Source organism: Moorena producens 3L (assembly GCF_000211815.1).
Lineage (GTDB): Bacteria > Cyanobacteriota > Cyanobacteriia > Cyanobacteriales > Coleofasciculaceae > Moorena > Moorena producens.
This window is the reverse complement of sequence record NZ_GL890945.1, coordinates 26,203-83,873: the sequence shown is the minus strand read 5'-3', so window position 1 is coordinate 83,873 and position 57,671 is coordinate 26,203. Positions and strand designations below refer to the sequence as shown.

Sequence of the window (57,671 nt, the reverse complement as noted above, 5' to 3'; positions counted from 1 at the left end):
TGCCAGGTTAGGGGGGCGATACTCATGGGGGTGGGTTTAATTAGAGTTTGTTACAAAAGATACTATCGCATATTTTGCTTAAGCTATCAGCTATTAGCTATCAGCTATCAGATATCAGCTATCAGCTATTAGCTATCAGCTATTAGCTATCAGCTATTAGCTATCAGCTATTGAATAAAATAAGCTGACGGCTGACGGCTGACGGCTGACGGCTAACGGCTGACGCCTGATAGCTGACAGCTGAATGCTTAGAATCAAGACAGTGATAAACCTGAGCTTGGTAACCATCCACGGATATTAAATTATTAACAGAATTCTCAGCAGAACAATTAGGTAACTCTTCAACTGTTGCGTTAAAATTCACCAACCATACATCTAGGGTACTTGACAAATTAGCAACAGTCTTTTTAAGAGTGATAGCAGCCGGACAATTGGTCTGCTGGCACTGAATTTGGTCTTGATGTGCCAATAGAAATTTGGGATTTACTGAAGATAGTTTTTGATCAGCCTTCTGTTGGAATTCCCAAGCCAGTCCCATCATTTCACCAGTCTGTACCAAGGTGTTGTGAGTAGTAGCAATTAGTATCGGTACTGATGACTTTTGTTCGATTATCGGTACCAATAAATCTGGACGATAGTATTTTTGATAGCCTAGATTGCTGACTACGGTAATACTACTCAAAAACCCCATTAACAAAACTAGCGCTATAGTTTTCGGTTTCCCATGGCTACTATTGTCAGTGGGATTTGGTGTTGAAGGGTGACGCTTACTCACGGCTAGGGCGGTTGCTACTAATACAATCACAGCAGGGAAGTAAACGAAACTATACCGAGCACCACGGGTGAGGTCGGTACCAAGGCAGTAAGTAATACCAAAAAATAATGCGATCGCACTAATCAAGAAACTCCCTAAAACCGTTGTGACCAAAGCAGTCTGAGGGTGATTTAGTTGTATTTTTAGATAGCGATAGAGAATCGGAAGCAACCAGATTAGAAACAGCAACATCACCAAACCCGAAGCAATGACCACTATCAGGGAAGATGACTCTACGGGCAATAGCGATAACATGGTGATCCAAGCAGCGATAGCTTGAAAAATTGGCTTGCACCAAGCCCAACTCCCTTCACTGCTACTGATAATCCATTCAGTCATCTGAGCATCGTAACTCGATAGCCACACTGGTAACCAAACTAATCCTCCCATAGCACTACCTGCCGCAACTGCACCAATGCGCCGGATGGGAGAGGGTCGAGAAGGAGAAATTTTGGCTAATCCCCAAAGTCCTAATAAAACCATGGCCTCAGCACAGAGGGTCAGGATAAAAAAATAGTGGGTTGCTATACCTAAACAATTAACCACTACCCAAGACAGGGATATCCAAATCGGTAGAACAGTATGGCGTTGAAGATGTTGTACAGCAATAACTAAGCAGCACAGGGATGCCATTACCCACAAAATAGCTAAGGTGTAATGACGGGCTTCCTGGGCTAGAAAGACACCGTAGGGAGACACAGCCATAATTGCTGCTGCTAGTTGAGCGACTAACCGGGAACGAAACCCTACCCAGCTCAGTCCATAGATTACGGGAATTGATACTATACCGAACAGGGCGGGAAGCGATCGCATTCCCCAAATTACTAAGTCGCTATCCTGTAAGGATGTTCCATCAAACGCCTGTACACCGAAGGAGAATAGCCTCATCCACCAGTTCGCGAGGACAAAGTATAGAGGAGGGTGGTGATCCTCAGTGAATAAATGATGAATAACTGCTGATGCTCCCGATTCTGGATTAAATGCCAGTGGTTGTAACAGGGTAGAGAGGGAAATGGCTTGGTCTAGGGGTAAGGTTTGATAACTATTGCCCAAGCTGAACACGATTGTGGCAAATTCATCAGTCCAGGGAGACTTCAGGGTTAGGTTAGTGAAGCGTAAAACACTGCCAATAGCAATCCAAAACAATAGCAACAGGGGGTGGAACCAGAGACTTCTCAGGAAAATTTTCAACAATAGTAACCTCAATCAGCAAAGGAGCACACTTGCCAATGGAATGGAAATAGATGACAGACAAAATATATGGAAACAGGGGGTTTTAGCCCCTAAGTTATTTTCACCTTCCGGCTACACCATGGAGGTGTTCAACTGCGATCACTGCGATCATTGTAGATTTACTGAATGTAGGTTTACTGAATATGCCTGTGATTACCACTAGTATTGATACTATTCTCAACCGTGCCTTAGGGGGTGTTGATATATCACCCGATCAAGGGGTTGTGCTTTTGAAGCAAACTGAACCTCAGGCCGTAGCGTCAATTCAAGAAACTGCGGATCGGTTGCGCTATAAACAAGTTGGGGATACGGTTACCTATGTTATCAACCGTAATATCAACTTTACCAATATCTGTACCCAGCACTGTAGTTTCTGTGCTTTTCGGCGGGATGCCTCTGAAGAGGGTGCTTATTGGCTCGATTGGCAGCAAATTCATGAAAAGGCAGCGGATGCGGTGCGGCGGGATGCTACAGAAATTTGCATGCAGGGCGGACTCAACCCCAAGGCAAAGATGAATGGGTCAACCTTGCCCTATTACCTAGGGTTGGTAAAAACCATTAAGCAAGACTTTCCTCAGCTGCATCTCCATGCTTTCTCTCCCCAGGAAGTGCAATTTATTGCTGAGCAAGATGGACTTAGCTATGCCGAGGTAATTGCTCAACTACAAGAGGCTGGTCTTGGTTCAATGCCAGGAACAGCAGCAGAGATTTTAGATGATGATGTCCGACGTATTCTCTGTCCAGAAAAGACCAATACCGCCACTTGGCTAGAGATTGTGTCAACAGCTCATCAATTGGGAATGCCCACAACCAGTACTATGCTCTCGGGTCATATTGAGACACCCCAACAACAAGTGGCACACTTGGAAAAATTGCGATCGCTTCAACAAAAAGCCTGTAACCAGGGATACCCTGGCTTAATCACTGAATTTATCTTACTGCCCTTTGTCGGACAGGAAGCCCCCAAACCATTACGCCATCGGGTTGGACGGGATCAACCGGTATTGAAAGATGCTCTGTTACTCACAGCTGTAGCTCGGATTTTCCTAGGGAACTGGATTAAAAATCACCAACCCAGTTGGGTAAAACTCGGTCTTGCTGGGGCGACAGATGCCCTTAAATGGGGTTGTAATGATATTGGTGGCACATTAATGGAGGAGCATATCACCACCATGGCCGGAGCTATGGGGGGTACCTGTATGGAAGTAGAAACATTACAAGCAGCCATTCAATCCATTGGCCGTCCCTATCAGCAACGAGATACGATTTACAGCTAAGATCAAGTCCAGTTAATCACTTCTAATCTGGTTGATACCATACCTGTTAATTGGTAATTTGTAATTGATAATTAGTAATTAGTAATTGGTAATTAGTAATTGGTAATTTACGAACAACCAATTGTAATCACATTCAACGGTCACACAGAGATATAACCTTTTATCTTTATGTCCCTAGCAATCAAATCCATGACCAAAAAAAAGAAATCTTTTCTACTGCTAATTTTTGCAGCAGCCGTCTTGGTAGTAGGCGGTGGAGTAACCGCTTACTGGTTGCTAGTTCGGCGGCAGATTTTCAAACCAAATATTCAGGTAAGTACCCAGTTAGTTCCCCAAAATGCCTTTTTTACTGCATCAATTTCTACAGACTCCAAACAATGGCAACAGTTGCTAAACTATGGCACAACTGAATCTCGACAAGTTTTGGAAAAACAGCTTGGTCAGTTGCAGGAAAATTTACTAAACGCTAACGGCTACAACTATCAGCAAGATATCAAACCTTGGTTGGGTGAAGAAGTTACCTTAGCATACTTTAGCCCTAGAGACTTATCACCAGCAGTCTTATCAAACGATCAATCAGTTTTTCCCAGTTTGATTGTACTACCCATTGACAAACTAACCCAAGCAATGGAGCTGTTCAAAAAAGCCAAGTCTCAATCAGGGAAACAGTGGGTTGAGAGAACCTACAGAGGTATTCAGGTTTACGAAACAAACAAGAGTAACTCCCAAAAGTACTCACAAAAGTACTCAGTAACAGTGCTGGGGCGTTTTCTAGTAGTGAGTGAAAACCCCAAAATTATTGATCAGGTGATTGACACCTACAAAGGAGCTATTTCCTTAGCTAGTAAAGCTGGGTACCAAGATGCGATCGCTCAGATTAAAGCTGATCAGTCCTTTGGTCAGTTGTATATTAATCTACCAGCTTTTTTAGCCGCAGTAGCCCCTGATTCCCAGGAGCAGGCTCAAAAAACAGCAGCTAAACCCTTAAAGCAAGACATAGTCACAACAGTAACCCTAACACCAGAGGGGATAAGTTTTGAAGGGATTTCCTGGGTCAAACCCAGAAGCACTGTTAAGGCCAGTAACGACACTAGCGGTTCTTTTTTGCCTAGACGGATGCCAGCGAGTACCCTAGCGATTATATCTGGGGGTAACATCAGACAATTTTGGCAATACTATACCGAACAAGGAGCATTAAATTCTCTCATCCCCATTTCCCCAGACAATTTCCAAGGTGGATTGAAAACTACCTTAGGCTTGGATTGGGAAAAGGATTTACTCTCTTGGATGGAAGGGGAGTTTGCCCTAGCCTTAATACCAATGTCTCCCGAAAAACTGGCGCTTCAGGATAACCCTTACTCTGCGCCCTTAGGAGCTGGGCTAGCATTGATGGTAAAAGTAAGCGATCGCTCTAGTGCTCAAGCAACCCTACAGCAATTGGATGACTTAATCACCAATAGTTATCAGTTACCGGTAGTAGAAACTCAGGTGAACGGTCAACCAATGGTGAGCTGGACAGCTACTCTAGGAGGGGTGAATGCTACCCACGGCTGGTTAGAAGGGAATGTAGTCTTCTTCACCCTAGGAGCCCCCATTGCTAGTGAACTGCTCCCTCAACCCCAAAAGACACTAATTCAAGCACCTCTGTTTCAAAACACCGTACCAACCAAACCTAATCCCAACACTGGTCAATTTTTCCTTGATGTTGAGCGTACCCTCAATAGCAGTAATCTCAATCTCGCCCAACTACCAACCCAGCAAGAAATCTTAGCAAAGGCAATTAATACCATCGGCTTAACGGTTGCCAAAATCGACCCCAATCGCACCCGCTTTCAACTTTTTGTTCAGTTGAAAAAACGCTCTCAACCCAGTAAACCTGCTGAAACTAAGAAGGGAGATAATCAGGAAAAACCCTAGAGACATTATTAGGTAAGCATTCAGCCGTCAGTGGTCAGGGGTCAGCGGTCAGCGGTCAGGGGTCAGCCTAATGCATTAGGCTGACGTAACTCAGATTAAACAAATGGTTACCTGTTTTATTCACAAAAGCTGATAGCTGATAGCTGATAGCTGATAGCTGATAGCTGATAGCTGATAGCTGATAGCTGATAGCTGATTGCTGATTGCTGATAGCTGATAGCTGATAGCTGATAGCTGATTGCTGATTGCTGATTGCTGATTGCTGATTGCTGATTGCTGATAGCTTAATAGCACTAGCCATGAGGCTTTCACTAATCCCTAAAGCCTCATGCCTAACACTTAACACCTTGATTTAACTCTCAAAAGTACATTGACCGAGTACTAGTTTATGCCATCGATACAGCACCAGATTTACCAGCAGCTTCCTTAAGGATTTCTGCTTTATCAGTTTCTTCCCAAGGCAGAATCAAATCGGTACGCCCGAAATGACCATAAGCTGCCGTGTCTTGATAGAAACGACCACCCCGTTCTGCGGGTAATCGGCGCAGATTGAAAGTTTGGATGATTCCAGCAGGACGCAGTTCAAAATAGTTGTTGACCAATTCCAGCAAAATCTCCTCGTCCACTTTACCAGTGCCAAAGGTTTCTACAAGGATACTCACGGGTCTTGCCACCCCAATGGCGTAACTCAGCTGGACTTCGCATTTGTCTGCTAAACCTGCTGCCACAATGTTCTTAGCTGCATAGCGACAGGCATAGGCAGCGGAACGGTCTACCTTAGTGGGGTCTTTGCCAGAGAAAGCACCACCACCATGGCGAGAGTAACCGCCATAGGTGTCTACAATAATTTTGCGACCAGTTAAACCTGCATCACCTTGGGGACCACCAATCACAAATTTTCCTGTGGGGTTCACCAGGAAGCGTGTGTTGTTATCCGGCTTAATCTCAATATCTTGGAAACAGGGTTCCACCACTGCTGACCACAAGTCATCTTTAATTTTTGCCTGGACAGCTACCTCATCGGTAATATCACCAATAGTGGCATCGTGTTGGGTGGAAACCAGAATCGTGTCAATCCCAACCGGTTTGCCATCTTCATAAGCCACACTGACCTGGGTTTTGCCATCAGGACGCAGGTAAGATAAATCACCAGTTTTACGTACAGCTGCCAGACGGCGAGAAACCCGATGAGCCAAACTGATTGGCATAGGCATCAGTTCTGGGGTTTCGTTGCAGGCAAAGCCAAACATCAGACCTTGGTCCCCTGCACCGATGGCATCTAGTTCATCGTCACTCATTTCCTCGCGACTTTCCTGGGCAGCAGTCACCCCTTGGGAAATGTCAGGGGATTGTTCATCAAGAGCAACTAAAACAGAGCAACTGTTGGCAGAGAAACCATTGTCAGCATCAGTGTAACCGATTTCAGCAATTTTCTTCCGCGCCAAATCAATCAAATTGACCTGGGCTTGGGAGGTAATTTCACCAGTAATCAATACCAAACCGGTGTTAACGACCACTTCAGCCGCAACACGGCTTTGGTGATCTTGAGCGAGCATAGCATCTAGGATAGTGTCAGAAATCTGGTCACAGACTTTGTCAGGATGACCTTCGGTAACCGATTCAGAGGTAAATAAATAGCGACGAGACAATTAGCAATTCTCCTTTAACAATTACTTGATGACCTGTATAGCATAGATCACTTTAAGCTACTTTAACCTGCTATAAGAAAAACTTAATATATTCATATCACGTTTTATCAATTGATTGTGAACAAATACTGAAACAAAAAAAACCTGAATTAAATCCTGAATCCTTTGTGATCATGATTTGACAGGTAAATAGTCAAAAATTATAGTTTTTTTGGCTATTTACCTATTTTTCAATTGATGAATCATTAAACTCCATCATCCGAGCAACGTTTTATGCTCTCGCTCTGGTTCTTATGAAATTTTTAACATTTCATGCTTTGGGGCATTGTTAGGCTTGGCAAGGGTTATGATTTAGCTATTAGTAGTCAGCTATAAGTTAATGAGCATATTTCTGAACAAATAGGATCACCACTACCATTACATCCCTTACCAATCCCTTGCCATTAAGTTTTATTTAGAATCCCCTAAAACCTCCTTTAAAGCACTCAAAACTTGCTCCACATTTTCTCGCCGAGAGTTATAACCCATTAAACCAATGCGCCAGACTTTACCAGCTAATTCACCCAAGCCGCCACCAATTTCCATGTTGTAATCATCCAGCAGTTTGCGGGTAACTGCCTTGCCATCCACCCCGTCTGGTATCCGAACCGTGGTCAGGGTAGGCAAACGAAATTCTTGCTCCACGTGACATTCTAGACCCAAATCAGCCAAACCTTCCCAAAGCAATTCAGCATTAGTTTGATGCCGTTCCCAACAAGCGGTTAGTCCTTCTTCAGCAACCAATCGCAACGCTTCGCGCAAGGCATAATTCATATTAATTGGAGCTGTGTGGTGGTAGGTGCGCTCGTCACCCCAATATTTGCTCAACATCGATACATCCAAATACCAATTAGCGACTTGGGTACGACGCTGGTTGAGTTTTTCGAGGGCACGAGCTCCCATAGTGAAAGGAGAAATGCCTGGTGGACAGCTAAGCCCTTTTTGGGAGCAACTATAGGCCAGATCAATCCCCCATTCATCAATAAACAGTGGCACCCCACCTAAACTGGTGACTGTGTCAACCAGCAGCAAGCAATTGAAATCTCGGCACAACTCAGCCACACCCTCAAGGGGCTGACGGGCACCGGTTGACGTTTCAGCATGAACCAAAGCCAAGACAGCAGGACGATGGGTTTCCAAGCCTTCTCGGAGTTCATCAAGGGTAAAGACTTGCCCCCAAGGCTTCATTAGTTTACGGACATCAGCACCATAACGACCAGCCATATCCACAAGTCGGTGTCCAAAGTAACCGTTTACCCCAACTAAAACCACATCACCTGGTTCTACTGCATTGGCTAGAGTAGCTTCCATTGCCGCACTACCTGTGCCACTCATGGGAATGGTCATCGGGTTATCAGTTTGCCAAGCGTAGCGGAGTAAGGTTTGCACTTCGTTCATCAGTGCGATAAAACGGGGATCCAGGTGACCAACTGGGGGCATTCCCAACGCTTTTAATATGGAAGGATGGGCATTAGATGGCCCAGGTCCGAGTAACAGCGTCGGAGGCATATCTATATCGGTCACGGAGACGCGATTATTATCTTTGATTGATGGGGTTGAGGTCATTTATTATTTATAAGTGTTTGGTAAAGTAAGAGTTAACCAAAATAAATAATAACCCGAAGGTGGCTATCCCCGTATTCTAGGAAGTAAGGCGGAACAGCAAAGAGGCTTCAGCCTCAAGCACAGAGGAGATTAAAGAGGTCAACAAAACCGGGTGTATCTCATATTTGTCAAAAAAAGGGAAGTGTGGGAAGTGTGGGGCGCGGGGAGTGTGGGGCGCGGGGAGTGTGGGAATTCTCGCGCGAATTTTTGCTTAATTTCATCCATTGAGATGCACCCAACAAAACCTAATCTGCTTGGATATCGGCAAAGATGCCAATGGCAATGGTGAGGTAAGCAGTTAAGCTGTTATATATTTTTAATACACAACAGTTTGCCAAAGATGTGATGCTCAAAAAAAAGTAATTTTAATGTATTTTGTTGAGCTATAAAGCAAATGCATCTAAATTATGAAACCTTTATCCACTAAAAAAATCAATAACACTAAATTAATAAAGCAACAAATTAATAAAAATATAAACACGTTGAAACCCTTATACCTGGGTGAGCCCGTTGGCAGGTTAGCCGGTTGGCAGATTGCAGGAAACAACCTTCAACGGATGAACCTTCAACCTTCAACGGATGAACCTTCAACCTTCAACGGATGAACCTTTAACCGCAAAGTAGGCTAGAAAAGAAAAAGATTCGCGATCTGCACGCTTTAAGCGATGGACTGCGTCCCGCTTTCAGCGATGGACTTCATCCCGCTTTCAGCGATCGCATGTTTGGCAAGCATATAGATTCAGGATAAATACTGTGGTTTTTAAGATTGCTTTATTAGGATTAGGGACCGTTGGTACAGGAACAGCAAAGATTTTACTCGACACAGCTGGACGTAACCCACTACTGCAAGGGATAGAAATTGCCAAGGTAGGAGTGCGATCGCTTGATAAGCCCAGAGAAGTGCAACTACCACTGGAGTTGATGACAACGGACCTAGAAGAAATTGTCACCAACCCAGAGATAGATATTGTAGTAGAGCTACTGGGAGGATTAGAACCAGCGCGATCGCTTATGCTCAAAGCGATTGCCCAAGGTAAACATATTGTCACTGCCAATAAAGCCGTTATTTCCCGCTATGGAGATGAAATTTTTGCGGCGGCGGAAGAGGCAGGAGTCTACGTCATGTTAGAAGCAGCAGTTGGGGGGGGTATCCCAGTAATTCAACCCCTAAAACAGGCATTGGGAGTGAACCGTATTCATAGTATTACTGGCATTGTTAACGGTACTACCAATTACATCCTGACCCGGATGCAACGGGAAGGGGGAGAATTTGCCGATATTCTGGCTGATGCCCAACGGTTGGGATATGCTGAGGCTGACCCCACTGCTGATGTGGATGGATTAGATGCCGCTGACAAGATTGCTATTTTAGCTTCTATTGCTTTTGCAGGACGGATTAAGTTATCTGATGTCCACTGTGAAGGGATTCGTCAGGTCAGTGCAGCAGATATTGTTTATGCTGAGAAACTGGGGTTTGTAATTAAACTATTAGCTGTAGCCAAGCGAGACCCAATGGCAACTGGGGATAACCCAAAGTCTGAAACTATTCAGCTGAGGGTACATCCTACCCTTGTTGCCAAAACTCACCCCCTTGCCAGTATCAATGATGTTTACAACGGGATTGTGGTAGAAGGCGAACCGATTGGACAAGTGATTTTCTCTGGTCCTGGTGCAGGTTCTGGTCCGACAGCCAGTGCGGTAGTGTCGGATATTTTGAACATTGCTGCTGTCCTCAAAACCGATCTCGAAGCCAAGCAACTACATCCTCTACTTAGTTGTGCTCATCAGCACTATTGTAATGTTGCTCCTATTTCAGACCTGGTCACCCGCTTTTATGCGCGGTTCCTCAGTCAAGACCATCCTGGTGTAATTGGGCATTTAGGCACCAGTTTTGGCAAACATCATGTCAGTTTAGAATCTGTGGTGCAAATTGGTTTCCAAGGAAACTTAGCAGAGATTGTGGTCGTCACTCATGATGTGCGTGAAGGGAACTTCCGAGAGGCTCTAGATGAAATTCGGACTCTAGAGGCAGTGGATAGTATTCCTAGTATTTTAAGAGTGCTTTGAAGGTTGAAGAGTTGAAGGTTGAATAGTTGAAGGTTCACTAGTTGAAGGTTTAATCTTTTAGAGGGTTGAGGGAAGTCCTTGGCCAAAAGGCCACGCTACGCGAACGGGGAAAGTTCAAACCATAGTAGCCATTCCCGAAGGTTAGGTTGTTTGCTTGAAGTCTAAAAGTTGAAACCGTTTACCTGTGCCCTAGTCTTGATCTATGACTCAATCCTTAACAATGAATGTAGTGCGCTGGCTCCCAATTATTTCTACAATTTTTTGGCTAGTGACCCCAACTGTTGCTAGTTCAAACTTGGGAACAACTGATTCCTATCCTGGTTCTTTATCTGTAGATGATGGTTGGCGATGGACTTCGTCCCGCTTTCAGCGATGGACTTCGTCCCGCTTTCAGCGAACGCAAAGCCAGTTAAATTTCACACATTCCACACTTCAAGCAGCCAACCTACAACCTTGGCCAAAAGGCCACGCTACGCGAACAACTCTGACAGTACAAACAGTACAACAGCCACAAAACACAGTAACTCAAAACACAACTATAGAGGATATTTGTCCACCGCCAGTGCTCTCTCGCTTAACTCGCCACCAAGTGGTTGCAGGTGAAACCGTCGAGAGTATTGCCAACAAATACAACCTTGAAGAGGCTACACTACTTCGATTTAATCGAGCCTTAAACCGGCAGTCAATGCCAGTGGGGCAAGAGATTCTGATTCCGCCATTCAATGGTATCTTGGTGAATGTGCCATTGAATGCCACTTGGCAAGACTTAGCAGACGCCTACGGTGTCCGTGCTGCGGTTTTATTTGAGTTAAATGGTTGTAAAAAACCCTCTAAGCAAGCCTTTATCCCAGGGTTAAATTCCCTTGGCATAGGTATTCCCACAGCAACGAGGGAAACTCCGACTGTAGATAGCTACACCGGATTGACTAATTATCCCTTACCAACTGTGGCAGGGATAGGACTGGATTACGGCTGGCGGCAAGACGCTGGTGAGGATGAAAAGAAGTTTCACGCTGGTGTGGATTTACTCGCACAGGAAGGTACTCAGGTTTTTGCTACTGATAGCGGTATCGTTGCCTATGCTGGAGCACAAGACACTTATGGCAATTTGGTAGTGATTAATCATGAGGGAGGACGCCAAACCCGCTATGCTCACTTAAACCGTACTAGTGTCAGTCCAGGTCAGCAAATTAATGTTGGACAGTTATTGGGGACAGTGGGGACTACGGGAAATCCTGACATTAACCAACCCCATCTACATTTTGAGGTTCGTTTGAATTCCCCTGGGGGTTGGGCAGCACAAGATCCAAAATTGCATTTGAAAATTACTCGGTAGTGACCTCTCCCCTGGTAAGCATTCAGCTGATAGCTGAATGCTGATAGCTGAATCCTGACATTTTTTGGCTCATCTCTTTCCAACTCAGTTTAATTGGTAATCTTGCCGGACTTATGCCAACAATCTCCCTGAATTAGGGTATGGAATAGCCAATCATCAGAGGTTTGAGGATAATCGCTGCGGTAATGTCCGCCTCGACTTTCAGTGCGCCAAGCCGCACTTTTTAAGATTAAATAAGCAACATCGGTCAAATTGAGAGTTTCTGCAGCTAGCCTCAGGTGCTGCTCAGCTCGATCGGAGTTTAATTGCACTGTTTCGTTGGGTGTCGCCTTGAGTAAGTATCCCATAATATTCAAATCAGTGAGTTGAGAACGCCAACTATTTAGTTGTGCGATCGCATCTTCAAGTATTCCTTGAGAGCGAGAAATTCCAGCACTTTGCCACATGAGTTTAGGTAAATTTTGTCTGATTGAGTTAACCTTCTCCATCTCGTTATTCCAATCCTGTTGTTCCTGCCTTACTGGCAGAGATTGATATCCCATATCATCACCACCATTAACCTTGGAGTTAACCGTTAGCTGGGACAATTGAGCAGCAAAAACAATACATTCTAGTAGGGAATTACTAGCTAAACGATTAGCACCATGAACTCCTGTACTGGCAGTCTCACCGATAGCATATAGCCCCTCGATGGAGGTACAACACTCCAAATTCGTCGCAACTCCCCCCATCCAATAATGAGCCACAGGAGCAATAGGAATGGGCTGTGTAAACAAATCGATGTCCCACTGTTGACAGGCTTGAATAATACTAGGAAAACGATCTCGCATCCTCTGGGCTTTTATGGGTCGCAAATCCAGATAAACACAATAGGGATCGGGTTTCGTTTGCTGTAAGTGACAGAAAATTGCCCGACTGACCACATCCCTGGGTGCCAGCTCTCCATCAGGATGATGATTAAACACAAAACGCTGTCCTTGGGCATCGATTAAATGAGCCCCTTCCCCCCGCACAATTTCAGTAACCAAGAAACGGGGTATTCCAGTTACTGTTAGCGCCGTCGGATGAAACTGAACAAACTCTGGATCTCGGATCAAGGCTCCTGCACGCCAAGCCAGACCAATCCCATCCCCAGTACTGACCGTGGGGTTTGTGGTGTGGGAAAAAACTTGACCGCCGCCGCCAGTGGCTAAGACCACTGCCGCAGCTCTAACCCAGCGAATATATCCTTGATAGAGGACACTCACCCCCTGACAGTTCCCTGTGACTTCATTGAGCCACAAACTCAAGGCAAATGCCTGGGAAAACACCTGAATGTTTTCCCGTTCCAAAACTTGAGCCGTGAGTGCATCAATCAGCACCTTTCCAGTCGTTTCACCAGAATGGAGGACACGAGGACGAGAGTGTGCCGCTTCTAGCTCCAGGGCGAGTTTCTGACCGTGGCGGTCAAAGTTGACTCCCATCTCTAAAAGGGACTTGATCGCACCGGGAGCATTATCAGCTAAAAGTTTGACTGCTTCTGGTTCGCAAAGACCTGCCCCAGCTTTGAGGGTGTCTTCCCAATGGGACAATGGAGTATCTGAGGGATCGATTGCCGCAGCAATGCCTCGTGCCCAGCTACTTGCTCCGGTTTTCAGGGCATCTTTGGTAATTAAGCCCACTTGCAAGTAGGAAGGCAAAGACAAAGCAGAATAGAGCCCTGCTGCACCAGAGCCAATGATTATAACATCAAACTGGGAGGGAATATTTGGCAATTCTGAGGGATTACATAGAGAAATTTGAGAGTCTTGCATAGTTTTGCCCTTATACAATTGTGCCAAAACAAGATTCTTTTAAGCAAACTCCTTTGCTCACTTCTTGGTCATCTATTATTAAAATGGCCTCCCTATATTCCAAGCTGAGGTTACTTTCCATCGTTGATGTTCGATTTCGCAGAATGCTTGACCAAGTTGCAAAGGCTCTATCGAAGATCAAGTCATACATTCTGTTTTGAATGCTGGCATGAGCACTTGTTTGGCGATGATAAGACTTTTCCCCGCGCAACAATATTTGCTTTTCTGTTTGGGAATTATCCAGTTCTGAAGTATTAAGTTTAGAAGTATTGAGGAAATTGAAATGATTGTTTCTTTCTTGACCAAATGTGGCATCAGCGCTCCAAATAATCCCGTAATCAGGGAAGAGTGCATAAACAAAATGGTAGCCCCAAAACCTAGGATAATTCCCCTCATAAATTTTGCAATATCCTTGCGCTTTTTGAGTGCCATTATCTGTATGAACAATGCATTCAAGTTGTGGCTGATGGATAACATCGCGCTGATTTTCTTCACCAGGAACACCCCAGGTGAATTGGGTCGTCACTTCAAATTGCACTTCCAGATTGGCTTCTGGCAAACAAATTATTCCAGTTTGATCGTTTTTTTGGATAGAGATATGCTCAGCTGAGCTTCTTTGTTCCGAGGTATTAATCAGTTCCTGAGAGTTGCCCTGAGTGTCACTCCACCAGGCGGAGTAATGCTCAAGGGTTTTGGTTTTAAAATGTCTCAGAGCAAGGAGAGAGCCGTCTTCGAGAAAGAAATGGTATTGCTCATTATAAACAGAGGTTAAAGCAGAAAAATAGGTGTCTGGTACTTGGTATATCTTTGGAGCACAGGGTTTCTTAGCAGTGATCAATGCTCCACCAACGCTACCCCCTTGAAGCATATCCCGACCAATTCTATACAATCGACTGCGGTGTTCAAAAATGTCTTCACCGAAGAGTTTGATTGATTCTTCCTTGGAATCGATGAATTTCTGATAGCGTTCTTTTATACAACGTTGCCATCCGGTTGTTAAATCAATGAAACAAATTTCAGTAAACCCTGCACGTTCGAAGTGCTGTCGGTAGGTTTCACGGGTTGGCACGTAAGAAGATTTAAATACTTCTTTTAAAGTGGTTTTTACGTCTGGTGTCAGGGTGCAATTTGCCACGTAATCCTCAACGTAGATACTGCCATTTTCTTTCAAAGCACGAAAACAAATTTCAAGGACTTTGTCACGCTCTTCAATGTGTAATAAGGATAGAAATGAAATGATGTTGTCAAATGAATTGGGTAACAGGGCATCGATGATTTCGGAACTGAGAACATTGCCAGTCAGGTATTGGATGCGCTGATCGAGTCCCATCCGTTGGGTGAGTTCTTGGGCAATTTCACTAAAGTCCTGTCTTAATTCCACACATTGGAGGTGACATCCCGTTTTATAGCTAATATATCGAGCTGGCCCACCCACACCACTTCCTATATCCAAAACGCGAGAGTTGGGATTGAGCGATAAATAATTGATGGCGCGATCGCAAGCTTGACTACCAAAGTAGTGATATTGATCCAGATGACCCAAATCTAGCAAGTCTTGAATTTCTAAAGTTCCGGTAGCTTTTCCTTTTTGCTTAAGGGCTTGACGAATACTATAAATGCGCCAATCGTAAAGTAAAGCTGCGTCTTTTGAGGAATAATATTGATTCTCCAATTGCGGTAATGTCATGATTACTTTAAGGTAATAACATATCTAATTTTAGTCATACTTTGTGTCATAATTATATCGGAGAATGTTTGAAAATCAATCCTTCACAGACTTTTTCAAACATCCTCTAAGATTTATAATTTGTTGACTGACAAATCTTGCTTCGTAGTAAAATCAAGGGTTTTAGAAGTTTCGTCAGTCAATCACGATTTAGACACTGGACAACATAGATTTAGTAACGGAAAGTTGCGCTGACATCTCCAACATGCGTTGCATGGGCTTGAGTGCAGCAATCCGAATGTCTTCTGGTAAGGTAATTTCTGGTGCCCGATTTTTCATTGCTAGATATAACTTTTCCAAAGTATTCAACCGCATGTGAGGGCATTCATTACATGCACAGTTACCCGTCGCTGGTGCAGCAATAAACTGCTTGTGTGGCATATGCTTTTCCATTTGATACAGAATACCGGGTTCAGTGGCGACGATAAATTGTTCCGCAGCACTTCCCTGGCTATACTCAAACAAAGCTTTCGTTGAACCAATGTAATCCGCATGGCGTAACACTGGAGCTTCACATTCGGGATGAGCAATAAATTCTGCTTGAGGATGTTCTATTTTGAGTTGTACGATCTTCTTTTCCGAAAAAATTTCATGAATCATACAACTCCCATCCCAAAGTACTAAATCCCTTCCTGTTTGTTCGCTAACATAGCGACCAAGGTTTTTATCAGGAGCGAAAATAATTGGCTGATCTTTTGGGATTTGATTCACAATATCTACCGCATTAGAGCTGGTGCAAATAATATCGCTCATTGCTTTAACCGCAGCAGAGCAATTAACGTAACACACCACTAAATGATCTGGATGGGCAGCTTTGAAAGCAGCAAATTCTTCGGGAGGACAGCCATCAGCCATAGAGCAACCCGCATCTAAATCAGGTAATAATACTAACTTGTTAGGGTTAAGGATTTTGGCAGTTTCTGCCATGAAATGAACTCCAGCAAAGACGATCACATCAGCATCTGTAGTAGCAGCCTGGCGAGATAAGGTTAAAGAATCACCCAAATAGTCAGCAATATCTTGAATATCAGGCTCTTGATAGTAGTGAACTAAAATAACTGCATTTAGCTCCTTCTTGAGATCTTCAATAGCTGCGAATAAGTCATCTGGTAGAGAACTAAAGTGGGTGTTTTTTGTTGTTGATTGGGTGATAAACATAGTGAAGTATCCTTAGGGATGCAGAAAGGTGTTAATGCTTGCTTTCAATAAAAGAATAGATGATTTAGTTTGTAATCGCAAGAAATTAACTGCTAATTTTATTAATTAATTGTTAAATGTTATTTTTTGTGTTAGTCAGTGGATAAAGTTAGGATAAAACTGATCCTGGTGACAGGGTAAGCGCAAGAAAAATTGAGCAAAAATGTGATATACGGCAAGGATGATGACCATATTAAGCCAAGATTGCTCAGCACTATTGCAAATTTATATTAATATTGTTGAGAATAATGCCGCCTTATTGATTATTGCGTTTACCCTGTGGTTATTGCCTGATCAGAAATATTATTTCCCACATTCCGCAGGTTTGTCAGACCAGTAGATAATATTTTTGGCAGGGAGCACCAAGAAAGCGAAGAATCCTGTGATGCTCGTGAGTTAAGTTGACAATTTGCTCGACTCCGCCCAGGATAACTAAATGAATCGACTGAAAGCACTGAAATACCAAGCGCCGAGTCGGGGTAGCCGTCGGCTTACCCAATTGGTTGTTAATGGTTTGCTTAGTCCGGGCGAGCCCACTTTCCGCACTTCATTTTGTAGCACAAAAGAACTATCGAGTGCGATCGCAAATTCTCTAAGATAATCCGAGTAAAAATACTTAGTTGACTTAGATTTTGCTGGTGCTTGCCGCGAACTTTTTTTTTACTGAAGTTCCCCCGTACAAATGAACTAAAGCATTCCATCCCTGTAGGGGGCCTTATTAACGCACCCTACATCATTAGCGCGTTTAGGAGCCAGTGAGGTGCGCTTTCCGCATCTAATTATTAAATTCGCCACGGGTCGCACCTTTTGCGTAAGTCCTGTTCAAGTTATGGTCAATTGTAATAATTTTGGGGGGTGTAACCCCCCATAGTCAATGCCCTTTCATAGCTTATTATCTAGCCAAGATTCCAACTGCGTACATTCTAAGAGTTTTGTTATCGAACTCTTTACCTACTCCTGAGCAGGAAGAAGATAGATCAAATTCCATAGCCTCTCAGGTGTGGAGTGAGGCAATTGAGGATCACACAAGGTAACAGGTATCATCATTCACAATTGGGGATCAGGGAGGCTGTTCATGGGATTGCTCAACAACTTCAGTATCAGGTCAAAACTTATATTTATGTTGCTGGCTCTGAGCACTTGCTCGCTGTTCGTGACTGCTTATATCGGTTATCGGAGTGGTAAGTCTCATCTGAGCAAAACAGTATCAAACCAGTTAACCAGTCTACGAGCTTCCAAAGCAGATCAAATAGAATCATACTTTGAAGATATTCGCCATCAGACCCAGACCCTGAGTGAAAACTTAATGGTGGTCGAGGCGATGCAGGAATTTAAAACAGCCTACAACCAACTGCAACAATCTAGGACACCAACTGATACACCAACTGATTTAGAGGACACCCTCAAAGAATACTACCGTAAAGAATTTTTAACCAAACTAGCGGAAACTAGCGACGGGAAGCCTGTATTAGAATCCTACTTACCAGAAACCTCTGCGGCTCGTTACCTCCAGTACTATTACATCGCCACTAACCCCAACCCAGCTGGGGAGAAACATCTCCTAGATGATCCAGAAGACAAGAGTGAGTACAGTAGTATTCACACCCGCTACCACCCAATTTTTCGCAACATTGTTGAAAAGTTTGCTTACCAGGATATGTTGCTGATCGATCCTCAAACCGGTGAGATTGTCTACTCAGTTTTTAAAGAAACAGACTTTGGCACCAATCTCACCACTGGACCATACAGTGATAGTAACTTGGCATTCGCCTTAGGCGACCTCCGAAAAGCCAAGGGAAAGGATTATGTGCAGATATTTGATTTTGATTCCTACCGTCCTTCTTTTGGAGCCCCAGTAGCATTTATTGCTGCTCCCATCTATGACGGCTCCAAATTTATAGGTGTTTTGGCATTCCAGCTTCCGGTTAATCAGATTAACAATGTCATGACAGGTTACCGTAAATGGAAGAGTAATGGTCTCGGGGATACAGGGGAGATCTATCTAGTCGGAGAGGATTATCTGATGCGATCAGTTTCCCGTTTCCTAATTCAAGACCCCACAGCTTATAGTAAAGCCTTGCGAGAACAGGGTGTAAAGGAACAGATCCTTAAACGAATCGAGCAGTTTGGTACATCAATTCTACAACAGCCAGTAAAGACAGAAGCTGTAAAAGCAGCCTTAGCTGGGCAAGAAGGTACCCAAATTATCAATGATTATCGGGGTATTGAAGTTTTGAGTTCCTACGCTCCCTTAAACATCGATGGATTGGAGTGGGTTATCCTCTCCGAGATGGATCTTGCCGAAGCCTATGCCCCAGTTTACGCCTTTCAAAAGAGAGTTTTGGTTTCAGCTGCCTTGATCATACTGCTGATCACCCTACTCGCTATGGTGCTCGCCCATCTGTTTGTGCAACCAGTTAGGGCTTTAATTGCTAGCGCCCGAAAAGTCACGGATGGAGAAGTTGATGCGGTGGTGAATATAAACTCGGAAGACGAATTTGGGGAGTTAGCTGAGTCATTTAATCAAATGGTTGGCAGCTTACGCACTCAAACTAAACTAGTCGAGCAGAAAAATCGCGAAAATGAAAAGTTACTGACAAGTGTATTTCCCGACTCCGTAGCCAAACGTCTCAAACGGGGAGAGACAAACATTGCTGAGAGTGTTTCCAATGTTACGGTTTTGTTCTGCGACATTGCTGGATTCGGCAAGCTCTCTAGGTCCATGGATACCCATGAAGTCATTGCCATTCTTAATGATCTAGTAAGTCTGTTCGATCAAGCCACGGCCAAATACGGGATAGAGAAGATTAAAACCATTGGTGACAATTACATGGCAGTCTGTGGATTATCAATATTACATATAGACCATCAAAAACGGGCGGTAGATTTTGCTTTAGAAATGCTGGCGTTGACCCACCGATTCAGTCATGAACGAGGATTTGACATAGACCTGGAAATCGGTATCCATTCCGGAGATATTGTTGCTGGTATTGTAGGTCGAGAAAAAGTTGTCTACGACGTTTGGGGCGATACAGTCAATGTTGCCAATAAGCTGATGTTTGACTGCCCACGGGGAGCTATATTAGTGTCTCAAAATGTCTACAACAGTCTCCATGATATTTACGACTTTGAGCAGGCTGAGGACATCACACCTAATGGCAAAAATCAGCAGAAAGCTTGGTTGTTAAAAACTGCACAGGAATTAGTAGCTTCAACAGTGTAGACATGGGCTTTGCCCAGTTTTGCCAAATTATTAAAGACCCAAGGGTAATGGGGAATTGCTAATGGGGAATTGGTAACTGAACAAACTATACTTGATTACATTCTTTTCAGATTACCATAATACACGAAATTAAGAACCCCCGCGCGAGCATTATCCTGTGGGGGATGAAAACTTGTTCAGAGGGTTCACCCTATTGTTCAAGGGATAGAAAAATAAGGGGACAAGGAGATTATTTTGATGAGCAAAGTAATATGGCAAAACGATTGGTTTATCTGGGCAATAGCCTTAGGGATAGGGTTCCCGCTCCTGGTAATTATTCTCACAGAAATTACTCATCGTCTACAAAGACGCGGTCAGCCTATAGCAGTTACGCTCCGCCTAGTTCGTAACCGTGTCTTACCCGTCTTAGTATTCCTGCTATTTATCCAGAATGTGGTTGAATTAGACCTGGACAACAATGTTGTCAAGCTTGTCGAGACCCTGCTCTGGATATTTGTTATAGACGCCTCTCTGTCTCTAATCAATTCGGTGTTGTTTGAAGCCGCTGGAGAAAATACATGGCGAGGACGGATCCCAAAACTACTCCTAGATTTGTCAAGATTTTTTTTGGTAGCCCTTGGTGCTGCCATTGTGCTATCGAAAGTTTGGGGAGCCGACCTCGCTGGTCTAGCTACTGCCTTGGGTGTGGGTTCTATTGTTATCGGCTTGGCGCTTCAGGACTCTCTAGGCAGCGTCTTTTCTGGCGTTGCCCTACTGTTTGCTCGTCCCTTTGAAGTCGGTGATTGGTTGCAGATTGGAGACAAAGTTGGTCAGGTCATTGATATGAATTGGCGAGCTGTTCACCTGGTAACCCGGGACGGTGACATGATTATTATTCCCCATCGGGTACTTGGAGGAGAAATAGTCCTCAATTACAGCAAACCGAAACCGATTCATGTAGAAACCTTTAGGATTGACTTCGACAGTGATGATCCACCCAACCTAATTAAGCAAGTATTAAAAGAAACAGCACTGGCGACAGAAGGGATATTGAGTGATCCTTCCCCAGAGATCCGCACCATGGAATATAACGACTATCGGGGTAACTATGAGGTCAAGTTTTCTATCGAAGACTATAAGGATGCGCCCAGAATCCGTGAACAGTTGATGACCCGTATCTGGTATGCAGCCCAACGGAACAATCTTGGACCTACCATTCCGATCTATAGACTCCGTAAACTCGATAGTGACCCTAATCAGGCAGATAGCACTTTGACAAAGTTTACCGAGAGCTTGAAGTCAATGCCTGTCTTTGTCCCTGTAGCTAAACAGCAAAAGAACTTGGAGAATCTCTCGAAAGGAGCAGTCCTACAACATTTCGGTGTGGGAGAAACCGTAATCCGTCAAGGGGATCCTGGTCATGCTCTCTACATTATTATTGCTGGGAAAGCTGTACTCAACCTCAAAGATAGTTATGGTGAACAACAGGAGGTGATGACTCTGTCGAGTGGTGAGTTTTTTGGCGAAATGGCACTGTTTAGCGGCAAACCAAGCTCAGTATCCGTTACCGTTGTGGAAGATTTGCAAACTATTGCGCTTTATTCAGATCTGGTTAATCAGATGATAGAAAGTACACCAAGTCTCGCCCGTGAAATTGGTCAAATTATCGAAGCACGACGGAAAGCGATAGATGAGGTGAAACAAGCCAATCTTGCATCCAGTCTTGCATCCAGTAATGGTGCCGAGTTATCAAGTCAAGGTTAAGTGGACTATCAATCAATCATCATGGGATTGGCCTTGGCCTTTGGGCCACCCTGCGCGAAGGGCCACGCTACGCGTACGCAAAAGCTAGACAGGGGGAAGGTACTGCCTATAAGGTGGAGCCAGTGGTAGTGTAATCGGGGGTTAGTAGACAGTATTGAAAAGTATCACATAGTCTATCAAAGTATTAAATTAGTTGTTAGACTATATTCATGGCATTAATACCAATCCGTAAGGCGGTCGAACTTACGGGACTCTCCAGGAACACTTTGCGGAAGTACGCAGATAATGGCATCATCAAATGTGAACGAACCCCAAGCGGGTACCGTCTCTTTGACACAACTAGTTTACTCAGCCTTGGAAAAAGTAAAGGAAACAGAGAAGCTACGATCTGTTACTGCCGAGTCAGTAGTAACAAACAAAAAGACGACCTCGCCAGACAAATCGCCTACATGCATTCGCTCTTCCCGGAAGCGGAAATCGTCAAGGACATCGGTTCAGGACTTAACTACAAAAGAAAAGGTCTTAGAATCATATTGGAACGGCTTATGCAAGGAGATCAGCTCACAATTATTGTTGCCTGCCCTTGCAGACTTACCAGGTTCGGGTTTGAACTCTTTGAGTACTTGGTCAGTATCAACGGTGGAAAAATCTTGGTTCTCGACAACCATGAAAGTTGTCCAGAATCGGAACTTACCGCAGATCTTCTATCCATCATTCACGTCTTCTCTTGCCGCGTCCACGGACTCCGAAAATACGGCAAAAAAATCAAAGAAGATGCGAGTCTTCCTAAACCCTGAGCAACGATTGGCCGTAGGCCACGCTACGCGAACAATAGTTCGCCAGTGGTTTGGAGTGTCCCGTTATGTTTTTAATAAAACTGTCAAAATACTTTGCTCCGTAGGAGCCGCTACGCGAACATATGGCGAAGTTAAAGCTAACTGGAAAGCCATTAAGACTGGAATATTAAATGACCTACCCGAGTGGTGTAAGACAGTACCTTATCAGATTAAATCTATAGCGATTAAGGATGCTTGCACTGCTGTCAGGGAGGCAAAGAAAAAATACAAAAAGACTGGACAGATAAATCGGGTAAGATTTAGATCTCGTAAAAATCCTGTTCAGTCTTGCTACATACCCAAGTCTGCTGTCTCTAGCAAAGGGATTTACCATACAAAACTGGGTGAATTGACCTTCGCTGAGACACTTCCAGGCGATATCGGAGATTGTCGATTAACTAGCACTAATGGGGACTATTATAGCAGTCGCCAGGGCAGTTAGGACATGACAAAAGTCTCACACCCTTTGTAAGCGCAAGAGTTTGACTTCTGACTTCTGACTTCTGACTTCTGACTTCTGCTATATCTGACAGTCCCCCACAAGACTACTCAAGTAAAAACCGAGAACCAAGGTATAGTAGTAGCCTTAGACCCTGGTGTTAGAACGTTCTTGACGTTCTAAGGGCGAAAATTCTATTGGGAAAATTGGTTGTGGGGATTTTTATCGGATTCAACGACTTTGCTCTCACCTTGATAGCCTTTTATCAAAAATAAGTAAGGCAAAAAGAAAGCAAAAACGCCGAATGAGAAAAGCTGCCAGACGAATAATTATCATAATTCAGAATCTGATTAACGAATTACATCACAAAGCTGCCCGCTTCTTAGTTAACAACTTCGACGTCATACTACTGCCCACTTTTGAAACATCTGAAATGGCCAAGAAGGGAAGCAGGAAGATCAGGTCTAAAACTGTTCGTAATTTGCTTTCTTTTGCTCATTATCGCTTCAAAGAGTTTCTCAAGCACAAAGCCTTAGAAACAGGAAAAACAATGGTAGACGTCTGTGAAGCCTATACTAGCAAAACTGTTAGCTGGACAGGTGAATTGATCAATATTGGTGGCAGTAAGAAAATTAAATCAAAAATCGATGGGCGATCTATGGATTGACCTTTGGTCACGCTTTCGGCAAAGCCGACGCTGCTTGAGGTGCGAACGTGACATTAATGGCGCTCGTGGGATATTCCTGAGGGCTTTGGTAGATACACCCTGGCCCTCGTAATCAGCTTGCATTGGCGAGCCAAAATTGACTTTCTGGGAGATTATGGTAGCTAAAAAGTATCGGTTTTACCATAATTATTGTGTCTTTAGTGATAGGGAGCAAGTGATCGGGAGCGGGAAACTAGCGTGCGCCTGGCCAAAGTTCTGGCTTCCAACTTTTTGGTTAATTTGGGTTTGACCACTTTTGTGATAACATAAACAACTTAAATAACACAATTAACGGCTAAAAGTTCGGAAATTATTTTTATAATGGGAGCATGTATCCAAATCAACATAAACCCATTAGGATTTCAGCAGTTGCGCTACATATAGTGATGACGAAACCATTGCCCCCCTACAATTATGGTTAAGGAACAGAAGCAAGGGTAAGTCGAGTCAATAAAAACTAATCACAAATGACTACTATTAGTTACCGATTCCTGGCAACAGCCGCAATATAAAGGAGTTTTATCAATGAGGCGATGGCGACCCATACTGTTGCTTGTGGCTTTTGTCCTAACTATAGTTCTCTGTAACTGCGTTAGCCCTTCTAATTGGATTGGGAAAAATACCCCTGAGAGTCCTACTCCTACTGTGTCTGAGAGTCCTACTCCTAGTATTTCCCCGAGCCCTACTCCCAACCCTACTCCTAGTCCTACTCCCAGCCCTACTCCCAGCCCTACTCCTACTCCTAGTCCTACTCCTACTCCTACTCCTTCCCCAACTAAACCTCCTAAGGATTCCAAGGGCAGGACTATCGTTTACGGAGCAGTGGGACAACCAGAAAACCTAGAACCAGGTAATATCAGCGACCGGGAATCCCTGGTTGTCCAGAAACAAATTTACAATCGCCTGGTGGAATACAAGCTGGGAACGATTGAACTGGAACCAGGATTAGCTACTGATTGGCAAGCGTCTCGCAATAGCAGAGTTTGGACATTTAAACTGCGCCAAGGGGTAAAGTTTCATGACGGCACTGATTTCGATGCTCAAGCGGTTAAGTTCAATGTCGAGCGTTGGTGGGACCCGGAAAACAAATACGGCTATCGCGATAAAGACAGAAAGTATCAAATTTGGGCTGATTTATTTGGTGGCTTCAAGGGAAACTCGAAATCCCTATTACAACAGATAGTCATCAAAGATAAGTATACAATTCAATTTGTCCTGAAACAGCCCTTAAGCATTTTTCCAGCTATGATTGGGTCAGGCTACTTTGGTATCGCTAGCCCAACAGCCATCAAGAAAGCAGGTTCTAAGTATGGTCGTGAGTCATCTCTAGCAGTAGGGACAGGTCCATTTAAATTCAAAGAGTGGCGTAATGGCAAGGAAATTATCCTAGAAAAGAGTCCGAACTACTGGAAACCAAACCTACCTAAAGCAGAAAAGGTAATCGTGCGGTTCATCCCGGATATTAGCAAACGCCTGACCATGTTGAAATCTGGAGAGATTGACTTCACTTCAGACCTAGTTCCTAAGCAATTAGAAAATTTAGTTGGTGAGGCTAACCTCAAATCTATTTTCCGTCCCTCCTTCAATGTCGGATATCTATCCCTCAATACCAACTACAAACCCCTTGCCAAACAAAAGGTACGGATTGCGATCGCCTTAGGAATTAATCAGCAAAAGATTGTCGAAAAAAATTGGCAGGGTTTAGGGGAGAGTGATGCTCACTTCACCCCACCCCTACTGGATTGGTCTGAGTCATCTAATTTTGGTAGCTATAAATATGACCCAAAGCTAGCCAAGCAACTGCTGAGGGAAGCTGGCTACCCCAAAGGCTTTGACCTCGAACTCTGGTATATGAAAATTTTCCGCCCCTACTATCCTGATCCGAAAGCGATCGCCCAAGCCATAGCTGATGACTTGGGTAAGATTGGCATCAAGGTTTCTTTAAAAACAAAACCCTGGAAAGATTATCTGAAAGACCGACAAAAGTCTCCTGGTTTCCAAGGGTTTATATTGGGTTGGACTGGGGAATATGGCGACCCAGATAACTTCTACTATTCCCACTTCGGACCTAATGCTACCGCTGACCTTGGACGTTGGAAGAATAACCAAATCCTAAGGTTATTGGAAACCGGTCGTAAGACCCAAGGCAAGGATGCTAGGGCAAGAATCTATCGCCAAGTGGATCAAATTTTATTTGAACAAGCCGTGCGCATTCCCATTGTCCACTCCCAACCGCTTTTAGGTAAGCGCGCCAATATTCAAGGCTGGAAACCCAGTCCACTGGGTTCAGAATCCTTTGAAACTGTGGATAAGACGTAAGCTATCAGCAGTCAGCAGTCAGCCGTCAGCCGTCAGCCATTCGCGAATGGCCAAGGCTCACGCTACACCGAACAGCAGACGTAATAGATATTAAACGAATGCTGACCTGTTTTATTCAAAAGCTGATAGCTGTTCGGTGTAGCGTGCGCGTAGCGCATTAGCTGACGGAACTCAGATTAAACGAATGCTGATCTATTTTATTCAATAGCTGATACGCGACACGCTGATAGCTGTTCGGTGTAGCGTGCGCGTAGCGCATTAGCTGATACGCGACACGCTGATAGCTGAAGACTTACCTTATAATAACTTTTGGGACAAGTAATCCTGCTATACACAAAAGGTAAATAGTAAAAGGGAACTAGTTCAATGACAAAAAAAAGGAATACATCTAGAGACGGATTTAGGAACCAGTTAGAAAGCGTTGGTTTAAACAAATTCAAGGGGATTTGGGACTTTATTCAAAGCAACGACTCTCTCAAACGTAAAGTCAACAAAACTATCATTAACAATGCCGTCTACAAAATGCCCACTCGTCCCCATAAGTTAAGTGCGATGGCACCCTATACCTCTTGGGACTCATTAACAGACCGAACCTGGATCGGACGACATTTACCCCCCGATCCAGAGTTCAACAAAGCAGGGAACCTTCCCCCTCTCGAAGACCTTGCTGTTTTGTTTCGCAAACAAGAGGGGAAAACCATCTATTCCGAGAAATCTACCCTGTTGTTTCCCTATTGGGTGCAGTGGTTTACCGACGGCTTTCTGCGCACTGATCGCTACAATAGATTAAAGAATACCTCTAACCATGGCATCGATTTATCTCCCGTCTATGGGTTGAACAGAAAATCTACAGACATGCTGAGATCCCATCAGGGCGGGAAACTGAAAAGCCAGATCATCAATGGTGAAGAATATCCTCTCTTCTATTACGACGATCCAGAAAAGGGAGTGGTCAAACCAGAGTTTGACGGGTTGTATGAACCGCTCAATGATGAGAAGCGACTCGACCCAGCCAAGAAAGCAAAACTATTTGCCATGGGTGTAGAACGAGCTAATGTCCAAATTGGCTATGTAATGCATAACGTTCTGTGTCTGAGGGAACACAATCGCCTGTGTGATTTACTGGCTAAGCATTATCCCGATTGGGATGACGAGCGACTCTTCCAAACGGCCAGAAACATCGTGATGGTGTTAATCATGAAAATTGTGGTGGAAGAGTATGTTAATCACATTACCTCTTATCACTTTAATTTCATTGTCGATCCCCCAGCGTTTACCAATCAGAAGTGGTATCGCCAGAATTGGATGACAGTGGAGTTTAGTTTGGTGTATCGTTGGCACAGTGCCCTTCCCGAGACTCTTACCTATGACAGCAAGCAAATTCCCATGGTGGATAGCCTCTGGAATAATGAGATGCTGATCAATAAAGGCTTGGGACCATTATTTGAGGAGACCTGTTCCCAACCAGGCAGCAAAATTGGTTTGTTTAACACGTCAGAATTCCTAATACCTGTTGAATTAGCAAGTATCGACTTAGGTCGTGAAGCTCAACTGGCTAGCTATAATGATTACCGGGAAATATGTCAGTTTCCTCGGGTGACGGATTTCGATCAGATCACGGGGGATGAAGATACTCAAAGGGAACTAAAACGGTTATACGGTGATGTCAACAATATAGAATTCTATGTGGGACTCTATGCCGAGGATGTGCCACCAAATGCAGCAGTAGCTCCCCTGGTTACCCGAATGATAGCAGTTGATGCCTTTTCCCAAGCATTGACCAATCCCCTGTTGGCAGAAAATATCTTCAACGAAGAAACTTTTTCTCCGGTCGGTTGGGAAGTAATACAAAACACAAATACTCTCTCAGATCTGGTAAACCGGAATAGTCCACAGCAAGATAAAAAGTATAAAGTAACATTTGACAATCCGTAAGCAAGGCATCGGGTATTGTCAAGCAAAAATTAAACAAAAAATTCAAGCTCTCTGATTGAGAAATCACCGGTTAAGTAAAATTTGAGTCTCAATCACCAGATCTATGGTCACTTAAGTTGACAGTACCCGATCAAATCCGCTGCTATCCTAACCCATTTTTGATCACAACCAATTCATCAAAATTTGTCTAGAAAAAATAACCATGAAGCTATTTACAGAATATCCCGAAAAGGACGAACAAAACTATTACAACCTTGTAGCCGAGCAAGTCAGGATTCAGATGGATAAGCTTTACAAGGATCAGGAACGGGCTTTGCGAGACACCCATGCCAAAACCCACGCATCGGTGGAGGGAAACCTAGAAATTTTTGATTTTGATGAACATAAAATTAAAAGCGAACTAGCGAAACGAACTCGGCTTACTCAAGAGCAACTCAATGGGATTTCCCTCAAGCAAGGACTCTTTGCGACACCGAAACAATATCCTGTTCAGCTGCGATTTGCCAATGGGCGAACAAACGTTGAAAACGACTATGTCGCAGACACACGCTCAATGTCTGTGAAAGTGATTGGTGTTGAAGGAGAAAGCCTAGAACAAAGCTACGAGCCAAACACTCAAGATATTATTGTTCAAAATGCCAAGATCTTTTTTATCAAAACCATCAAATATTATTATGAATTTTTTGGCTCCATAGTTGACTCAGAGCAAGCTGCCCAGAAGTGGCTCAGGAGTCATCCCAGGCAATTGCTAGCCCTAGCTAAAGTAACAGCTCGAACCCCAAAGAGTTTATTAACGGAACGGTATTGGAGTGGTTCTGCTTCTGCCCTTGGACTCAAACCAGATTTTGATCAGTCTCAACCGGGCCTAGTTCCTGTTGACTATCCCGCTGTGATCAAATATGCGTTTACCCCTGTTTCATGCCAGCCTCCCCATCAAAGGATGCGATATCAGTCCCGACCAGGTATTCCCAAACTTCCCTTCTTCGATCGCGCCAAGGCTCTGGGATTGGATGGAAGCAAACCGGACAATTACTATCGAGACGAGCTGATCGAACAACTATCGAAAACCGATGCCCTTTATTGCTGGGACTTTGGCATCCAATTCCAAACTAACCCGAAAATGTCCATCGATGATGTCACAATTCGTTGGAGTGAGAAGAAATCACCATTTTTTACGGTTGGTCGCCTTACCGTCAAGCATCAGATCATCGATTTTGACAAACAATACGACTCTGCTGAAAACCTGCGATTTTCCCCGTGGAATGGCTTAGTGGTTCATCGTCCTGTGGGAGCTCTCAACCGGCTACGTAATATAGTTTATCCGATTGTGGCTAAGTATCGTTATCAAAAACGGGGACTCAACTATTAGTCTTTCAAGTTAAGCATACATGTTACTTGTTACTTGTTAGTTCTTAGTTGCCAATTTTAAATGTTCAAGTAACAAGTAAGGAACACCCAGGAATTATACCCAGAGAATTATAACTATTCAACCGGACTCGATATTAGTTGTTTTCTGGCAAGCCTCTGAGCCGGGAAACCATACTCCCTGTACCAATAACTAAAAGTCCCAATATCACTGAAGGTTCGGGAACACTGATAGGAACAGACCTGATACTCAGTGCATTAATAGCGAAAGGTACATCAAGGCCCTCTTCTTTGGCATTGAGCACCAAGGTTTTGATGTCACCACTGCTATCAAACAGGCCAGTAAAGATCACGCCGCTGCCAGCATCCCTCTGGCTTACACCTGGACGTTCAAAATTTCCTAGACTATTTCCCAAGCTATCAAACGCTTCAATGGTTGCTATGTAGTCAAAAATTTCTATAGGATCGGATTGAATTTGTGTCCCAACACCAAAGACTGGAGTATCAAAGGTAATAGTCAGTGGACCAGGATTAGCAAGGCCTGTAAATAGAAGGGCATCCCCTACATCAAATGCACCAGGGAAAACAGGAGTTTGATCAATACGGAGAAACTCTCCAGCAGGGATGCTGACATTTAAATCAATACCGACCGCTGAAGTAGCTGAAAATCGGTTAGGTAGGGTGGGAAAAGGTGGTGCTACAACAACCTCAGCTACTTCAGACCAATCTAGGAAATCATTAGGCTTTAAGGCTTCTCTAGTATCTATAAATATTGCGGCTTGGGCAGTACTTGTGACTAATACAGTTCCTAGGGCAGTTGCTAATAAGGTTTTCATTGCTGTTGACTACAAATTATTTTCGTAGTTCATCATATAGTTCATTTAGATCTACTAATCTATAGCAGAAGTAATTTTATTGGAATCTTTATATACTTAAGGAATGTGAAAAAAAATCTTGCTAAAATCTTTATAGATCAGAACCTGAGGGGGTGACAGTTCGGCTATAATTATTATCTGGTCTGGATTTATTCAATTCAGTTACCAAACTTATAAATAAACCCGATGTTTCGACCACTTGGATGAAAGAATCAGGGATTGAGTTTCCAGTAATTGAAAATATGCTCATGACTGTCTATATATAGTTTGGGATTATAAGTTTGGGCTCATAGTGACCTTAAACTTAGAGCTGGCAAGTACTTTGGGTCCCTTGTCGCCCCCCCAGCTCCTTCGTCATAAGTTAGCTATCAGCATTAAGCTAACGCCATAGCAGTTTCCACAAGACTAAATCACCGCAATGCATTCAATCTCGACTAAAACATCCTTAGGTAGTCGGGAAACCTCAACACAGGCACGAGCTGGAGCATCTTCCTCGTTAAAGTATTTGGCATAGATCTGATTTACTGTAGCAAAATCATTCATATCTGCCAGAAATACGGTGGTTTTGACTATGTCCGGGATTTTAGCTCCAGCAGCGACTAGGATAGCTTCAAGATTAGCCATTACCTGTTCTGTCTGCTTGGCTACATCATTATCACCAACAATCTCACCGGTGCTAGGGTCAAGGGGAATTTGACCAGCTACAAAAATCATTTGACCGCTGACTGCGATCGCTTGATTGTATGGTCCTACGGGTGCTGGGGCATTGGGGGTACGGATAATCTTTCGTGTCATAGTCTTCAGTAGTTCCAGGATGGACAAGTTAACACATTCCAAGATAGCAGTTTGAGCATTCCCATCTCAGCCTTATCCCTGACCGATAAGTCTTGACCTTGGTAGTGAGGAGGTGAAGAATAGGGGGATGATGGGTAATAGTGGTATTAGTAGGATGAGGGGCAAGAAAGTGCTATGTCATCAATGCACCTCATTATCACTAGTATTCAGTAATCAGGACTGACGCACCAAGACCCTTCAAACCGGGTTTCTGTTTGTCTTGATGCAGTCGCTCATGGGGGGAACCCCCAAGACCGCGCTGCATCGCTATAAATCAAAGGCTGAAATCCAGTAATTATATTAAGAAACCCGATTTATGCTTAATTACTTTAACCATTAACTATTAACAATAGTAACAATTAACCATTAATTATTATATACTGAGTCTAGATTTTTGAGATGATATTTGCTACTAGTTAAACACCCTAAAAACTAATAATTTAAAAAAAATTTTTAATGAAAAATAAAATCCTGAACACTATAGATGAACTAGGTATTCGATTTGTGCGTATCATCTGGTGCGACAATGCTAACATCATCCGTGGTAAAGCAGTCCACTGGAAAACCTTACCAGACTACCTCAAGCACGGTGTGGGCATTTCAGCAGCCCAGCAAGCTCTACCGGTGATGTATGATGTCCCAGTCCCAGGCAGTGGCTTGGGACCCATCGGTGAAATCCGCTTAGTACCGGATTGGGAAACCTTAACCCCCTTACCCTATGCTCCTGGTCATGCCCGTGTGTTTGGGGATATGGTCAACAATGGTAGCCCATGGCCGTATTGTCCCCGAAACTTCCTCAAAAGGATGGTAGCAGAAGCGGAAAGTGAGGGCTTACAAGTGGTTGCTGCATTTGAAAATGAGTTTTACCTGCTGCAGCCAACCCCTGAGGGGATTCTACCGGTAGACAATACCGTATTTGCCTCGACGCTGGCAATGGATCAACATCAAGAGGTGATTGACCACATTGCTGAAGCCTTGGTGGAGCAAGGGATGCCCGTAGAGCAGTATTACCCAGAATGTGGTCCTGGTCAACAGGAAATTTCTATACTGTACACCCAAGCCCTACCAGCGGCAGATCAACAAATAGCCTTCCGGGAGACAGTAAAAGCGATCGCATTTCAACATCACCTGGTTGCCTCATTTCTGCCCAAAATCCTAGCTGACCAAGCTGGTAATGGTTGTCACCTCCACATCAGCCTATGGCGGGATGGGAAAAACCTGTTACTCAATCCAGAAGGGGATGGGGGGCTTTCCCAAGTCGCCTGTCAGTTTATTGCTGGAATGTTACAGCATTTACCAGCTTTAATGGCACTAACTACACCCAGTACTAATTCCTATCGACGGATTCGCCCTCATTGTTGGAGCGGTGCGTTCCGTTGTTGGGGAATCGATAACCGAGAGGCAGCGGTAAGGGTACCGAGTAACCCAGACGGTGAGAGTCCAACCAATTTTGAACTAAAAACTGTTGATGCTTCTTCTAATCCTTATCTAGCCTTGGGAGCAGTAATTGCGGCTGGCTTGGATGGAATTCGTAACAGTTTGGAATTGGGAGAAGCCGTGGCAGTGGATCCGGGACATTTGACAGAATTAGAACGTAGTCAGAGGGGTATTGAGTTATTGCCAACTAATTTAGGGGAAGCGATTGGTAACTTAAGTGCTGATCAAGTACTATTGGATGCCTTAGGAGTAGAATTGGCTCAAGCCTATATAGCGGTAAAGAAAGCCGAGTGGGAGGCAATGAAAGATTTTGAGTTGGAGGAAGAAGTCGAGCTTTTATTAGAGCGATATTGAGCTAATTGATATTCGTGAGGATTCAGCCCTCAGGTATCAGCTTCACGCCTGATACCTGAATACTAATCTAGACCTTTTCATCTATAAGCAGCCACTTTGCTCCACTAATAACTTCCATGTTTGAGGACCAACAATCCCATCAGCACTCAAGCTATTTTTTAGCTGAAATTTTTTAATTGCTGCTACAGTTCCATCATTGTATGTTCCATCCAAGGGAACCTGCTTCTGCCGATAACCATATTTTTTCAGGAGTAGCTTTTGCAAAATACGAACTTTATCACCCTGTTGCCCTGGCCTTAAGGTAGGCGCATTTTCCAGGGCTGTGACTTCTTGGCAAATATCGCTTTCAGGTGATTTCAGTGTAGATTTTTTACTGTTTAAAATCGGAGCTAGTACCTTCACCGATAGGCTAGTAATTAAAGCTTCTTGAGAGGCTAAAGTATAAATTGATAAACCATACAATAGCGTAGATAATGTTAGGGAGATAGCTAAGCTGTTCGGCATTTAAATTGGTATAATAAAAATTAATAAATAACCCAATAATAGGAAATATGCCAGCAAAAAAATATCTGACACAAGAGCAAAAAACAATACTTCAAAAAGCCTTAAAAATAGAAGAAAATGGAAATATTAGAGAACGTATTTTAATTTTGCTGTTGTTGAATAGTGGAAAAACACAGTTAGAAATTGCTGAAGTTTTGGGTTGTTCAAAGAACACAGTCTGTTATTGGTGTGTCCACGGAGATCCAGATGACTTAGAGAGTCTTAAAGATAAAAGAATGAAAGGCAATCACCAAAAAGCAACAAAACAATATATAGAAGTATTATTAGAATTAGTCGAAAAAGAACCCGAAGAATTAGGATATGAATTTGGTCGATGGACAGCTCAAAAATTAGCCGTTCATTTAGAAGATACAACAGGCATCAAGTTAAGTGGGTCTCAAGTTCGTAGGATACTAGTCAAGAAAAAATATGTTTACCTTTGGTCAAAGTATAGCTTAGATTCTAAAAAAGACCCTAAAAAAAGGGAAGCATTTAAAAAGAAACTAGATGAGTATTTAAAAATAGAAAAAGAAAGCCCAGAGCGTCTTCAGGTATGGTTTTGGGATGAAAGCGGATTTAGTTTGAGAGTCATCAGAAGAAAAAACTGGTGTAAAAGAGGAAAGCGAAAAAAAGTTAGAGGAGACCGTTCGCGCAGCGTCGGGCTTTGCCCGAAAGGCAAGGGAGAGTTAATGTGATGGGAGCTTTGCGATATTCAGAGAAAAAAAGATTTGTAGATTTCCTCAAAAAAAGCAATAGTCAAACTTTTTATGAAGTTTTAAAAACCTTTTATAAAGAGCTAGAAAATGAATGGATGGAAGCGGGTAATCAACTAGAAGACTTTGCTAATAAAGGACCGAAAATCGTCATTATTTTAGACAATGCTAGTTTTCACAAAAAAGCCGAATATATTCATAAAATAGAAGAAGATATGCCGAATATTTATTTAGAATATCTTCCCGAGTATAGTCCTGATTATAACTTAATTGAATTGGTTTGGCATTCAGCAAAAGAATATATTGCCAATCGAGTTTTCAAATCAATTGAAGAATTAGAATGTTTGTTAAATCATCTTTTAAATGAAGGAGGGTTAATTATAAAATGGGTACGAAAAATAAAAAACAAAGGCAATGCTGTTATCACAGTTTAAATGCGCAACAGCTTAATAACGGTATGGAATTATTTTTCAAAGCATCATCGATAGAAATGAACGGCTTCCAATTTTTTTCGTTTGGAAAAAAGATGCTGCTAATACGTTGGAGATTACCTATTGTATGGCTAGCACCAACAAATATTAAGGATGCAATTAAACCTGGAATAAACGTAATAACCAAGAATATCGAACAAACTATCAGCTTTAAAAATTGACTAATAGCAAAAAAACTTATACCCAGCGTTATGATTGAAACACCAATACCCAAAATAAACAGAATAGCACCAAGAATTGGATTGATTTCAGCTATACGGATTCCAATCATCGATACAACTACTAGTATTATAGAAATAATACCATGATTTATGAAATCCCTTAAAAGCGAGAAAAGTTCTTCAAAAACTTCATTAAAAAGCTCGCTTATGTTTTTATATTCTATTGTTAGTCCATAGGCTGATAGCATAAATAATAAGCCAGCAATTATCAGACTAGTATTTCTATCGCTACTGAACTGAGAGATCATCGTTTCAGAGATAGAGTTGGCAGCCACTATTACTGAAACGATAGGGAACATCCCTAATACTGCAATGACAATAAAAGCATTAGCAAACTGAACATCGTAATTCACTTTATTTTTGATTTTGATAAAACAAGGAATACTCGCCAATAGATAAATAGCGATAAAAACCAGAGACTTAATAATCACCTTATCCCCAAAGGGAACTTTAACTAGGGAAATTAGTAGCCAAGGAAAAATTATATAAATTGATAGGATTAAAAGATGAATAAACTTTTCTGTATCATAAGGAAATATTTTTTCATAATTTCCATAACTGTATGTCTCCTTCAAACTGATTTTTGGATAAAGAGGACTTATATAAGCCCTTAATATAATTAAAAAAAATATATTTTTATCTATTGAAGTTAAACTTAAATTTAAAAAAAAGTAAATCATCCATAGAGTCACGAATAGTTATCATAGGAATCATAGGAATCATAGGAATCATAGGAATCATAGGAATCATAGGAATCATTATAATTTCCGTAATCATAGCTGGATTCATAACTCGTCGGTTCATCATAGGTTGGAGTTTCGTAAGTAGAAGTTTCATCGATAGTTGAAACTGGAATATGTTCATCAAAATTAGAGTCATAGGGGTCACTTGAATAAAATCCTGAGCCAGAAGCTGCTTGCTCTTCTTGTTTAATTCTTTCTTCAACCCGTTCAAAAGATTCATTAATCAGTGCCTCAAGGGAATCCTTGGGATCGTTAAATGATGAGTTATCTTCTACGGGTGCAAAGGATGGTTGCTGGATCCCACTTGAGTGATCAAAGTTTAATTCGTTAAGTCCCTGAGCTAGGGGATCAGCTGATGGGTCATCATATTGATCAGAAGAATTAAAGATGGCTGAAAATGGATCAGAGTGTTCCCAATTCATCTCTGAAATCGGTGGTGGGACTTCTGGATCTGATTCAAGTTTTGCCATAATTTCATCCCAAGCAGCATCAATATCACTTGGTGACTGTGTATTATAGTGGCTTGAGTTTGTAGAAGTCTCTTGTGTCAGGAGGGAATTACCATTCACTTCAGCATCAGAATAAAGACTATCTACTGTCTGCTCAATTTGGCTGTGGTCATTGGTATCAGATACATCTGGGAAATCAGGTACATTTGGAACAAGAAGACCATTAGGTAGTATTTTGTAGGAGTAGTTTGGCTCGACTGCTTGATCCGCCTGCTGTTCTACAGGCTCTTGGGTTTGTGATTGATTTTCTGATGGATATGAATTAGTAAGTGAAGAATTAAAATCTGAGAAAGGGATTGATATCAACTCATCAACGGCTACACCTTGACCTTGATGATCCATTATGGTTGGGGTATCTTGGTCTATGGCATTGACAATGTCTCCTTCTGCTTGGATGTTATCTCTGGTATCAGTAGTCACTTCAAGCAAACGTCCATTCGGCATTATTTTGTATGCAGTTTCTAGAGTGGTTGCTGCTTCTGGGGTTTGATTGTTTTCTGTTGTGTCTGACTCTGTTGTTGGAGTTGAGTGAACCTGTAGTGCTGGTGTGACTGAGTTTGGAGTTGTTGGGTCTGTCTGATCAAGAATCTCTAGAATCTCTTCACTATCTATGTCTACTTTAGCTTGTACAAGCTTTCCATTTTTAAGAATGTGTCGAATCTCCCATTTTGCTGTTTGACTATCTGCCAGTTCCTCAGGGTTTGGGGAGATAATATTTTCTGTGGTAATTTGTTCTAAATTAGCAACAGAGACATCAGTAGTAGCGGGATTGGTTGTGTCGTAAGATTGTTTGTCAGGATCTTTTTTGGATTCTTCAGGAATGATAGGGGTTTGTTGATTTTCTTGATCTTGAATCGAAGATCGATCTTGGAGGGGAGTATCTAGTGTTGGGTGAGTATTTAGGAAACCATGGTCTTGAATTGTTTGCTCTACTTTATCAAGAATCCCTAGCATCTCTTCGGTCTCAATATCTACCTTAACTTCTACAACTGTTCCATCCTCAAGAGTAATAGATCGAGTCGCCCATTTGGCTGTTTGACTATCTGCCAGGTTTTCAGGGTTTTGGTAGACAATAGTTTCAGTGGTCGTTTGTTCCAGAAATGAATCTTCATCATCATGATTTAGTCTGTCATATACTACTCCAGTTTTAATAGTTGTATCAAAGGCACTCAATTTACGATTTATATTGCGAATATCTTCTTCAATCTTTGCTTTTTCAGTTTCGATCTTATTCCTGTTATCAATAATTTTATGGTCAGCAAGATTATCTGTCAGCTCAAAAGAACCTTGAGGACTGAGGTTTTTAAGATGTTTGTTAAGAATATAAACTTGATTTCCTCCCCCGGGGCCATATTGTTGATTTTCTAATGCTTTACCAGAAGCCAAAAGACCATCATAATTGAAAACTTTTGCATTTGTCTTATACGTGCCATGCCAAGGTGCATCTGGGTTATAGCCAGGGGAGATTTGAACCAATTCAGAAAAGTCTCTGGCTGTACCAGTTTTAATTTTTTCCAGTTCTTCCTGATTCGAGACTATACGAAACCAGTTACCATCAGGTTTATCACTAGGTATTGGAGATAATTGTAGAACAGTTACATTTGAAACGTCTTTATTACTCAGCTTATCAACATTACCATATTCAATTGAACGTTTTTGTTCTCTAGCAGCAACTTTAGCAGGTGATCGCTGTAATACTGAGGGCAATTCTAGATTTGAGCCAGCCTTGGCAACTTTTCCAATACCTTTTGTTCCGAATAGTTCAACAGCTCCACGACCAATCGCTTCTCCATAATTACCCTCCTCCCAATCTTTACGGTATGGTGCAGCAAGAGCATCAAATCGTTTACCAAAGTTCTCTTCTGCTTTATTGGCTTTTTGCGGATTTGTAACTTGGCCACCAGTCACATACCATACATCACTAACAAAATCACCTGTCTGATTTGCAAAGGCCTTAGTGCTATCCCACCTTTGGTGTGCTTTTTCAGGGTTAAAATACCATCCACCAGTTAAATACCATGAAGTACCTAATAAATCCGTCGTCAAATCATATGTTCCAATCACCCCTTCAATCGCACCATTTCCTGCTCCCTTAACAAAGCCCCAAAGCTGATCGACAAAGCTGAACTCTTCTTTATTTTCACTCATGTTTTAATTCTACCTAGCTTGATAACATTGTTAATTAATAATTTAGAATTGTCATTTTAATACTCAAACAATTATCTATTGTGACTTCCGAATATTTGTACCTCCACTCATTCCAGTTACTTTACTCTTCTTATCAGGAGGCAGAAGATTGAGCAATGCCAAGTTAACCTGCTCCAACTTCTCAACATTACGACTCTCAAAATACTTAGCTCCCAAATTCAACAGTTTTATAGCCTCAGCAGGATCAACAAAATCTTCTGTCTGATCTACTAAGTGTGCAAACAGACTAAGATGGAATGTCGGGCTTTTCATCTGTGCCGTCACACCCAGTTGATTCAATTGCTCAGTCGTAGCATTAATCCTAGATACACTCCCAGACTTCAGCACCCCTTCCTCTTGTTGCAGCAGTTGATTCAAGGTTCGTTTATCAGCCTCAGAGCCACTGTCCTCAATAGTACGGCAGCAAAATCTCTTTGCCTCCTGATACTTCTGAATTGCAGCAGAAATATACTTATCACGAGTCAAGCTATCCACCTCTTGGGCTACCTTTCGCTTGTCATCTTCTAACTGATAGCGTATATCCGTCACATCGTCCGCCTTGACGGTTAGCAACTTAGCGCTAATTTCATCAACCTGCTCCCGTTTTTCCTTGAGTTCTTGCACCACAACCTGTTCATTCCTTTGTTGAGCCTCCACAATTTCACTGGAAATTTTAGAGGACAAATTCTGCACCTCGGACTTCAGTTGGTTTAAGGACACACTACGCTGCTTCGGCTCAAACACTTCCTTAAATTCCTGATCAACCAAGGGAATATAAACAGATAGCTTTAAGGTCCGAGACTCAGACATTTCAATTGTGATCTCAATCGTAGTTCCTGCTGGAATATTCCTGGTAAACCGAGTGCCCTTTAAGACTAAATAGCCAATGGTCTGATTGGCTTGAGGTAATGCATCTTCTGGTCCCTCTAGGATATTGATTCGGATTTCATCATCTGTGCCATGGCGCACCAACCTGGACACTTGCACCTCATAGTCCTGTTTTTGGGGAAGAGTGCTATTTTCTCTGAGAATAGCTTGACACCGTGTCTGTTTAGAATTCTCATCCTCAATCTCAATACAAATGTCATGGGGTAGGGTTTGTCCCCTAACAGTGGTTATCCCTTGATAAATTTGAATTGTGTTGTTATCAATGGGAACTGCATTACCATGACTATCAAAAATCTTGAATTCAAAGATATTCTGCTCTTGCTCAACCAGAGGTAAGTCTTCTTCAATCTCTCGTTGTAGGGGTTTCAGCCCGGAATCAAAACCTCCATCGGCTCTCAAAATCCGGTAATAAAGACCCTCTAAAGCCCCTTCTACTCTTGCTTCAAGAAACTCCTCCAAATCACGAGACACATGGGGGTATTCCATCCTTAGTGCTAATCCACTGGGAGAAGACTTTGATGAATTTTCCTCTATCTTTCTCGGTTTAGTTGCAGCAAACAATGCAGCTCCCTCTGCTACAACCGTTGTAGGATCAACATCCAAATTTACCGGTATCTGTAATGATTCTTCTAGGCGTTGACGCACATAGGGGATGTAAGTAGATCCCCCCACCATCAATACAAACTTGAGATCCGATGAACTGAGAGACTTGCTCTGTAGCAATGATTTAATTAAAGCAATTGTCTCATCAATATAAGGCTGGATTAACTCTTCAAACTGAGAGCGTGTAATTGTTACTTCCAGATCATGCTCTTCACCCTTATCGTCTTCAATTTCCTCAATCTCTAGGTCATAATATTCCATGGAAGAGAGGGCAATCTTAGCTTCTTCCGCTTTCAGCAAAAGTTTGAAGTAAAGAGAATTATACTTACTGCTTTTGCTCTTCACTTCACCTAATAAACCACTGATACCCAACTGCTTTTCTATAGAATAAATCAGAATTTTATCAACAATAAGGTTGTCAAAATCAGCTCCCCCTAAAAAGTTATTACCTTTGTTACCAAGAACTATCATTTCTTCATCACCCACCTCCAGAAGGGCAACATCAAAGGTTCCACCCCCCAAGTCATAAACTAGCCATTTTTGCTCATCAAACTCTACTCCTTTCTCCTGATTGGCATAGGCTATGCTGGCAGCAATAGGTTCCTGAAGCAAAAACACTTGCTGAATTCCAGCCTGATGAGCAGCATTCTCTGTAGCCTGAGACTGATTGGTATCAAAAGAAGCCGGTACAGTAATCACTGCTGCATCAACTACTTCTCCGGTTCTAACGAACGTCTTTAATTCCTTTAGAACTTCAGCAGATAGATCGACGGGTGTTTTAGATCCTTGGAGATCCTCAATTAGAAACTCTTCATCAGTTCCCATCTTACGTTTGAAGAAAGCAACTACATTCTCAGGATATTTTTTCCAATACTCTTTTGCCTTATCTCCAACGAATATTTTATTTTTCTTGAATCCCACAACGGATGGTAGTGTTCTCTTTCCGTGAACTGTGGGATTAGAAAATACATCTACTTTTCCTTTAGAGAACTTAGCAATTGCAGAATTTGTCGTTCCCAAGTCAATCCCAATATTGATTGTGTGTGCCATCCGGTTATCTCCTTGAATTTGTGAATAATACCTAACTATGAAATAGTGATTTGTATTGATATACAAATCCTCTAAAATTATTTAGAGCTGACATCATTGCCTGTAAATCTTAACTTAAGACGAGAAAACTGTTCTTTAATAAATTTACAAATATTCATATTTGAGGGAATCATGCTAGGTTTTTCGCTAATTTTTTCCCTAGCTTCTTCTTGGATCCCTTTAGATTCCACAATAACAGTTGCTCGACGAACAATACGTGATGGAGAGGATTCATTCTCCCGGTATCGAATCGTTGGCTTGATCACCTCAGAAATTACCAATTCTTCAGGGGAATCACTAGAGATATGAGCATCACAGTCAGTCCGGGTTTCATTATACGTCCCTTTGGGAATTTCATAAAACCATCCCAAGGATTGAAAGTAGTCTTTGAGCTTTTCTACATTTCTATGAATTGTATGTTCTGTAGTCAGTTTTTTCAGCTTTTTCTCAATTTCAAAGACTTGATACAAGGCTGAAGAAAAATCGGGCTGTAGTTGTTCGGTAATTAATTTATTTTCCATGGTAGACTGCAATATTTTATTGAACCATTTTAATTTTTAGTCAAACTTATCTTGACATCTTTCCAGTAATCATCAATTCCTGAAACCTCAACACATCCCTAATCAGTACACCATTCCATTCCTTCTCAGTATCGATTAATGCTCCTCTATCTCTAAGACTAATTACTCCCGATTTGATTCTAGATAAAATATAAGGATCTATTCTTTTTTTATACTGTTCTATACTTAGTTCTTTATCCCTAAACTTGTTATCATACTTGATATAATTTTCAAAATTTTCCTTGTTTTCTAAAAATATATTTATATACTTTTTGTTTGTTGTGACAAGTACTAAATTAGGATAATCATCTGAACTAATTAGAGTAAAGTCATGGTATTTGCAGAAAAATGTGGAGTCTTTAAAATAAATTCTTTGACTATATAAACGACAATTTCCAATCTCTACAACTGTTCCTGTATTAATTTTCACCATAATTTTTTCTGTAATATTGTCCATAATTTTTATTAAGGAAAAGTCTAGTTTTTTCCTTAATTCATCTTCATAGTTTAGATCATCCATCATCGGTGTAAAGGAAATCTGTTGTCCCTGATTATTCAAAAAAGAACAAGTACGAAGTTGCGAGTTGTATCCAAAAGGAACTAACTTAATAGCTTCAATACTTTCTAGATCCCAGACTGTTCTTCCATATCTAATGTAATCATCTGTAATTTCAAGTGGATGAGAAGCATTTAAATAAAGATTTAAATTTAGCTTACGGTCTTTACTTTTGCCTTTATCCTCAATAATCTTATCTTTAATCTCTTTTACCCTCTTGCTGGCATTTTCCGAGACCTTTAATTTAGAGGCTAAGTCAATAACTTTCAGAGAATATTCCACCAAAAACTCATATTCAATATGCTCAGATGTTGGCAAGCGACATAGTTTGAATCCTATTTTAATAAGACATTGAGATATCCGATCTTTAGCTATCAAAAAGAAGGGATGATTAATTGAATTCACTAACTCAATATCCAGAACTTCTTGGATCTTCGCCAAAAGCTCTTTTTCATCAAAGTGTTTAGGATCTATACCAAAATCAGCAATCTCCTTCAGAGCATTACAGCAGCTTTCTAAAAATTCATAGGATCGACCAAAACAGATTTGATAATGCTCTGGAAGAACTAAGAGTTCTATTGAGAACAAACTCTTAATGGAACCTAAATCCTTAAAGCGTATCGCTTCATCAAGTTTATTCCCATACTGTCGAGCAAAGTATTTTCCAATGAATCCCCGGAATTCTTCATCCTGGTAATCAGGTTTAGAAACATATTGCTCAAAAAATTGAAAATCTCCGAAAGTTAGAAAGTCATGTAGCTTTTTGTCCTTAAATATAATAAAGTGGAATTTTTTATTCTGCTCATCTCGAAGATCTTCCAAATATGCTTCTGCCTGCTTGATCTTAAAGCCTTCTTTCAATTCAAACTGATTGTCGTTAATTTTTAGCTTTGCTAAAAACCTTTTCTTCTGTGGGCGAATTTTAGTAGCAGATATATCTTCTACAGTATTGTATTTTTCAGGATCTAAGCCAAGTAGTGTAAAGGGATTAACATATACAACAACTGTGTCTCGCCTTGATGCGGTTAAAATTTTTTCGCCAAACTCCTTAGATATCCTTCCAAGCTGCCAATCCCCAATCTCACCAAAGCTAATCATGCGCTGAGCAACTTCAATGTTTCCTTGAGGTGCTTTCATAAGGCGACGACAAAACTTGCGTAGCCACGACTGAAATGTAGACTGATCAATACTTACTGGCTGTTTAGCAAAAAAATCTTCAATCTCAGCTTTCTGCCATCCAGTGGATACACCTTCTAAGAGGCTTAGAAAGATTGACTCATATTCAGCATCTTCCAGAATCTGTTCCGGTTCCGGTAACTTTCCCAAGTCACTTTTCACAAATTCTATTAAGGAAGGTAGCTTTCCTTTTTTAATGTATGACCATTTCTCCTGGCGAGAAAGTCCTTTCCACCATTGCTCATATTTTCTCTGGAAGAATATCTTGCTACCCAGGGCTATGGTGACAAGCAGCATTAGTAAAAGTGGTAGAGTTATCAGCATCCTTTAAGCACTTGAACCTAGTACTTTACCATAGACGTTTTGACAAGTAATTTATATCTAAACTGACTCGTATTATCTAAGGGTTATAGAAATAATTAACCTGTCATACTTGTTGTAGTAAACTACTAGGCTGAATTACAAATAAACGATATAGCTGGAGTTGAATTAAATTCAACTCCTATCCAACAAACAAGGGAGGATGTCAAATTCGCAGAACAAATGTACTAAAATAACTCATCACTGCTACTGAAGCCCCGAAAACACTGTACTTCAAGTGTTCTTACAAAATTGACCTGCTCCCACAAACAATGCCATTTAGTCAAAAAAATTCAGGGCAAACCCATCTTTTTAGAAGCCTTACTCAGAAGCAATGCAGTGGTGTCATGGGGGTTTTCCCCATGAGCAACTGCATCAAGAGGTGCTACCCGTGGCGAATTAAATTCGCCAACAGAAAGCGCACCTAACAGATATTTCAAAACTAATAAGTATAAAAACTTATCGCTTGAATATCATATCCAGTAGGCATTTGAAAATAAGATGCGTTTACCCTGAAAAAGATTTTAGCTTATATTTTTTCAAGCTCATTGGCAATATAGCATACAATATAATTTCTAGTCAATATCATTTCTACTTAATTCATTTACCCCATCCTTGGAGTAGAACTAGACACAGGATATTAAGTAATGTTACAAACTCCTCCTTGTGTCACATTCACTAGTTCCAACCCTTGGAGGGTTAGGCTACCCGATGTCGGATAACCCAAGCGTGATTAATTAATTGATTAATTAGGCAATTGTCTGCTCATCAAGCTCTGTTTAAACAAATGCCTCAACACAGCATAATATACTACAAAATGTAAATTTTGTAATAGAGAAAGCTTGTTATTCGGGTAGAACAGTCCTGGCCCAATCTATGAAATAATGACTTTCTAGAAGGAGGCTCGTGACAGTTAACCAAAATGCACACATAATATCTTACAATATCTACCAAAATATGCCAAGATAAAAACATGGCACTAATACCACTCCGTAAGGCGGTCGAACTTACGGGACTCTCCAAGAACACATTGAGGAAATACGCGGATGATGGAACGATCAGGTGCGAAAAAACTCCAGGAGGAACAAGACTCTTTGATCCCGAAAGCTTGCTCACTTTCGGACGTAGATCTACAGATGATAGAACTGTTCGGGTTGCAAGCACAATTTGCTACTGCCGAGTCAGCTCCAGCAAGCAAAAAGACGACCTTGTCCGACAAATCGCCTATATGCATTCCCTTTTCCCACAAGCCGAAATCATCAAAGACATCGGCTCAGGTCTCAACTACAAAAGGAAGGGACTTAAGACCATACTGGAGCGGCTTATGCGAGGAGATCAGCTCACGATTGTTGTTGCCTGTAGAGACAGACTTACCCGATTCGGGTTTGAACTCTTTGAGCACCTGGTCAGTATCAACGGTGGAAAAATCTTGGTTCTCGACCAACCTAAAAGTTGTCTTTGATCAGAACTTACAGCAGATCTTCTCTCCATCATTCACCTCTTCTATTGTCGCGTCCACGGGCTCAGAAAATACGGGGCAAAAATCAAAAAAGATTCGGATATTCCTCAATGCTGAACAGCGGTCTATTGTTCGTCAATGGTTCGGAGTGTCCCGCTATGTTTTCAATAAGACCGTCAAAATACTCCAGAATGGAGAAGTTAAAGCCAACTGGAAGGCTATTAAAACAGGGATATTAAATGACCTTCCAGAGTGGTGCAAGGCAGTACCTTATCAAATTAAATCGATAGCGATTAAGGATGCCTGCACCGCTGTCAGGGAAGCTAAAAAAAAGTACAAAAAGACTAAGCAAATTAACCGAGTTCGATTTAGATCTCGAAAGAATCCTGTCCAGTCTTGCTATATTCCTAAATCAGCAGTTTCAGACAAGGGGATCTATCATACAAAACTAGGGGAATTAACCTTTGCCGAGAGCCTGCCTGATAATATCTGTGACTGTCGATTGACCAGTACTAATGGGGACTACTACCTTGTAGTCCCCCACAAAGTGACTAACGTTAAAGCCGAAAACCAAGGTAGAGTAGTTGCTTTGGATCCTGGAGTTAGGACTTTCTTGACATTCTTTAGTGAAACTTCTGTCGGAAAAATTGGCAATGGTGATTTTTCTCAAATTCAACGCTTATGTCAACACCTGGATAATCTGATTTCAAAAATAAGCAAAGCCAAAGGTGGCCAGAAGCGTCGAATGAGAAAAGCTTCCAGGCGGATGGTGATCAGGATTCAAAACTTAGTGAACGAGATCCATCACAAAGCTGCCAGATTTATAGTTGACAATTTTGATGTAATTTTGCTTCCCACCTTTGAGACTTCTCAGATGTCGAGAAAAAGTGATCGCAAACTTAGATCAAAAACAGTTCGCAATATGCTCTCTTTCGCTCATTACCGTTTCAAAGAATTTCTCAAGCACAAAGCCCAAGAGTCAGGAAAGATGGTGATAGACGTCTGCGAAGCCTATACGAGTAAAACTGTCAGCTGGACTGGGGGTGCGGCTCGTTCTTACTAGGAGCCTCTAGAAACTAGAGGGGTATGAGTAAGGGGAATCGTGAGGGTAACACCCTCAAAAGATTTCTAACTATCTATTGGATGGCGGTGAAAACCCGCCCCTTGAAGAGATAAGTGACTCCCTATCTGGCCACACCGAGCAGGGCGACATCCCTACAGAGTGAAGCTGGCACCAGGGCGCAATCAGTTGAAAAGAAGCAGGTAACAACACTGGCGCTAAAGGGGAGGTGACATGGTTAAACAAGTCCTAGAAAAATGTCCTACCAGCCTACCATAACCTGAAAAACCAATATGGAATGTATCCTCTACTCTCACAGCGTCTTCTCCAGAATAGCTGTAATCTCCGAGAGGAGGATGGGCAAATTGGACTGACCTAAATCACCACAACAATCTAATAGATGGAACGAGTAAAAACGGCAGCAACACGAGGTCTAAGGAACGGTCGAAACCCTAGTAAGTTATGTCAAACTTAATCCCTCCTGCCGGGTAGGATGTGACCGAAAACTGGTCACGGGTATCAAGTATATAGACTTTGGAGAAGAGCATGGGTAGACACAGCAAAAAAGCTAGTGACCTTTGGAAAGGGCAACAGTGGAAGAAACTTCGCCAAAACCTTTTTCGCCTACAAAGACGTTTATATAAAGCAGTTCAAGCTGGAAACCTGAGAAAAGCCAGGTCTCTACAGAAACTGATAATGAAATCCCGCTCAGCACAACTACTGGCCATCCGTCAAGTAACACAGCTCAACAAGGGTAAGAAAACCCCCGGCATTGATGGTAAGTCATCCCTCACATACCGGCAGAGATTAGAGCTACTTGAGCTATTGAACCAATATGGCTCCGACTGGAAACATACTGGACTACGGGAAGTCCCGATAGCCAAGAAGAACGGGAAAACGCGAATGCTGAAAATCCCGACAATCGCTGATAGAGCATGGCAATGTCTAGTGAAATACGCCCTAGAACCTGCACACGAAGCTACCTTTCACGCCCGGAGTTACGGGTTTAGGACTGGACGAAGTGCGCACGATGCCCAAAAACACGTGTTCAATAACCTGAACTCAAGTTGCAACGGCATCACAAAAAGGGTCATAGAACTAGACATCAAAAAGTGTTTTGACCGCATATCACACAGCTCCATAATGGATAGACTGTTAGCACCGGCATCCATAAAACAGGGGATTTTTAGATGTTTAAAAGCGGGCGTCAGTCCGGAATTCACGGAGCAAGGAACACCCCAAGGAGGTGTGGTCAGCCCACTCTTAGCCAACGTGGCACTAAATGGAATTGAAAGCCTACACCAATCAATCCGCTACGCGGATGACATGGTAATATTCCTGAAACCTAACGAAGACGCTCAAAAGGTGTTAAAAAAGGTCAAGGAATTCTTAACTGAACGCGGAATGGAAATCAGCGAAGAAAAGACCAAAATAACTCACTCGACAGACGGTTTTGACTTCCTGGGCTGGAACTTCCGAGTCCAGAAAAATGGAAAGTTCCGAAGTATTCCCTCAGCGGAAAACCTAAGAACCATCAAAAAGAAGATTAAAGCCGTGGCCAACAGCTCGAACTATGGTGCAAAAATAAAGGCTGAAAAATTAGCTCCCATAATAAGGGGCTGGAGAAATTACCACCGGAATTGCAAGATGGACGGCTCCCGAAACTCTCTGTGGTTCACTGCAAAGAGAACAGAAGAGAAATTCAGAAAAGAGAAGAAAATCAATCGATACGAATCCGAAAGATTAGTAAAGAAAGCATTCCCGGCGGTGAAATATAAGGAAAACAAGCATATTAAAGTCAGGGGCACCAAGTCCCCCTATGACGGAGACTTGGTGTACTGGAGCCAAAGGAACTCTGGACTCTACGATAATGCTACTTCCAAAGCCTTGAAGAAGCAAAACCATTGCTGTGGACATTGTGGTCACAAGTTAATAGGCAACGAATCTGTACACCTTCATCACCTAGATGGAAACCACGACAATTGGAAACCAAAGAATTTAATGGCGGTTCACCAGAGCTGCCACCAATACATACACAGCAGCCAAAAAGATACTTAGGAGCCGTATGCAACGAAAGTCGCACGTACGGATTTGTAGGAGAGATGCTCCCCTTAATAGGGGACATCGACTCTAACAGTTGGTCAACATCGGCGGAAGTAAAATTATTAAATCAAAAATTGATGGTCGATCTATGGATCGAGACATCAATGGCGCTCGTGGTATATTTCTGCGAGCCTTGGGAGATACCCCCTGGCTGAGAAATCAGCTTGCATTAGTGAGCCAGGATTGACTTTTTGGAAGATTTTGGCAGCTAAAAAGTATCGGCAAATCCTCGCTGTTTCCAAGCCAAAGAGTTTTGAGCATCAAGTTGAATCGCCTTGTCAAAATCGGTGATTGCTTTTTGATATCGACCGAGTTGATAAAAAGCTGTGCCTCGGTCAATCCAAATTGAAGCAGCTTTGGCATCCACTTCCAGTACTTGGTTGTAGAATGCGATCGCCTCAGAATACCGTTTCAAATCATAAAGCAGCACACTGGCAATTTTTTTGGGAATAATTGTCTGTACCAACTGCTGTTCAAATTCTGATGTGGCTTGAATTGAAACTGCTTGCTTCCAGGCCGTAATCACCGCATCGTATCGTTTTAGTTTATGGTTTGCCTTGCCTTTCTCAAACCACGCTAAAAGGTAATTGGGCTTAATTTTAATCGCTTGATCATAGGAAGCGATCGCGGCTTCGTACTGGCCCAAGCTACTCAACGTATCCCCTCGCCAATACCAAGCTAAGAAAGAGTCTGGCTGAAGTTTTACAATCTGCGACCGTATCGTTATCTCTTCACTATACTTACCAATTCCTCGTAACTGACTGGCTTGTTGCCACAACTCATTGATCATTCTCCCTTGTGCAGCAACTTTCTCTGTCGAGGCGTTACGGTGGTCAAAATCCATCTGAGCAACGACAGTTTGAGCATTAGCACTAGCCATACTTGTCGTGATCAAAGTAGCTAGGGATACTACTACTTGAAACGGTAAATTTTTCATGTTTGGTGGTTAAGCAGTATTCTAGTTGACTTAAAATCAGGGATTACAGTCATAATATTACCAGCAATCTTAGCAAAGACACAGTTACCAAATACACAGTTAGAGGTATCACCATCCAAATGGTTTACCCCACCAACAACTAAAGCGATCGCTACCAATCCTCCAAACAGACCCTAGGCGTCTTCGGGTACTTCCTGCCTTCGTAGTTCAATAAACTTTTTTTTACGTTAACTACCAGACAATTATCTCTAGCATCTAATCATCTGAAATGATTAACCTGTGGACTATCAACGCTATTGACCAACACGCTCACAACCTGCTAACTCCTGAAGCTGCTGCTAATTATCCCTATCCTGCCTTCTTCAGTGAAGCCTATGACCCTGAGATGATTAATCATCATGCCCGTCACAGCCTTTTCTACAAACGAAGCCTTCGGGATATTTCCCAACTCTTAGAGTGTGAACCAGAGGAAGAGGCAATTCTTGAACGTCGCCAGCAATTGGGATTAAAAAAACTAACCCAGCAGTGTTTTAAATCATCTCAACTAGAAGCAATTTTCTTAGATGATGGTTTTCTGCCAAATAAGATTCTTCCTAGAGAATGGCATGAACAATTTCTGCCAGTAAAGCACATCCTTCGTTTGGAATATCTAGCAGAAAATCTCATCCGTGAGATAGATGACTTTGCTACCTTCCTAGACCATTTCCGCTACAACATTGACCCACCACCACCAGGAGTGGTAGGCTTCAAGAGTATTGCTGCCTATCGTACAGGTTTGGATATCCAACAGATACCACAGGAGGTAGCTAAGGAATGTTTTGATTCCTTCAAGCAAGAGGTCTTGAGGGGAAAACCCCTGCGGCTGGTAGATAAGCCTTTAATTGATTTTTTGATTACCCAAGCGCTAGAGATGGCGGCTAAACATGGACTACCTGTGCAGTTTCATACAGGGTTTGGTGACCCAGATTTAGACTTGCCGCTGGCTAATCCAGTTTATATGCGTTCGCTTTTGGAAGACCAACGCTTCCGTAACGCTCCGATTGTCCTGCTGCATGGGTCTTATCCCTATACCCAAGAAGCTGGTTATCTAGCAGCGGTCTATCCTCAGGTGTATTTAGATTTCGGGTTAGCGGTGCCTTTTTTAAGTGTAGCTGGGATGCGTAACGTAGTGCAGCAGTTATTGGAATTTGTGCCAACCAGTAAACTGATGTATTCTTCTGATGCTCACAATATCCCGGAATTATATTACTTGGGAGCCAAGTGGGCACGGATAGTATTGGCACAGGTTTTGGAGGGAGCGATTCACGATGGGGATTTGACTGCTAAGGAGGCGGAGTCGGTTGCTATGGGGATTTTGTGTGATAATGCTCGTGTGCTTTATGGGGCTAATGGTTCTTGATGAAACCGCAAAAGCCCATAGACGCGCTAGCGCTTCGGTGCAGGGTAAGACGGGAAGAGGAAAAGGAGGATTCGAGTTTCTGTTTTCCGGAGACAGTGGCAGGAATGGTGGAGTTAAAAGAAGTAGATGAAATTTAATTACCACCCTGAGCCGTTCCTTCGGGCTTAGGGTTTTTTTGCTGCACTTTCTGCCAACATTCAACAATTACCCAAATCTTAAGATAGCTCAGCTAAAGTTATTAGCAAGTTATTTTGATTCCTGCGCTTAAAGTCTTAGGGGTTTTGTTATTGTTAGGTGGTAATATTAGAAATAAACAATAAATAGTTAACGATAGACTAACTAAACATTAATTACTAGTCAGTAGCTAACATAAGGCGAAAAATAAACCTGTTTTTATGTTCCCTCTCCTCCTATCCGTTACATCCATTACCCATAAGTTGCAGTATCTCTCCTATATTGGTATTTTTAGCTTACCTTAACCCAACACAATTTTAAGATGACCCGTGTAATTGGCTTAATGAGCGGTACATCTGTAGATGGCATCGATGCTGCACTAGTAGAAATTTCTGGCTCAGACTTAGATTTAAAGATTGAGCTACTGGCTGGTGCTACCTATGGCTACCCCACTGAACTCAGGGAAAAAATTCTAGCTGTCTGTGCTGGAAGTCCCCTATCCATGGCAGCATTGGCAGCATTGGATGATGCGATCGCATTTCAATTTGCCCAAGCAGCATTGGCAATTGGGAGTGGTCATCCCCCCGCTGAGTTAATTGGCTCCCATGGTCAAACAGTATACCATCGACCATTAGGGGTTAATGTTGTTCGGGTAGCGTGGCCTATTGGCCAAGGTTCATCCGAGTTGAAAGTTGACAGGTTGAAAGTTGAAAGTTTTCCAGACAACCTGCAACCTGCTAACCTACCCTACTCGAACGCCAAAGGCGAACAACCTGATAACCTTCAACCTGCTAACCTTCAACCTGCTAACCTTCAACCTGCTAACCTTCAACCTACTAACCTTCAACCTGCTAACCTTCAACCTGCTAACCTTCAACCTACTAACCTTCAACCTGCTAACCTTCAACCTGCTAACCTTCAACCTGCTAACCTTGGCCAAAAGGCCACGCTACCCGAACAACCTGTAACGACTCTGGGATATAGCCTTCAACTAGGACGGGGAGAGGTGATTGCTGAGATTACCGGTATCAAGACCATCAGCAATTTCCGTGTGGCTGACATTGCTGCTGGGGGAGAAGGTGCGCCTCTGGTTCCTAAGATAGATGCTTGTTTGCTCCGCTCATCCACCCATAACCGATGTATCCAAAATATTGGTGGTATTAGTAATGTTACTTACTTGCCAGTTAGTGAAGGGAACTGGTTGGAACAGGTATATGGCTGGGATACTGGTCCGGGGAATGCCCTGTTAGATCTGGCTGTCGAGTATTTTACCAACGGTAGAAAAACCTATGATTACAATGGAGAGTGGGCAGCGAGTGGCACTCCCTGTGAGGCTCTGGTCGAACAGTGGCTTGCTCAAGAGTTCTTCAAGATACCGCCACCAAAATCTACCGGACGGGAGTTGTTTAGTCGAGATTATCTCAAGCAGTGTTTGGTAGAAAGTGAAGCCTATAACCTTGCTCCTGCTGATTTCCTGGCAACACTCACAGAACTAACTGTTGCCTCTATTGTTGAGAGCTATCGCAACTTCTTGCCTCAAATGCCAGACCAAGTACTATTGTGTGGTGGAGGGGCAAGCAATCTATACTTGAAGCAACGGCTGCAAATTAGACTAGATTCGGTGCCAGTATTAACCACTGACCAGGTTGGGTTAAGTCGGGATTTTAAAGAAGCGATCGCATTTGCTGTTTTGGCTCATTGGCGTAACCTGGGTATTCCCGGCAATCTACCTCAAGTAACCGGTGCTTCAGAGGCTGTATGTTTAGGAAACCTCTATTCTCCGAGATCGCAACACCAGTCATCCTAAAACTCAGTATTTTAGCGATGCAGCGCGGTCTTGGGGGTCCCCCCCACTCGCTATTGCATCAAGACAGGGATCGTAAGCGTTGTGAAATGCAGTTAATCAGCTGCTCTTGCCATATCAGCTTAGAATCCCCCGTGGGTGAGTCTGGGGGAGAGTTTAACTAGTTTGTCTGTTGCTCCGTAGCAGTTGGGCTACTCGTGGAAGTTTGCCAATGGGATAACCTGAGGGGGTAAACCCCACAACCTTAGGTATAGCAGCTAGAATGAGTGGGGAATGAGAGGGTAATATTCAGTAACAGATAAAGAGTAACACTGTGGCTCACACCTTTTTATTGGAGGAAGGACGCTGGACACTTCGGGGCAATTGGCTGGAACGCAATGGAAAATTAATTGTAGTCAGAGGTGGGACTATGGTTACCTGGAGTCGGGAAAACTGGTTTACTATGGTCACAAGACTGGTTTTTCCCAATAGTGAACGGGAGGATATCTCTTGCCAGTATCTAGGGCGTCTCGATACTGGCGAGCCCAAGTATACCTTTGTCTTACAGCACAGCCTCCTAGGTCGTGTCGAGGGAGAAGGATGGGTGGCTCCAGAATCCATTGTGCAACGGTATTGGGTATTAGGGGATCGCCAACGACGCAGTGGTTTTGAAACCCGGTATCAACGTAATGAAAATATATACTACCTCTCCAGTAGCATTATGGCAGGTCATTATCTCAATAGCACAATGGAAGCAACTTTGGAACGTCAGCCACAATAGAAGTATTCTGGAATTAAGGAAGTTTTAAAAGCAGTACGCCTGTGACCGTTGCTATTGAGTTCATCTTCCTTAGTCCTTAGTCAGTTTTGTCCTTAGTCAGTTTTGTCCTTAGTCCTTTGTGATCCACATTAAGTCTCCTGGTATTAACAAAAGACCAATGACCAATGACCAATTAGCGATGACTAGAGACTAATGATTCATGAACACGTTAGTTTCCAGACCTCACCAAAGAACTTATGATCACAGACCCTAACAAAGGTCGTCTACTCGCCAATCGCTATCAACTGGTCAAGTTGATCGGCAAAGGTGCTATGGGTCAAGTGTATCAAGCCAAAGATATGCTCCTCGGAGGTGTAACGGTTGCCGTCAAGTTTCTCTCCCATACATTATTGAACCAAAAAATGCGCGATCGCTTTGAGCGGGAAGCAACGATTTGCGCTTTGCTTGGTGAGAAAAGCAATCACATCGTGCGAGTTAGGGACTATGGCATAGATGAAAACGATATTTCCTTCTACGTCATGGAATACTTGGCAGGGGGAAATTTAAGCCAAATAATTCACACTAAAACCCTATCCTTACCCCGATTTTTGCATATTACCCGCCAAATTTGTCTGGGATTACAATGTGCTCACCAAGGCATTGTATTTAAAGGCACACTCACTCCAATTGTGCATCGTGATATTAAACCCAGTAACATTCTCGTTGTCGAAGATTCCTCCTTCGGTGAACTGATCAAAATCCTTGACTTTGGCATTGCTAAGCTTCTTCAGTTTGATGGTTCTCAAACCCATTCTTTTATGGGTACTCTAGCCTATTGTTCACCGGAACAAATGGAGGGAAAGGAACTAGATAAACGCTCTGATATCTATAGTCTCGGGGTGATGATGTTTGAGATGTTAACTGGTCACATGCCCATTCTTCCAGAAGATCATTCCTTTGGTAGTTGGTACAAAGCTCATCACTTCAGCCCACCTAAATCCTTTGGATCGATTAACCCCAAGCTAAAGCTGCCGAAGTCCCTAGAGAACCTAATCATGACCTGTATAGCGAAAGAGGTATCTGATCGTCCTCAAAATGTCGGGATTATCCTACGAGCATTGGATTCATTAAACGAAGGTCATGATCGCGGTCGCTATCTGGGTAATCGGATTCAAACAATACTATCCGAGAAGCCTCTGAGTAAGGCAACAGAAATACTTCCCGTATCAGGGAATGATGTTTCTCGGCGAACCTCCTGGCCCGATGACAAGCCTAAAGCATCTATTGTCTTTCCTAAGATAATTCGTACCACTAGCACAACCTTTCCTACCCTCTGGGTGATGCTTACTAAAGAAGAGATTGAGAACCGTCAGGTTAGTACACGCTACAACCAATTCTTGTATGTGATGGTACCTCATCCAATGGTGCTATGGATTACCGCAGTGCATAATCGCTACCACGGTGCTTGTTGGTTTCCTTGCTACTTAGACCTCAAAACAAATCAGGGTCAGAACATAATCAGACTTTTGGGAGATACTGGATATTACCGTATTTTGTTTTTTGCCAAATCACAACCAGAATACTGTGCTAATGTAATGACCTCAACCATTGCTCCTGCCCAACGCCAGCTATTCATTGATTGGGCGAATACGTCTAAGACAATAAAATCAACTAATCAAGGAATGTTGAGCAAACGAATACTTAAACAAGAGTTTGAAAAGCTGAAGCCGAAGATTTTAATGAAGTTAGAAGCTGCTCATACAGATTACCCTACTGATATCTCAGGTTAAAACTTGTTCCTGGCAATTGGTTCCTGGCAATTGGTTACTTTAAAAGATATTTATTTTTTTTCTATTTTCGATTTTACCTATTAAACCGTCAGCCAAAACTAATATAGGGATAGCATCAACTCCCGCTGATACTTTTTCGTCAGGGGATGGTCATTACCGAGCACATCAAACACCGCAATCATGGATTTTCTTGCACCATCATCTCTATAGTTACGATGTTTACTGACAATTTCTAAAAATATTTTGAGTGCTGCTTCATATTCTCCCTCTACAACTAACCGAGATGCCTGAGCAAATAACTGATCTAATTGACTTTCCCCAATAGGATTAGCCTGCTGCTTAAATTGAATCAATGCTCTAACTGCCTGAGCTCTAGGGAAGTATTCTCGATCATTGTATCCAATGGTTTCTAACACTGTGGTTGCCTGTTCTGGCTCATTAATATGAACCAAAAAATTGGCAACTTCAATGACTAAACTTTGATTCTCTGGATACTTGGCAATTAGCTGCTCAAACAGCTGTTTGGCTCGGGATATATCCTGAGTTGCCATGGCAACCCGAGCTTCTTCTAGTCCAATGTCTAGCTCAGACTTCAGATTTAACCTAGCCAACATTTCCCGCAACTGAATCTCTGGTAAAACCCCCACAAAACCAGGAATAATATCACCATTGGTGACAATTCTGACATCGGGTACTCCCTCAATTTTAAAGTTGTTCGCTAAGTCTTGGTTGCGGTCAATATCAACTTTTGCTAATACAAAGTCATATTCTTTAGCTAGTTTCTCTAAAGTTGGTTTGAGCAGTTGACAGGGGCCACACCAGGTAGCAAAGAAGTCTACTAATACAGGCTTCTCAAAAGACTTTTCTAAAACTTCAGTGGCGTAGTTGCTGCTAGTAACGTCTACAGAAAAACCCATATCAATTATTTCCGTTATCCTGTGAAATGAAAGATAAAATGTAAGTATTTAGCTCATGCTTACAAAGATAGGCAAGAGTAAGAAGAAGGAGGGGAGAATAGCAGGGAATTTTTACCAGAAAATATCCCCTCTCTTCCCACACTCCTACCTTCCGCCACACTCGACATCAAGTCAAGGTTTGAGCCTTAACGAGGGTGTCATTCCCCTCTAACCCTTACTCAGCCCGCAGAGGATGTAGCTAAGACTTTTCCTGAGCTGGATGCTGCACTGTCCCGGCTAGATTCTACGAGCTTGCCTAGGATAGCGCTAACGTTAGTCTTGGCATCACCGAAGAGCATATTGGTGTTTTCTTTGAAGAACAAGGGATTGCCAACGCCAGCATAGCCACTGGACATTCCCCGTTTCATCACCACCACGGTACCAGCTTTCCAAACCTCTAAGACTGGCATGCCAGCAATTGGGCTACTGGGGTCTTCCATGGCACTAGGGTTAACGGTATCATTAGCGCCAATCACTAGTACTACATCGGTTTCTGGGAAGTCCTCGTTAATCTCATCCATTTCTAGAACGATATCATAAGGCACATTTGCTTCAGCCAGCAGCACGTTCATGTGTCCTGGTAATCGTCCAGCGACTGGATGAATGCCAAAGCGAACATTGATACCGGCATTCCTCAAAATCTTGGTAATATCGGACACGGGATGCTGAGCCTGAGCTACTGCCATACCGTAACCGGGAACAATGATAACACTCTTGGCCCCTTGTAGCAGCTCTACGGTATCTTCTACTGTGGTCTCGGTGACTTGACCTTCGGGCTGATCACCACCTTTAGCTTTAGCTGTAGTTCCTGCACCTTCGCCGAAGCCTCCTAAAATCACGCTGAAGAAGGAACGGTTCATGGCTCGGCACATGATGTAGCTGAGGATAGCACCACTACTACCTACTAGGGCACCAGTGATAATTAACAGGTCATTGGACAGCATAAAGCCTGCTGCTGCAGCGGCCCATCCGGAATAACTATTGAGCATGGAGATGACCACTGGCATATCAGCACCCCCAATAGCAGCTACTAAGTGGATGCCTAAAACTGATGCGATCGCAGCCATAATCAACAGGGGTTGCAGACCAGTCGTCCCCTCTGCTGTCATGAACTGGTAACCCAGCCCGATCACAGCCCCAAGCATAGCCAGATTGAGTACGTGGCGTGCTGGTAACATTAGGGGTTTGCTGCTGATGATAGCTCGTAGTTTCCCAAAGGCTATCACTGAACCGGTGAAGGTAATTGCTGCAATGAACACACCAATATAAATTTCTAACTGGTGAATAGTTACTTCTGCACCCGTTAGGGATTCCTCCCCTTGCAGGTAATTGGCAATACCCACCAGTACAGCTGCAAGACCGACAAAACTATGGAGAATTGCTACCAGTTCTGGCATGGAGGTCATGGCTACCCGAGATGCCACGATCGCACCAATTATCACTCCTGGTAGAATCATCCCTCCCAGAGTGAGGTATGCCGTTACATCGCTACTTAGGGCAGTGGCAACAAAGGCAATCAGCATCCCAAGAATGCCGTAAATATTGCCTTTACGGGCGCTTTCCTGGTTAGACAATCCCCCCAGGCTGAGAATGAACAAAGCGCTAGCTGCAATATAGGCAACTGTCAACAGATTATTTGACATAGTCTCCTTAGTTTTATGGTGTTCAACTTGAATGTTGTTCGCCCTTGGCGTTCCCGAAGGGTAGGTTAGTTGGTTGAAGGTTAGTTGGTTGAAGGTTGAAGGTTAGTTGGTTGAAGGTTAGTTGGTTGAAGGTTGAAGGTTAGTTGGTTGAAGGTTANTTGGTTGAAGGTTAGTTGGTTGAAGGTTGAAGGTTAGTTGGTTGAATGTTGT

General features: G+C 42.6%; 38 protein-coding genes and 5 pseudogenes (1 of these 43 running past the window's edge). 23 read left to right on the top strand and 20 right to left on the bottom strand.

Annotated features, from left to right (window positions below):
* Together LYNGBM3L_RS22025 and LYNGBM3L_RS22020 are read right to left on the bottom strand one after the other, a co-directional pair.
* Positions 1–26, bottom strand: partial view of a glutathione S-transferase family protein gene (locus LYNGBM3L_RS22025; RefSeq protein WP_009148893.1) — the 5' end (the start) only. The gene continues 1,183 nt to the left of window position 1, outside the view; the window shows 26 of its 1,209 coding nt (coding positions 1–26); the start codon lies at positions 24–26; the stop codon falls past the left edge of the window.
* 137 nt (positions 27–163) lie between these two features.
* Positions 164–2,005, bottom strand: coding sequence for a glycosyltransferase family 39 protein (locus LYNGBM3L_RS22020; protein ID WP_009148891.1), 1,842 nt, complete (start codon positions 2,003–2,005; stop codon positions 164–166).
* Between the two features lie 185 nt (positions 2,006–2,190).
* Here LYNGBM3L_RS22020 and cofH point away from each other — a divergent pair, with 185 nt between their 5' ends.
* Together cofH and LYNGBM3L_RS22010 are read left to right on the top strand one after the other, a co-directional pair.
* The gene (gene cofH / locus LYNGBM3L_RS22015) at positions 2,191–3,324 is read left to right on the top strand and encodes a 7,8-didemethyl-8-hydroxy-5-deazariboflavin synthase subunit CofH (protein ID WP_009148889.1); all 1,134 of its coding nucleotides are present in this window, start codon (positions 2,191–2,193) and stop codon (positions 3,322–3,324) included.
* A gap of 189 nt (positions 3,325–3,513) precedes the next feature.
* On the top strand, positions 3,514–5,241 hold the full coding sequence (locus tag LYNGBM3L_RS22010; RefSeq protein WP_044494304.1) for a DUF3352 domain-containing protein: 1,728 nt from the start codon (positions 3,514–3,516) through the stop codon (positions 5,239–5,241).
* 386 nt (positions 5,242–5,627) lie between these two features.
* Here the strand turns inward: LYNGBM3L_RS22010 and metK are convergent, their stop codons facing one another.
* Positions 5,628–6,890: a methionine adenosyltransferase gene (metK, locus tag LYNGBM3L_RS22000; protein WP_009148884.1), complete on the bottom strand. Its 1,263-nt coding sequence runs from the start codon at positions 6,888–6,890 to the stop codon at positions 5,628–5,630.
* A 450-nt stretch (positions 6,891–7,340) separates the two neighbouring features.
* Complete coding sequence (locus tag LYNGBM3L_RS21995) at positions 7,341–8,495, bottom strand: pyridoxal-phosphate-dependent aminotransferase family protein (protein WP_044494302.1); 1,155 nt, start codon at positions 8,493–8,495, stop codon at positions 7,341–7,343.
* A gap of 521 nt (positions 8,496–9,016) precedes the next feature.
* Between LYNGBM3L_RS21995 and LYNGBM3L_RS48870 the strand changes: the two genes are divergently transcribed.
* The 3 genes from LYNGBM3L_RS48870 (at position 9,017) to LYNGBM3L_RS21980 (ending at position 11,937) form a co-directional block, all read left to right on the top strand.
* Complete coding sequence (locus tag LYNGBM3L_RS48870) at positions 9,017–9,139, top strand: hypothetical protein (protein ID WP_267872074.1); 123 nt, start codon at positions 9,017–9,019, stop codon at positions 9,137–9,139.
* A gap of 148 nt (positions 9,140–9,287) precedes the next feature.
* A complete protein-coding gene (locus tag LYNGBM3L_RS21985) occupies positions 9,288–10,601 on the top strand; it encodes a homoserine dehydrogenase (protein WP_009148878.1) in 1,314 nt (437 codons plus the stop codon).
* A gap of 202 nt (positions 10,602–10,803) precedes the next feature.
* On the top strand, positions 10,804–11,937 hold the full coding sequence (locus LYNGBM3L_RS21980) for a M23 family metallopeptidase (RefSeq protein ID WP_009148876.1): 1,134 nt from the start codon (positions 10,804–10,806) through the stop codon (positions 11,935–11,937).
* Positions 11,938–12,026: 89 nt separating this feature from the next.
* On the opposite strand, the gene nadB is transcribed toward LYNGBM3L_RS21980, so the two are convergent.
* From nadB to LYNGBM3L_RS36965, 4 genes and pseudogenes are all read right to left on the bottom strand, one after another.
* Entirely contained in the window at positions 12,027–13,730 is a 1,704-nt protein-coding gene (gene nadB / locus LYNGBM3L_RS21975; RefSeq protein ID WP_044494339.1) for an L-aspartate oxidase, read from the bottom strand.
* 10 nt (positions 13,731–13,740) lie between these two features.
* Positions 13,741–15,456 carry a methyltransferase domain-containing protein gene (locus LYNGBM3L_RS21970; RefSeq protein ID WP_009148872.1) on the bottom strand — a complete coding sequence of 572 codons (1,716 nt, stop codon included), beginning with the start codon at positions 15,454–15,456 and terminating at the stop codon, positions 13,741–13,743.
* Positions 15,457–15,645: 189 nt separating this feature from the next.
* On the bottom strand, positions 15,646–16,653 hold the full coding sequence (gene nadA / locus LYNGBM3L_RS21965; protein WP_009148870.1) for a quinolinate synthase NadA: 1,008 nt from the start codon (positions 16,651–16,653) through the stop codon (positions 15,646–15,648).
* A 367-nt stretch (positions 16,654–17,020) separates the two neighbouring features.
* Positions 17,021–17,224: pseudogene (locus LYNGBM3L_RS36965) on the bottom strand (IS1634 family transposase); the annotation flags it as partial.
* Between the two features lie 621 nt (positions 17,225–17,845).
* Here LYNGBM3L_RS36965 and LYNGBM3L_RS21960 point away from each other — a divergent pair.
* The 8 genes and pseudogenes from LYNGBM3L_RS21960 (at position 17,846) to LYNGBM3L_RS21935 (ending at position 29,262) form a co-directional block, all read left to right on the top strand.
* Positions 17,846–19,915 (top strand): adenylate/guanylate cyclase domain-containing protein, encoded by a 2,070-nt coding sequence (locus LYNGBM3L_RS21960; RefSeq protein ID WP_207554311.1) that lies wholly within the window; start codon positions 17,846–17,848, stop codon positions 19,913–19,915.
* Between the two features lie 237 nt (positions 19,916–20,152).
* A complete protein-coding gene (locus LYNGBM3L_RS21955) occupies positions 20,153–21,658 on the top strand; it encodes a mechanosensitive ion channel family protein (RefSeq protein WP_009148866.1) in 1,506 nt (501 codons plus the stop codon).
* A 209-nt stretch (positions 21,659–21,867) separates the two neighbouring features.
* Positions 21,868–22,455 carry an IS607 family transposase gene (locus LYNGBM3L_RS35035; RefSeq protein WP_009148864.1) on the top strand — a complete coding sequence of 196 codons (588 nt, stop codon included), beginning with the start codon at positions 21,868–21,870 and terminating at the stop codon, positions 22,453–22,455.
* Positions 22,433–22,912: pseudogene (locus LYNGBM3L_RS35030) on the top strand (nuclease/transposase family protein); the annotation flags it as partial. The gene LYNGBM3L_RS35035 and the pseudogene LYNGBM3L_RS35030, both read left to right, overlap by 23 nt.
* Positions 22,913–23,017: 105 nt before the next feature.
* Positions 23,018–23,740, top strand: a pseudogene (locus LYNGBM3L_RS50510) (zinc ribbon domain-containing protein); the annotation flags it as partial.
* 424 nt (positions 23,741–24,164) lie between these two features.
* Entirely contained in the window at positions 24,165–25,958 is a 1,794-nt protein-coding gene (locus tag LYNGBM3L_RS21945) for an ABC transporter substrate-binding protein (protein WP_131827121.1), read from the top strand.
* 366 nt (positions 25,959–26,324) lie between these two features.
* Positions 26,325–27,893, top strand: a complete 1,569-nt coding sequence (locus LYNGBM3L_RS21940) for a peroxidase family protein (RefSeq protein WP_009148856.1) — start codon at positions 26,325–26,327, stop codon at positions 27,891–27,893.
* Positions 27,894–28,095: 202 nt separating this feature from the next.
* A complete protein-coding gene (locus LYNGBM3L_RS21935) occupies positions 28,096–29,262 on the top strand; it encodes a catalase family protein (protein WP_009148852.1) in 1,167 nt (388 codons plus the stop codon).
* A gap of 133 nt (positions 29,263–29,395) precedes the next feature.
* Here LYNGBM3L_RS21935 and LYNGBM3L_RS21930 read toward each other — a convergent pair whose 3' ends face one another.
* A complete protein-coding gene (locus LYNGBM3L_RS21930; RefSeq protein ID WP_009148848.1) occupies positions 29,396–30,094 on the bottom strand; it encodes a PEP-CTERM sorting domain-containing protein in 699 nt (232 codons plus the stop codon).
* Positions 30,095–30,538: 444 nt separating this feature from the next.
* Positions 30,539–30,928, bottom strand: a complete 390-nt coding sequence (locus LYNGBM3L_RS21925; protein ID WP_009148845.1) for a RidA family protein — start codon at positions 30,926–30,928, stop codon at positions 30,539–30,541.
* A 495-nt stretch (positions 30,929–31,423) separates the two neighbouring features.
* Here LYNGBM3L_RS21925 and LYNGBM3L_RS21920 point away from each other — a divergent pair, with 495 nt between their 5' ends.
* A complete protein-coding gene (locus LYNGBM3L_RS21920; protein WP_009148843.1) occupies positions 31,424–32,758 on the top strand; it encodes a glutamine synthetase family protein in 1,335 nt (444 codons plus the stop codon).
* Positions 32,759–32,839: 81 nt separating this feature from the next.
* On the opposite strand, the gene LYNGBM3L_RS38750 is transcribed toward LYNGBM3L_RS21920, so the two are convergent.
* A complete protein-coding gene (locus LYNGBM3L_RS38750; RefSeq protein WP_009148841.1) occupies positions 32,840–33,262 on the bottom strand; it encodes a peptidoglycan-binding domain-containing protein in 423 nt (140 codons plus the stop codon).
* 47 nt (positions 33,263–33,309) lie between these two features.
* Between LYNGBM3L_RS38750 and LYNGBM3L_RS38745 the strand changes: the two are divergent.
* A pseudogene (locus tag LYNGBM3L_RS38745) lies at positions 33,310–34,448 on the top strand (IS630 family transposase).
* Here LYNGBM3L_RS38745 and LYNGBM3L_RS21900 read toward each other — a convergent pair.
* The 6 genes from LYNGBM3L_RS21900 to LYNGBM3L_RS44080 form a co-directional block, all read right to left on the bottom strand.
* Complete coding sequence (locus tag LYNGBM3L_RS21900; RefSeq protein WP_075873633.1) at positions 34,438–35,418, bottom strand: hypothetical protein; 981 nt, start codon at positions 35,416–35,418, stop codon at positions 34,438–34,440. The pseudogene LYNGBM3L_RS38745 and the gene LYNGBM3L_RS21900 overlap by 11 nt on opposite strands.
* On the bottom strand, positions 35,415–38,126 hold the full coding sequence (locus tag LYNGBM3L_RS44085) for a hypothetical protein (protein WP_009148832.1): 2,712 nt from the start codon (positions 38,124–38,126) through the stop codon (positions 35,415–35,417). Before LYNGBM3L_RS44085 ends, LYNGBM3L_RS21900 begins: the two co-directional genes overlap by 4 nt.
* Before the next feature lie 75 nt (positions 38,127–38,201).
* On the bottom strand, positions 38,202–40,706 hold the full coding sequence (locus LYNGBM3L_RS21890; RefSeq protein WP_009148830.1) for an Hsp70 family protein: 2,505 nt from the start codon (positions 40,704–40,706) through the stop codon (positions 38,202–38,204).
* A 77-nt stretch (positions 40,707–40,783) separates the two neighbouring features.
* Positions 40,784–41,266 carry a hypothetical protein gene (locus LYNGBM3L_RS21885; RefSeq protein ID WP_009148827.1) on the bottom strand — a complete coding sequence of 161 codons (483 nt, stop codon included), beginning with the start codon at positions 41,264–41,266 and terminating at the stop codon, positions 40,784–40,786.
* 46 nt (positions 41,267–41,312) lie between these two features.
* The gene (locus LYNGBM3L_RS21880; protein ID WP_009148824.1) at positions 41,313–43,334 is read right to left on the bottom strand and encodes a hypothetical protein; all 2,022 of its coding nucleotides are present in this window, start codon (positions 43,332–43,334) and stop codon (positions 41,313–41,315) included.
* A gap of 356 nt (positions 43,335–43,690) precedes the next feature.
* Complete coding sequence (locus tag LYNGBM3L_RS44080) at positions 43,691–43,837, bottom strand: hypothetical protein (RefSeq protein ID WP_154659877.1); 147 nt, start codon at positions 43,835–43,837, stop codon at positions 43,691–43,693.
* A 533-nt stretch (positions 43,838–44,370) separates the two neighbouring features.
* Between LYNGBM3L_RS44080 and LYNGBM3L_RS36960 the strand changes: the two genes are divergently transcribed.
* From LYNGBM3L_RS36960 to LYNGBM3L_RS50505, 4 genes and pseudogenes are all read left to right on the top strand, one after another.
* Complete coding sequence (locus LYNGBM3L_RS36960; RefSeq protein ID WP_009148821.1) at positions 44,371–44,859, top strand: IS607 family transposase; 489 nt, start codon at positions 44,371–44,373, stop codon at positions 44,857–44,859.
* The gene (locus LYNGBM3L_RS21875) at positions 44,816–45,919 is read left to right on the top strand and encodes an RNA-guided endonuclease InsQ/TnpB family protein (RefSeq protein ID WP_009148818.1); all 1,104 of its coding nucleotides are present in this window, start codon (positions 44,816–44,818) and stop codon (positions 45,917–45,919) included. Before LYNGBM3L_RS36960 ends, LYNGBM3L_RS21875 begins: the two co-directional genes overlap by 44 nt.
* Positions 45,920–46,462: 543 nt before the next feature.
* On the top strand, positions 46,463–47,974 hold the full coding sequence (locus LYNGBM3L_RS21870) for a reverse transcriptase domain-containing protein (RefSeq protein WP_009148815.1): 1,512 nt from the start codon (positions 46,463–46,465) through the stop codon (positions 47,972–47,974).
* Positions 47,975–48,050: 76 nt separating this feature from the next.
* Positions 48,051–48,206: pseudogene (locus tag LYNGBM3L_RS50505) on the top strand (RNA-guided endonuclease TnpB family protein); the annotation flags it as partial.
* Between the two features lie 21 nt (positions 48,207–48,227).
* Here LYNGBM3L_RS50505 and LYNGBM3L_RS21865 read toward each other — a convergent pair.
* On the bottom strand, positions 48,228–48,956 hold the full coding sequence (locus LYNGBM3L_RS21865) for a tetratricopeptide repeat protein (protein WP_009148809.1): 729 nt from the start codon (positions 48,954–48,956) through the stop codon (positions 48,228–48,230).
* 268 nt (positions 48,957–49,224) lie between these two features.
* Between LYNGBM3L_RS21865 and LYNGBM3L_RS21860 the strand changes: the two genes are divergently transcribed.
* The 4 genes from LYNGBM3L_RS21860 to LYNGBM3L_RS21845 all read left to right on the top strand — a co-directional run bounded on the left by LYNGBM3L_RS21860 (position 49,225) and on the right by LYNGBM3L_RS21845 (position 54,862).
* Complete coding sequence (locus LYNGBM3L_RS21860; RefSeq protein ID WP_009148806.1) at positions 49,225–50,355, top strand: amidohydrolase family protein; 1,131 nt, start codon at positions 49,225–49,227, stop codon at positions 50,353–50,355.
* Between the two features lie 496 nt (positions 50,356–50,851).
* On the top strand, positions 50,852–52,336 hold the full coding sequence (locus LYNGBM3L_RS38740; RefSeq protein ID WP_009148802.1) for an anhydro-N-acetylmuramic acid kinase: 1,485 nt from the start codon (positions 50,852–50,854) through the stop codon (positions 52,334–52,336).
* Between the two features lie 310 nt (positions 52,337–52,646).
* Positions 52,647–53,093 carry a hypothetical protein gene (locus tag LYNGBM3L_RS21850; RefSeq protein WP_009148800.1) on the top strand — a complete coding sequence of 149 codons (447 nt, stop codon included), beginning with the start codon at positions 52,647–52,649 and terminating at the stop codon, positions 53,091–53,093.
* Positions 53,094–53,329: 236 nt separating this feature from the next.
* Positions 53,330–54,862, top strand: coding sequence for a serine/threonine-protein kinase (locus tag LYNGBM3L_RS21845; RefSeq protein ID WP_009148798.1), 1,533 nt, complete (start codon positions 53,330–53,332; stop codon positions 54,860–54,862).
* Positions 54,863–54,960: 98 nt separating this feature from the next.
* Here the strand turns inward: LYNGBM3L_RS21845 and LYNGBM3L_RS21840 are convergent, their stop codons facing one another.
* Together LYNGBM3L_RS21840 and pntB are read right to left on the bottom strand one after the other, a co-directional pair.
* Positions 54,961–55,779, bottom strand: a complete 819-nt coding sequence (locus LYNGBM3L_RS21840) for a tetratricopeptide repeat protein (RefSeq protein WP_009148796.1) — start codon at positions 55,777–55,779, stop codon at positions 54,961–54,963.
* 218 nt (positions 55,780–55,997) lie between these two features.
* Complete coding sequence (gene pntB / locus LYNGBM3L_RS21835; protein ID WP_009148794.1) at positions 55,998–57,461, bottom strand: Re/Si-specific NAD(P)(+) transhydrogenase subunit beta; 1,464 nt, start codon at positions 57,459–57,461, stop codon at positions 55,998–56,000.
* Between the last annotated feature and the right edge of the window lie 210 nt (positions 57,462–57,671).

Excerpts from the sequence above, each read along its gene's own strand:
- LYNGBM3L_RS21940 (WP_009148856.1), top strand. The coding sequence starts at position 26,325 with ATGACAAAAAAAAGGAATACATCTAGAGACGGATTTAGGAACCAGTTA.
- LYNGBM3L_RS21865 (WP_009148809.1), bottom strand. The coding sequence starts at position 48,956 with ATGAAAAATTTACCGTTTCAAGTAGTAGTATCCCTAGCTACTTTGATC.
- LYNGBM3L_RS21920 (WP_009148843.1), top strand. The coding sequence starts at position 31,424 with ATGAAAAATAAAATCCTGAACACTATAGATGAACTAGGTATTCGATTT.
- LYNGBM3L_RS38750 (WP_009148841.1), bottom strand. The coding sequence starts at position 33,262 with ATGCCGAACAGCTTAGCTATCTCCCTAACATTATCTACGCTATTGTAT.
- LYNGBM3L_RS21840 (WP_009148796.1), bottom strand. The coding sequence starts at position 55,779 with ATGGGTTTTTCTGTAGACGTTACTAGCAGCAACTACGCCACTGAAGTT.
- cofH (WP_009148889.1), top strand. The coding sequence starts at position 2,191 with ATGCCTGTGATTACCACTAGTATTGATACTATTCTCAACCGTGCCTTA.
- LYNGBM3L_RS21980 (WP_009148876.1), top strand. The coding sequence starts at position 10,804 with ATGACTCAATCCTTAACAATGAATGTAGTGCGCTGGCTCCCAATTATT.
- nadB (WP_044494339.1), bottom strand. The coding sequence starts at position 13,730 with ATGCAAGACTCTCAAATTTCTCTATGTAATCCCTCAGAATTGCCAAAT.
- LYNGBM3L_RS21995 (WP_044494302.1), bottom strand. The coding sequence starts at position 8,495 with ATGACCTCAACCCCATCAATCAAAGATAATAATCGCGTCTCCGTGACC.
- LYNGBM3L_RS36960 (WP_009148821.1), top strand. The coding sequence starts at position 44,371 with ATGGCACTAATACCACTCCGTAAGGCGGTCGAACTTACGGGACTCTCC.
- LYNGBM3L_RS21970 (WP_009148872.1), bottom strand. The coding sequence starts at position 15,456 with ATGACATTACCGCAATTGGAGAATCAATATTATTCCTCAAAAGACGCA.
- LYNGBM3L_RS21930 (WP_009148848.1), bottom strand. The coding sequence starts at position 30,094 with ATGAAAACCTTATTAGCAACTGCCCTAGGAACTGTATTAGTCACAAGT.
- LYNGBM3L_RS21925 (WP_009148845.1), bottom strand. The coding sequence starts at position 30,928 with ATGACACGAAAGATTATCCGTACCCCCAATGCCCCAGCACCCGTAGGA.
- LYNGBM3L_RS21890 (WP_009148830.1), bottom strand. The coding sequence starts at position 40,706 with ATGGCACACACAATCAATATTGGGATTGACTTGGGAACGACAAATTCT.
- pntB (WP_009148794.1), bottom strand. The coding sequence starts at position 57,461 with ATGTCAAATAATCTGTTGACAGTTGCCTATATTGCAGCTAGCGCTTTG.
- nadA (WP_009148870.1), bottom strand. The coding sequence starts at position 16,653 with ATGTTTATCACCCAATCAACAACAAAAAACACCCACTTTAGTTCTCTA.
- LYNGBM3L_RS44085 (WP_009148832.1), bottom strand. The coding sequence starts at position 38,126 with ATGAGTGAAAATAAAGAAGAGTTCAGCTTTGTCGATCAGCTTTGGGGC.
- LYNGBM3L_RS21870 (WP_009148815.1), top strand. The coding sequence starts at position 46,463 with ATGGGTAGACACAGCAAAAAAGCTAGTGACCTTTGGAAAGGGCAACAG.
- LYNGBM3L_RS35035 (WP_009148864.1), top strand. The coding sequence starts at position 21,868 with ATGGCATTAATACCAATCCGTAAGGCGGTCGAACTTACGGGACTCTCC.
- LYNGBM3L_RS21880 (WP_009148824.1), bottom strand. The coding sequence starts at position 43,334 with ATGCTGCTTGTCACCATAGCCCTGGGTAGCAAGATATTCTTCCAGAGA.
- LYNGBM3L_RS22010 (WP_044494304.1), top strand. The coding sequence starts at position 3,514 with ATGACCAAAAAAAAGAAATCTTTTCTACTGCTAATTTTTGCAGCAGCC.
- LYNGBM3L_RS38740 (WP_009148802.1), top strand. The coding sequence starts at position 50,852 with ATGACCCGTGTAATTGGCTTAATGAGCGGTACATCTGTAGATGGCATC.
- LYNGBM3L_RS21935 (WP_009148852.1), top strand. The coding sequence starts at position 28,096 with ATGAAGCTATTTACAGAATATCCCGAAAAGGACGAACAAAACTATTAC.
- LYNGBM3L_RS21860 (WP_009148806.1), top strand. The coding sequence starts at position 49,225 with ATGATTAACCTGTGGACTATCAACGCTATTGACCAACACGCTCACAAC.
- LYNGBM3L_RS21885 (WP_009148827.1), bottom strand. The coding sequence starts at position 41,266 with ATGGAAAATAAATTAATTACCGAACAACTACAGCCCGATTTTTCTTCA.
- LYNGBM3L_RS21955 (WP_009148866.1), top strand. The coding sequence starts at position 20,153 with ATGAGCAAAGTAATATGGCAAAACGATTGGTTTATCTGGGCAATAGCC.
- LYNGBM3L_RS21845 (WP_009148798.1), top strand. The coding sequence starts at position 53,330 with ATGATCACAGACCCTAACAAAGGTCGTCTACTCGCCAATCGCTATCAA.
- LYNGBM3L_RS21945 (WP_131827121.1), top strand. The coding sequence starts at position 24,165 with ATGAGGCGATGGCGACCCATACTGTTGCTTGTGGCTTTTGTCCTAACT.